The organism is Silvimonas iriomotensis (genome assembly GCF_014645535.1).
GTDB lineage: Bacteria > Pseudomonadota > Gammaproteobacteria > Burkholderiales > Chitinibacteraceae > Silvimonas > Silvimonas iriomotensis.
In genome coordinates this window covers 115344-172689 of record NZ_BMLX01000005.1, presented here as the reverse complement: position 1 = coordinate 172689, position 57346 = coordinate 115344, and the positions used below count along the sequence as shown (strand labels likewise).

The following is a 57346-nucleotide window of genomic DNA, read 5'->3' as shown; positions in this document are numbered from 1 at the left end:
CACCTGTGTGCTATATGGCGGAAGCGTAAAGGGAAACAACGCCGCCCACATCCTGGCAGTCGATGGGGTGGACGGTGTTCTGGTCGGGGGTGCGGCGCTTTCGGCGACCGAATTTTTGCGGATTTGCCGCGCTGCACATTAATGCGAACGTAATCTTTGAGCAGGGTCAAGACCCCTGTCGCAGATTGCAAAAATACCACTTCGGCGCTATGATTCGCGCCGCGTTGATGAGAAAAGATGGAACTTCTTAAAAGCCTCGTTTTGATTGTGAATGTGTTGTCCGCACTGGCGACAATCGTTCTCGTTCTGATGCAGCACGGCAAGGGCGCCGACATGGGCGCAGCCTTTGGCAGTGGTTCCGCCGGTAGCCTGTTTGGTTCGTCCGGCTCGGCCAACTTCCTGAGCCGCAGCACTGCGGTGTGCGCAACTGTCTTTTTCGCAAGCTGTCTTGGTCTTGTTTTGCTGACTACCCCGAGCCGTTCTTCGGATCTGGGCGTGATGAGCGATGTCAAGGCCGCTGCTTCGGCGCCTGCGGCTGCGGCTTCCACGCCCGCCCAGAGCAAGATTCCTGAGTAAGCACTGCCCGGTGATTGTTCAGGTGTGGTTGAAGGCCGACATGGTGGAATTGGTAGACACGCTATCTTGAGGGGGTAGTGGCTGCGGCCGTGAGAGTTCGAGTCTCTCTGTCGGCACCATAGATTCGGAAAAACGCCGGGGCAGCAATCCCGGCGTTTTCCATAAAGAAAATCAGTGCTTGTTTGCGTTGATCAAGTAAAAGGACTTGTTGCAGGAACGAATAAGTCCGCATGCAGTATCAGTAGAATAATAGTCGCAACCGGTTCTTTTCCTTATTTGCCCTTTGTAATTGATCTTGACGGGGATCGACATGCTACAGAATTACTTCCCCATATTGCTCTTCATCATCGTGGGTACCGCGATTGGTGGCGGGTTGATGGCCTTGGGTGGGGTGTTTAGCCGACTGCTTGGAACCTACAAGCCGGACCCACAAAAACTCTCTCCTTACGAATGTGGTTTTGAGGCGTTTGAAGACGCACGCATGCAGTTCGATGTGCGCTACTACCTCGTGGCCATCCTGTTCATTCTGTTCGATCTGGAAGTTGCCTTCCTCGTTCCCTGGGCGCTCGTTCTCAAGGAAATTGGCTCTTTCGGTTTCTTTTCCATGTTGATCTTCCTGGCCATTCTCGTTGTCGGCTTCGCCTACGAATGGATGAAGGGCGCGCTGGAGTGGGAGTAATACGATGACTGCAGCAGCATCGCAAAGTCTTGAAAAGGGTTTTGTCACAACGTCCGTTGACGCTGTGATGAATTGGGCGCGTACCGGCTCTCTGTGGCCGATGACGTTTGGTCTGGCCTGTTGTGCGGTCGAGATGATGCATGCCGGTGCGGCACGCTATGACCTCGACCGTTTCGGCATTGTGTTCCGTCCGTCTCCGCGCCAGTCCGATCTGATGATTGTTGCCGGCACGCTGTGCAACAAGATGGCACCGGCCTTGCGCAAGGTGTACGACCAGATGCCGGAACCGCGCTGGGTGCTCTCCATGGGCTCCTGTGCCAATGGTGGTGGCTACTACCACTATTCCTATTCGGTGGTGCGCGGTTGTGACCGCATCGTCCCGGTTGATATCTATGTCCCGGGTTGCCCGCCGACGGCCGAAGCGCTGGTCTATGGTCTGATCCAGATGCAGAACAAGATCAAGCGTACCAACACCATTGCCCGGGCTCGCCAGCTCGAGCAGGTGAACGGTTGAGGTGAGTCGTGGCAAAAACACTGAATCAACTGATTGATGACATCAAGCGCGTACTGGGTGACGAGCGCATTGGCAAGCTCACCCTGGCGCTCGATGAAGTTACCCTGGAAGTGCCGGCGGCCAAGCTGATTGAAGCGGCAACCTTGCTGCGTGATCACGCCGACCTGCGCTTTGAAGCCTGTGTGGACGTGGCTGGTGTGGATTACAGCGCCTACGGCGATGGCCAGTGGTCCGGCCTGCGTTTCGCCTCTGTAGCGCACCTGTTGTCCTACACCCACAACACCCGTCTGCGTCTGCGCACTTTCTGTGCCGATGATGATTTCCCGGTGATTGATTCGCTGATCGACATCTGGCCGGCCGTGAACTGGTTCGAGCGTGAGTCGTTCGACCTGTACGGCATCATCTATCAAGGCCACCCGGATCTGCGCCGTATCCTGACTGACTATGGTTTTGTCGGCCACCCGTTCCGCAAGGACTTCCCGCTGTCGGGCTATGTCGAAATGCGCTACGACCCGGAACAATCCCGCGTGATCTACCAACCGGTCACCATCGAACCGCGCGAAACCGTACCGCGCATCATTCGCGAGGAGAACTACGGTGGCGTCTGAAATCCGTAATTACACCCTGAACTTCGGTCCGCAACACCCGGCCGCGCACGGCGTGCTGCGTCTGGTGCTGGAGCTGGACGGTGAAGTGGTTGAGCGTGCTGACCCGCACATCGGCCTGCTGCACCGCGGTACCGAAAAGCTGGCTGAATACAAGACTTTCCTGCAAGCGCTGCCGTATATGGACCGTCTCGACTATGTGTCGATGATGTCCAACGAGCACGCCTACTGCATGGCAATCGAACGCCTGCTGGGTCTGGAAGTGCCGCTGCGTGCGCAGTACATCCGCGTGATGTTCGATGAAATCACCCGGATTCTGAATCACCTGATGTGGATCGGCGCGCACGGTCTGGACTGCGGCGCGATGACCATCTTCCTGTACGCCTTCCGCGAACGCGAAGACCTGATGGATTGCTACGAGGCCGTCTCTGGCGCCCGTATGCACGCCGCTTACTACCGTCCGGGCGGCGTTTACCGCGATCTGCCTGAAGAGATGCCGAAGTACCAGGCCTCCAAGGTGCGTAACGCTGCCGCCATCAAGCGCCTGAACGAAAACCGCGAAGGCTCGATGCTCGATTTCATCGAAGACTTCACCAACCGTTTCCCGACCTATGTCGACGAATACGAAACCCTGCTGACCGATAACCGTATCTGGAAGCAGCGTACCGTCGGGATCGGTGTGGTTTCGCCGGAACGCGCCATGGCGCTGGGTCTGACGGGCGCCATGCTGCGTGGTTCGGGTATCGAGTGGGATCTGCGCAAGAAGCAGCCCTACGAAGTCTACGACAAGCTCGATTTTGATATTCCGGTCGGCAAGAACGGTGACTGTTATGACCGTTATCTGGTGCGTGTTGAAGAAATGCGCCAGTCCAACCGCATCATCAAGCAATGTATTGCCTGGCTGCGCGCCAATCAGGGCCCGGTCATTACCGACAACTTCAAGGTGGCGCCGCCGTCCCGTGTTGGCATGAAGAGCAACATGGAAGAGCTGATCCACCACTTCAAGCTGTTTACTGAAGGCATGCACGTGCCGGCCGGCGAAGCCTATGCCGCCGTGGAACACCCGAAGGGCGAGTTTGGTATCTACATGGTTTCGGATGGCGCCAACAAGCCGTACCGCATGAAGATCCGTGCGCCGGGTTACGTGCATTTGTCCGCGCTCGACGAAATGTCGCGCGGTCACATGCTCTCTGACGTCGTGGCCATTATCGGCACGCAAGATATCGTATTTGGTGAGGTGGATCGCTGATGTTGTCCCCGGAATCCCTCGCGCAGATCGACCGTGAACTGACCAAGTATCCGGCCGACAGAAAGCGTTCGGCGCTCATGTCCGCGCTGCGTATCGCCCAGATTGAAAAGGGCTGGTTGTCCAACGAGACCATTGAATTCATTGCGCATTACCTGGAGCAACCTCCGGTCGCTGCGTATGAAATGGCCACGTTCTACAACATGTTCCAGCTCAAGCCGATCGGCAAGCACAAGATCACTGTGTGTACCAATCTGCCCTGTGCTTTGTCGGGTGGTGCCGACGCTGGCAAATACCTGCAACAAAAACTGGGTATTGGTTACGGCGAAACCACTGCGGACGGCAAGTTCACGCTGATGGAAGGGGAGTGCATGGGTGCCTGCGGTTACGCCCCGGTGCTGCTCCACAACAACCACAGCATGTGCAAGCACATGACGCCTGAAGCAATCGACAAGAAACTGGCGGAGCTCGAATAAATGGCAACTTTCGTCAAAGGCGTCGTGTTTGAGGACGTCGATTTCGAGAATCCTGATAGCTGGCGTCTCGAAGAATACGTAAAGCGTGGTGGTTACGCCGCGCTGCAAAAGATCGTCAATGAAAAGATGACGCAAGATGCCGTCATCGCGGAAATGAAGACCTCGGCCCTGCGTGGCCGCGGCGGTGCGGGTTTCCCGACCGGCCTGAAGTGGTCTTTCATGCCGCGCAGCTTCCCGGGTCAAAAGTACCTGGTCTGCAATACCGACGAAGGCGAACCGGGTACATTCAAGGACCTGGACATCATCATGTACAACCCGCACGCGCTGATCGAAGGCATGATCATCGGCGGGTTCACCATGGGCGCCACCGTCGGTTACAACTACATCCACGGTGAGGTGTTCGAAGCCTACCTGCGCTTTGAAGAAGCGCTGGAAGAAGCCCGCAAGGCCGGCTTTCTGGGCAACAACATCCTGGGTGGCGGTTTCGACTTTGAACTGCACGCACACCACGGCTACGGCGCCTACATCTGTGGCGAAGAAACCGCGTTGCTCGAATCGCTGGAAGGCAAGAAAGGCCAGCCGCGCTTCAAGCCGCCGTTCCCGGCCAGCTTTGGTCTGTATGGCAAGCCGACCACCATCAACAATACCGAGACCTACGCCTCGGTGCCGTACATTGTCCGCAACGGCGGCCAGAAGTTCCTGGAACTGGGCAAGCCCAACAATGGCGGTACCAAGCTGTTCTCCATTTCCGGTCACGTGAACCGTCCTGGCAACTACGAAGTACCGCTGGGCATGCCGTTCTCTGAACTGCTGGAACTGGCTGGCGGCATGCGTAACGGCAAGAAGCTCAAGGCGGTGATCCCGGGTGGTTCGTCCGCACCGGTACTGCCGGCAGAGATCATGATGAACACGACCATGGATTTCGATGCGATCTCCAAGGCCGGTTCCATGCTCGGCTCCGGCGCGGTGATCGTCATGGACGAAGACACCTGCATGGTCAAGGCGCTGGAGCGTCTGTCGTATTTCTACTTTGAAGAGTCGTGCGGTCAATGTACGCCGTGCCGTGAAGGCACTGGCTGGCTGTACCGCGTGATTCACCGCATCGAACACGGCCAGGGCCGTCCGGAAGATCTGGACCTCTTGCTGGACGTGGGTGGCAACATCGCCGGCCGTACGATTTGTGCGCTGGGCGACGCCGCCGTGATGCCGGTGCAGGGCATGCTCAAGCATTTCCGCAGCGAGTTCGAATATCACATTGAGAACAAGCGCTGTATTGCTCCGGGTTACTGATCTGACCGATCAAACCTTGCCTTGCTGAAGACTATTTGAGAATAAACTGGATCGCTCGATATGCTGGAAGTTGAAATCGACGGTAACAAACTGACGGTTCCCGGTGGCAGCACCGTGATGGACGCGGCCAATTCGGTCGGCGTTTACATCCCGCACTTCTGCTACCACAAGAAGCTGTCTATTGCGGCCAACTGCCGGATGTGCCTTGTTCAGGTTGAGAAAGCGCCCAAGCCGCTGCCCGCCTGTGCAACGCCCGTCACTGACGGCATGAAGGTGTGGACGCACTCTGACTCCGCCGTGAAGGCGCAGAAGGGCGTCATGGAATTCCTGCTGATCAACCACCCGCTTGATTGCCCGATTTGCGATCAGGGCGGTGAATGTCAGCTGCAGGATCTGGCTGTGGGTTATGGCCAGTCCGGTTCCCGCTATGAAGAAGAAAAGCGCTCGGTCACCAACAAGAACCTGGGTCCGCTGATCTCTACCGACATGACCCGCTGCATTCACTGCAGCCGTTGTGTGCGTTTCACCGAAGAAATCGCCGGCTTCCAGGAACTGGGCATGCCGGGCCGTGGTGAACACACCGAGGTCATGACCTTCATCGGCAAGACCGTCAATTCCGAAATCTCCGGCAACGTGATCGATCTGTGCCCGGTAGGCGCGCTGACCTCCAAGCCGTTCCGCTTCTCTGCCCGGACGTGGGAACTCTCGCGTCGCAAGTCGGTAGGTGCGCACGACGGACTGGGTTCCAACCTGATCGTTCAGGTCAAGGATCACAAGGTCAAACGTGTTCTGCCGCTGGAAAACGAAGGCATCAACGAATGCTGGCTGTCTGACCGCGACCGCTTCTCTTACGAAGCGCTGGGCAGCAACGAACGCCTGCAAAAGCCGCTGATCAAGCAAGGCGGCGCCTGGCAAGAAGTAGACTGGACCGTGGCGCTGGAATACGTGGCCAACGGCCTGAAGTCCGTGATCGAAGAGCACGGCACGGATAGCGTGGCCGCACTGGCTTCGCCGTCTGCCACGCTGGAAGAAATGTTCCTCTTGAAGAAGCTGGCTGGCGCGCTGGGTGTGAAGAACACCGCGGCCAACCTGCGTCAGCAAGATGCCGCATTTGCCACCGCCGGTGTGCAATGGCTGGGTCAAAGCATTGTTGAACTGGCTGACAACGACGCCATCCTGGTGGTCGGTTCCACGCTGCGCAAAGAACAACCGCTGCTGGCACAACGTCTGCGCCAGTCCGTGAAGCACGGCATGAAGTTGTCGCTGGTCAACCCGCACAACGACGAGATGCTGACCCACCTGCACGGTGTCGTGGTGACTCGCCCGGACCAACTGGTCGAAGGCGCGCTGGAAGTGCTGGTGTCGGTTGCCGAGCAGAAGGGTGTTGCCGTACCGGCCCATATCGACGCTGCTGGCGTTACTGTCTCCGAACAAGCCAGACTGATCGCAACCACGCTCGTGGCCAGCGAGAAAGTCGGTGTATTGCTGGGTAGCCTGGGTAGCGAAGGCGCCCGCGCTGCTGAACTGCATACGGTTGTTGCGGCGATCGCTGAACTGGCCGGTGGCAAGCTGGGTATCCTGAACAGCGGCGCCAACAGCGTCGGCGCTCAGCTGATCGGCTTTAACACCATGGCAGACGCATTTGCCCAACCGAAGAAAGCCTATGTGGTGCTGGGCGCGGAAGTCGACTTCGACACCGCCAGCGCACCGAAGGCCGTGGCTGCTGTCGAGCAAGCCGAGATGGTGGTTGTGCTCTCGCCGTTCCAGTCCTGCGCTTACGACTACGCCGACGTGATCCTGCCGGTGTCGCCGTTCTCCGAGACTTCCGGTACCTTCATCAACCTGGAAAGCCGCCCGCAAAGCTTCAACGGCGTGGTGCGTCCGCTGGGCGAAACCCGTCCGGCATGGAAGGTGTTCCGCGTGCTGGGTAACCTCTTGGGCCTGCAAGGCTTCGAGTTTGCCTCGTCTGAAGAAGTGCGTGACGAAGCGCTCTCCGCCGGTATCGAAGGCAAGCTGAACAACGCGCCGGCCAAGGCCGTGAACGTGAAGGCTGTTGCAGCATCCGGCCTGACCCGTCTGGCTGAAGTGCCGCTGTACCAGATTGATGCACTGACCCGTCGTGCCCCGAGCCTGCAAGCCACGGTAGATGCACACGCTGCGGCAACGCTGCGCGCCAACGCGGCCACCATTGCCCAGCTGGGTCTGGTTGCTGGCGAGAAGGCCAGGGTAGTGCAGGGCGGTGAAGCTGAACTGCTGGTCGCTCAGGACGATGCGCTGCTGAACGATGTGGTGCGCATTGCCACGGCACACCCGCTGACCCGTCATCTTGATGCTGCAGCTGCGCTGCAAGTCGTCAAAGCATAAGGGCGATAACAATAATGGAACTGTTAACACATCTCTTGACGTGGCTGCTTTCTCCCTTTGCGTCGGTGATTGGTCCTGAGGGGATTTACGATATTGCTTTCGTCGTCTGGACCCTGCTCAAGATCGTGGCCATTGCTGTGCCGCTGATCCTGAGCGTGGCCTACATGACCTACGCCGAACGTAAAGTGATCGGCTACATGCAGATCCGCGTGGGCCCGAACCGCGTGGGTCCGCTGGGTCTGCTGCAGCCGTTTGCCGACGTGCTCAAGCTGTTGCTCAAGGAAATCATTGCCCCGTCCGCAGCCAGCAAGGGCCTGTTTTTTGTGGCCCCGATTCTGGTGCTGATGCCGGCGCTGGCCGCCTGGGCCGTGATCCCGTTCTTCCCGGGTCTGGTGCTGGCTGACGTGAACATTGGTCTGCTGTACGTCATGGCGATCACCTCGCTGGGCGTGTACGGCGTGATCATTGCCGGCTGGGCGTCCAACTCCAAGTATGCGTTCCTGGGCGCCATGCGTGCCGCGGCGCAGATGGTGTCTTACGAACTGGCCATGGGCTTTGCGCTGATCGGCGTGATGATGGTGTCCGGTAGCCTGAACGTAACCGACATCGTGAACCAGCAAGGTCATGGCGTTGCCGGTGGTTCCATCCTGTCGTGGAACTGGTTACCGCTGCTGCCGCTGTTCGTCATCTACTTCATCTCGGGTCTGGCTGAAACCAACCGTGCCCCGTTTGACGTGACCGAAGGCGAATCGGAAATCGTGGCTGGCCACATGATCGAATACTCGGGCATGAGCTTCGCGCTGTTCTTCCTCGCCGAATACATGAACATGATTCTGATCTCGGCCATGGCCACAGTCATGTTCCTGGGTGGCTGGCTGTCGCCGTTCCCGTCCAGCGTGCCGTTCCTGGGCGCCCCTAGCTTCATCTGGTGGTTCCTCAAGTGCGCGCTGATGCTGTTCTTCTTCCTGTGGGCCCGGGCAACCTTCCCGCGCTATCGCTATGACCAGTTGATGCGTCTGGGCTGGAAAGTGTTCATCCCGGTTACGCTGGTGTGGATTGTGGTTGTCGGCGCGTGGATGCAAACACCGCTGTCGCTGTGGAAGTAAGGCGAGGATACAGACATGGATAGAATTTCCAATTTTTTCAAGACCTTCCTGCTTGTTGAGCTGGTCAAGGGTCTGATGCTCACCGGGCGTTATTTCTTCCAGCGCAAGATCACGGTGCAGTTTCCGGAAGAAAAGACCCCGATCAGCCCGCGTTTCCGTGGCCTGCATGCCCAGCGTCGCTACGCCAACGGCGAAGAGCGCTGCATTGCCTGCAAACTGTGTGAAGCAGTCTGCCCGGCCATGGCGATCACCATCGAGTCTGACCAGCGTGATGACGGCACTCGCCGTACCACCCGTTATGACATCGATCTGACCAAGTGCATCTTCTGCGGTTTCTGCGAAGAAGCCTGTCCGGTGGACGCCATTGTGGAAACCCACATTCTGGAATACCACGGCGAAAAACGTGGCGATCTGTATTACACCAAGCCGATGCTGCTGGCGGTGGGCGACAAGTACGAAGCCCAGATCGCGGCCAACAAGGCGGCCGACGCCCGTTACCGCTAAGCGACAAGGGATAAAACAACGTCATGACTTCTGTCGTTATTTTCTACATCTTCTCGGCCGTCCTGCTGCTTGCCAGTCTGGCAACCATCACGGCCAAGAACCCGGTACACGCTGCGCTGTACCTCATGCTCTCGTTCTTTAGCGGCGCCATGCTGTGGATGCTGATGAAGGCTGAGTTCCTTGCCGTGTCGCTGGTGCTGGTTTATGTCGGTGCCGTCATGGTGCTGTTCCTCTTTGTGGTGATGATGCTGGACATCAACTTTGAGGAACTGCGCAAGGGCTTCTGGAAACACGTGCCGCTGGCCGTTGTCGTGGCCGTGATCATGGTTGCTGAAATGATCCTGGTGCTGACCCACAAGGCTGCTGATCTGCCGGGCGCACACATGCCGGAACCGGCTGCGGGTTATAACAACGCCCGCGTGCTGGGTAACCTGATTTACACCCAGTACTTCCTGCCGTTCCAGCTGGCTGCTGCATTGCTGCTGGTGGGTATGATCACCGCCATCGCCCTGACCCTGCGCAAGCGCAAGAACACCAAGTACCAGAATCCGGCTCAGCAGATTGCGGTCAAGCGTGATGATCGTGTGCGCATCGTCAAGATGAATGCCGAAGCGCGTCCGACAGCGGGTGAGCCTGCTGCTGACGAACAACAACCGAACGCTTGATGGAGAGCGCAACGTGCTGACTCTGACTCATTACCTTGTGCTCTCGGCGATCCTGTTTGCGGTCTCCGTGTTCGGTATCTTCGTGAACCGCAAGAACCTGATCGTGCTCCTGATGGCCATCGAACTGATGCTGCTGGCAGTGAACATGAACTTCGTGGCGTTCTCCCAGTTCCTGGGCGACGCTTCTGGTCAGGTTTTCGTGTTCTTCATTCTCACGGTGGCGGCTGCTGAATCGGCAATCGGCCTCGCGATTCTGGTCGTGCTGTTCCGTAATCTGCGCTCGATCAATGTTGAAGACCTTGGCAGCCTGAAGGGCTAACGAACAAGCGAACCCGGATTTCAAACAATGGATATCAAAACAATTTACCTGCTGATTCCGCTGGCGCCGCTGTTCGGTGCTCTGGTGGCAGGCCTGTTTGGCTGGGCGATCAGCCGCAAGGTGGCGCATACCGTCACCATCGCGGGTGTAGCCGTGGCGTTTGCGCTCTCTGCCTGGACGCTCAATAACCTCATCAACGGTGGCGAAAGCTTCAATGGCACCGTGTACACCTGGATGACCATCAACGGGGTCGACTTCAACGTCGGCTTCCTGGTGGACAAACTCACCGCCATGATGATGTGCGTGGTGACCTTCGTGTCGCTGATGGTGCACATCTACACCATCGGCTACATGGAAGAAGATCCGGGCTACAACCGCTTCTTCAGCTATATCTCGCTGTTTACCTTCTCGATGCTGATGCTCGTCATGAGCAACAACTTCGTACAGCTGTTCTTCGGCTGGGAAGCAGTGGGTCTGGTGTCGTACCTGCTGATCGGCTTCTGGTTCAAGCGTCCGACCGCGATTTTCGCCAACCTCAAGGCGTTCCTGGTCAACCGCGTGGGTGACTTCGGTTTCCTGCTGGGTATCGGTCTGGTGCTGTTCCACTTCGGCTCGCTCGATTACGCCGCCGTGTTTGCCAAGGCCCCGTCGCTGCAAAATGAAACCGTCAGCATCATCTCTGGCCACACCTGGTCGCTGATGACGCTCACCTGCATCTTGCTGTTCATCGGTGCCATGGGTAAGTCGGCCCAGTTCCCGCTGCACGTATGGCTGCCGGACTCGATGGAAGGCCCGACCCCGATTTCCGCGCTGATCCACGCTGCAACGATGGTGACCGCCGGTATCTTCATGGTCAGCCGTATGTCCCCGCTGTTTGAACTGTCGGATACCGCGCTGAACTTCGTGATGGTGATCGGTGCGATTACCGCGCTGTTCATGGGTTTCCTCGGCATCATCCAGAACGACATCAAGCGCGTGGTCGCGTACTCCACGCTGTCGCAGCTGGGTTACATGACGGTGGCGCTGGGTGCTTCGGCTTACTCCGTCGCGCTGTTCCACCTGATGACCCACGCGTTCTTCAAGGCCTTGCTGTTCCTTGGCGCCGGTTCCGTGATCATGGGCATGCACCACGATCAGGACATCCGCAACATGGGTGGCCTGCGCAAATACATGCCGATCACCTGGATCACCTCGCTGATTGGTTCGCTGGCCCTGATCGGTACACCGTTCTTCGCCGGTTTCTACTCCAAAGATTCGATCATTGATGCCGTGAAGGCCTCCCATCTGCCGGGCGCTGGGTTTGCCTACTTTGCAGTGGTGGCTGGTGTGTTCGTGACTGCGTTCTACTCCTTCCGCATGTACTTCCTTGTCTTCCACGGCAAGGAACGCTGGATGCAGAAGGGCCACGGCCACGATCATCACGATGACCATGACGACCACGGTGAACACCACGGTTTGGGCCCGAACGACAAGCCGCACGAGTCCCCGTGGGTGGTGACCCTGCCGCTGATCCTGCTGGCGATTCCGTCGGTGATCATTGGTGCCATCGCCATCGAGCCGATGCTGTTTGGTGACTTCTTCAAGGGCGTGCTGTTCGTGAACACCGAAGCGCACCCGGCCATGGAAGAACTGACGCACGAATTCCACGGCTGGGTTGATATGGCGGTGCATGCCTTCACAGGTCTGCCGGTCTATCTGGCGATCGCCGGTGTGGTGCTGTCCTATGTGTTCTACATGGTCAAGCCGGAACTGCCCGCAGCTTGCGAGAAGTTCTTCAACTCGATCGGCATCAACAAGCTGCTCGAAAACAAGTACTACATGGATTTCTTGTTCATCAACGTCTTTGCCGCTGCTGGCCGTGCCATTGGTACGGTGCTGTGGAAGGTGGGTGACGCGCTCTTGATCGATGGCCTCGTGGTCAACGGTCTGGCGAAGATCACCGGCTGGTTTGCGTTCCTGGTTCGTCGGGTCCAGACCGGTTACATCTACCACTATGCGTTTGCCATGATTATTGGCGCACTGGTGTTGATCACGGTCTGGCTGGCAGTGCCTCTGGCGGCGCTGGCTCACTGATCTGGTTGATATACGAGTAGTTCAGAGTAATTAAAACAAGCAGGTAGACTATGACGGGTAATCTTCTGAGCCTCACGATCTGGCTGCCGATTCTGGCAGGCGTGGTGGTGCTGGCAACCGGGGGCGATGACAAGGCACCAGCTGCGCGCTGGCTGGCCCTGATCGGCGCGCTGCTGGGGTTTGCGGTTTCGATTCCGCTTTACACCGGTTTCGACACGCTGAACGGCGGTATGCAGTTCACCGAGTTCAAACCCTGGATTGCAACGTTCAACATCAACTATGCGCTGGGCGTCGATGGCCTCTCCGTATGGTTCGTGATCCTGAACTCCTTCACCACCCTGATGGTGGTGCTGGCAGGCTGGCAGGTCATTGAAAAGCGCGTCGCGCAGTACATGGCGTCGTTCCTGATCATGTCCGGTCTGATCAACGGCGCATTTGCAGCACAAGATGCGATCCTGTTCTACGTGTTCTTCGAAGCCATGCTGATCCCGATGTACCTGATCATCGGTATCTGGGGTGGTCCGAACCGCGTTTATGCATCGATCAAGTTCTTCCTGTACACGCTGCTGGGCTCGCTGCTGACGCTGATCGCCTTCATCTACCTGTACGGTCAAACCAACGGTTCGTTCGCGATTGCTGACTTCGCCCGCGTGCCGCTGACCATGACTGCGCAAGGCCTGTTGCTGATCGCATTCTTCTTCGCTTTTGCGGTGAAGGTGCCGATGTGGCCGGTTCACACCTGGTTGCCTGACGCCCACGTTGAAGCGCCGACAGGGGGTTCCATGGTGCTGGCCGCCATTACCCTGAAGCTGGGTGCGTACGGTTTCCTGCGGTTTGCCCTGCCGATCGCCCCGGATGCCTGCCGTGAATACGCCTGGGTGTTCGTGCTGTTCTCGCTGATCGCGGTGGTGTACATCGGTATGGTCGCCCTGGTGCAGACCGACATGAAAAAGCTGGTGGCGTATTCGTCCATCTCGCACATGGGTTTTGTGACCCTGGGCTTCTTCATGTTTGCCGGCGGTACACAACTGAACCAGTTTGCTGTTGAAGGCGCCATCGTGCAGATGATCTCGCACGGTTTCGTCTCTGCCGCCATGTTCTTCTGTATTGGTGTCATGTACGACCGCGTACACAGCCGCAAGATTGCGGACTACGGCGGTGTCGTGAACAAGATGCCGATCTTTGCCGCATTCATGATGCTGTTTGCCATGGCCAACTCTGGTCTGCCGGCAACCTCCGGCTTCGTGGGTGAGTTCTTTGTGGTGCTGGGTGCCATCCAGGTTAACTTCTGGTTTGCCTTCTTCGCCGCCACCACACTGGTCTTTGGCGCTGCCTATACCCTGTGGATGTACAAGCGCGTGATTTTTGGCGAGGTCGCCAATCACCATGTGGCTGAACTCAAGGACGTAAACAAGCGCGAATTGCTGGTGCTGGTGATCCTGGCCATTACCGTGCTCGGCATGGGCCTGTATCCCAAGATGTTTACCGACTTGATGCACGTGTCGGTCAATGACCTGATCTGGCATGTTTCGCAGCCCAAACTGGCTGTACCCCAGCTGCCCCAATAAGCAGCCACATTAATGGCACTGACGAATTTAAAAGGGTTTAGAGCATGACCTGGACCAGTCTTAACGCATGGGCTGCCGCACCGGAGATTTTTCTCCTGGTGGCTGTGTCAGTCATTTTGCTGATCGATCTTTTTGTTACCGACGCCAAGCGTCACATCACCTATCTGCTGACACTGGTGTCGCTGGCCATTACAGCCTGTCTGACCGTCAACGGTCTGGCTCAACCGGTGCAGCTGGCATTTAGCGGCATGTTCGTGGCCGATCCGATTGCCGGCGTCGCCAAGCTGGGTATGGTGCTGGGTGTTGCCCTCGTCCTGATCTACGGCCGCACCTACGCCGAAGCTCGCGGCATCTACAAGGGTGAGCTGTTCAGCCTGACGCTGTTTGCGCTGCTGGGCATGATGGTGATGAGCTCTGCGCTCAACTTCGTCACGCTGTATGTCGGTCTGGAACTCTTGTCGCTGTCGCTGTATGCACTGGTTGCCCTGCGTCGTGACAACGTGCACGCCACCGAAGCCGCCATGAAGTACTTCATTCTGGGCGCGCTGGCCTCCGGCATGCTGCTGTACGGTATGTCCATGGTTTACGGTGCCACGCACAGCCTGGATATCCTGACCATCGCCCAGCGTGTCATGAATGGCGAAGTGAACCATCTGCTGATCGTGTTCGGTATCGTGTTCATCGTGGTGGGTATCGGCTTCAAGCTGGGTGCCGTACCGTTCCACATGTGGGTACCTGACGTTTACGAAGGTTCGCCGACGCTGATCGCCCAACTGATCGGTTCGGCCCCGAAGATCGCTGCGTTTGCCTTCGTGATCCGTATCCTGGCCCAGGGTCTGGAAGCCTACGTGCAAGACTGGCGTGGCATGCTGGTGGTAATGGCGATCCTGTCGCTGGCCATCGGTAACCTGACCGCCATTGCGCAGACCAACATCAAGCGTATGTTTGCGTACTCCACCATCTCGCACATGGGTTTCCTGTTGCTGGGTGTCCTTGTGGGTACACCGGTGGGTTATGCCGCTGCATTCTTCTATGCCGTGACCTACATGCTGACTACCGCTGCCGGCTTCGGTGTGGTGATGCTGCTGTCGCGTGAAGGCTTTGAGGCTGACCGCATTGACGACTTCAAGGGTCTGAACCAGCGCAGCCCGTGGTTTGCCGCCATGATGCTGCTGGTCATGTTCTCCATGGCAGGTATCCCGGTGTTCGTCGGCTTCTTTGCCAAGCTGGCCGTGCTGGAAGCTGTGGTGAATCTGGGTCTGACCTGGCTGGCGATCTACAGCGTGTTGATGTCGGTGATCGGCGCCTTCTACTACCTGCGCGTGGTCAAGGTCATGTACTTTGACGAAGCCGAAGACAAAAGCCCGATCGTGGCCGGTCTGGACAGCCGTGTCGTGCTGTCCGTCAACTGCCTGTTGCTGCTGGTGATTGGTCTGATGCCGGATCGTCTGCTGTACGTGATCTCTGCTGCAGTGGCGCACTCGCTGCTGCCGGCATAAGGTCAAGATGCTGGAGATCATCCTGCTCTGCGGATTGGCGGCTCTGGCCGCCAATTTGCCATTTCTGAGTGACCGCGTCGGCTTTGTATTGCCACCGGATGTGCTCAAGATGAACTTTGGCTGGCGTCTGCTGGAACTCGTGTTGCTGTATCTGGCCGTGGGCGTGGTGGCTCGGGTGCTGGAAGCGCGGGTCTCAACCGTCCAGCCCCAGCACTGGTGGTTTTACGTGGCCACCGCCGCGTTGTTCATCGTGATGGCCTGGCCTGGTTTTGTCTGGCGTTACTTCTGGCGCAAACCCGGCCTGTAAAACAAAAAGCCCCGCTCTGTGGGGCTTTTTGTTTTGGGTTGCGGCAGGCGAGGGCGGTAAAAGGCCAGGTTGTCCGGTTTTTTTCGAAAAGGGGCTTGCGTGCAAAAGAAGTTGCCGCTATTATTGCCCTCCTTCGACAGGCACGTAGCTCAGCTGGTTAGAGCACCACCTTGACATGGTGGGGGTCGTTGGTTCGAGTCCAATCGTGCCTACCAACGAATTCAGTAAAGGAAATCAAAGCCATGTTCCGAACTACCACGACTACCGGTAAATAAACGCGGTAGCCGTGCTATGGCTTTGGTTTTATAAAAAAGTGCGGCGCTGCCCGCACTTTTTTTTTGCCGCTCGCACAGCGGTTCCTCCGGTGGAACAACCTCTACTCCCCGGATTGACTGAAACACACGAATTCAAGGCGACAAGATCATGATCTCGATTACGCTTCCCGATGGTTCCAAACGACAATTCGACGCCCCGGTTTCCGTAGCAGGGGTTGCCGGCAGCATTGGTGCCGGTCTGGCCCGTGCCGCACTGGCTGGCAAGGTAGACGGCAAGCTGGTCGATACCAGCTTTGTGATCGATCATGACGTGAACCTCGCCATCGTGACCGACAAGGACGCAGACGGCCTTGAGGTCATTCGCCACTCCACGGCCCACTTGCTGGCTTATGCCGTCAAGACCTTGTTCCCGGAAGCGCAAGTCACCATCGGCCCGGTGATTGAAGACGGTTTCTACTACGACTTCAGCTATTCCCGCCCATTTACCCCGGAAGATCTGGCCGCCATCGAAAAGAAGATGGCTGAACTGGCCAAGCAGGACATTCCGGTCGAGCGCTACGAGTTGTCGCGTGACGACGCCGTCGCCTATTTCAACGGCATCGGTGAAAAGTACAAAGCCGAGATCATCCAGTCGATCCCGTCCAATGAGGCCCTTAGCCTGTACCGCGAGGGCGACTTCACGGACCTGTGCCGCGGCCCGCACGTACCGTCCACCGGCAAGCTGAAAGTGTTCAAGCTGATGAAGGTGGCCGGCGCCTACTGGCGTGGCGACTCGAAGAACGAGATGCTGACCCGCGTCTACGGCACCGCCTGGGCGAAGAAAGAAGATCTGGAAGCCTACCTGCATCGCCTGGAAGAGGCTGAAAAGCGCGACCACCGCAAGATCGGCAAGGCGCTGGACCTCTTTCACATGCAGGAAGAAGCGCCGGGTATGGTGTTCTGGCACCCGAAAGGCTGGCAGCTGTGGCAGTCGGTCGAGCAATACATGCGTCGCCGCCTGATCAAGGCCGGTTACCAGGAAGTGCGCACACCGCAAGTCATGGACCGCGTATTGTGGGAGCGCTCGGGTCACTGGGAAAACTACCAGGAAAACATGTTCATCACCGAATCGGAAAAGCGTACCTACGCCGTCAAGCCGATGAACTGCCCGGGTCACGTCCAGATTTTCAACAGCGATCTGCGTTCTTACCGCGATCTGCCGCTGCGTCTGGCCGAGTTCGGCGCCTGTCACCGTAACGAGCCGTCCGGTTCGCTGCACGGTCTGATGCGCGTACGCGGCTTTACGCAAGACGATGCGCATATCTTCTGTACTGAAGGCCAGTACATTGAAGAAGCCAAGTCCTTCCACGCACTGGCCATGAGCGTGTACGAAGACATGGGCTTTAACGATGTTTCTATCAAGCTGGCCCTGCGCCCGGAAAAGCGCGCGGGCAGTGAAGAAGGCTGGGACAAGGCAGAACAAGGCATGCGCGAAGCCCTGCGTGCCTGCGGCGTGGAATGGGAAGAGCTGCCGGGAGAAGGCGCGTTCTACGGCCCGAAGATCGAATACCACATCAAGGATGCCATTGGCCGTTCCTGGCAGTGCGGTACGCTGCAGCTGGACTTTGTCTTGCCAGAGCGCCTTGGTCCGGAATACGTGGCTGAAGATAACAGCCGCCAGAAGCCGATCATGTTGCACCGTGCCATCGTCGGTTCGATGGAGCGTTTCCTCGGTATCCTGATCGAAAACTTTGCCGGTTCCTTCCCGTTGTGGCTGGCACCGACGCAATTAGTAGTCATGAATATCTCGGAACATCAAGCCAATTACGCCGCAGAAGTCACCCAGAAGCTCACTCAAGCGGGTCTGCGTGTACAGGCGGACTTGAGAAACGAGAAAATAACCTATAAAATTCGCGAACATAGCTTGCAACGCTTGCCGTATCAACTGATTGTTGGCGACAAGGAAAAAGAGGCAGGCTTGGTGGCCGTGCGTAGTCGCAGTGGTGAAGACCTCGGACAAATGACGGTTGAAGCGCTGGTGGAGCGCCTCAAGACCGAACTCTTGTAAGAGGCAACACCCAGGACCGTTCGCACGGTTTTGTTTTTGGATGATTTGGAGAATCAAGATAGCTGCTCAAGACAAGGAGCCGCGGATCAACGGCGAGATTACCGCGCGCGAAGTGCGTTTGCAGGATGCCCAAGGTGAACAACTGGGTGTGATCAGTTTGTACGACGCTTTGGCCAAGGCCGAAGAAGCAGAACTGGACCTGGTTGAAATTGCGCCCAATGCGACGCCGCCGGTGTGCCGCATCATGGACTACGGCAAGTACAAGTACGAGAAGTCCAAGAAAGATCACGCGGCCAAACTCAAGCAGAAGCAGATCCAGGTCAAGGAAATCAAGCTCCGTCCCGGTACTGACGAAAACGACTACCAGGTGAAGCTCAAGAGCCTGGTGCGTTTCCTGAATGACGGCGACAAAGCCAAGATTACGCTGCGTTTCCGTGGCCGTGAAATGGCTCACCAGGAAATCGGTATGGCGCAACTCAAGCGCCTTGAAACCGATCTGGTCGAACTGGCGGTGGTGGAACAGTTCCCCCGCCTGGAAGGCCGGCAGATGGTGATGATGCTGGCGCCCAAGAAGAAGTAATTCTTCACGGTCGCTGCAAAAGATTTAAAGCGGGGGTGCGGTTGCCTCCGCTGATGTTTCAGGTGGTGGTTCGCCACGGTCTGGAACAAGCAGCCGCAATAAAAGCGTGGTGGCGGGCTCAAAGTCCCTTGTTATGAGGGCGCCTTCTGCCGGATCTAAACATACTTGGAGAGCATACAAATGCCCAAGATGAAAACCAAAAGCGGCGCTGCCAAGCGCCTGAAAGTCCTTGGTGGCGGTGGCGTGAAGCGCTCTAAAGCGTTCAAGCGTCACATCCTGACCAAGAAAACCACCAAGAACAAGCGTCAACTGCGCGGCACCTGCATGGTCGATTCGACCAACATGGGTCACGTACGTGCGATGTTGCCCTACGCGTAACTAAAGGAGAAGAACCATGCCTCGCGTTAAACGTGGTGTAACCGCCCGTGCTCGTCACAAGAAAATCCTGAATCTGGCGAAGGGCTATCGCGGCCGTCGCAAGAACGTATACCGCATTGCCAAGCAAGCGGTAATGAAGGCTGGCCAATACGCCTACCGTGACCGCCGTCAGAAGAAGCGTCAGTTCCGTCAACTGTGGATCGCGCGTATCAACGCTGCATCCCGTGAACTGGGTCTGGCTTACAGCAAGTTCATGAACGGTCTGAAGAAGGCCGGCATTGAGGTGGACCGCAAGGTCCTGGCCGATCTGGCCGTGTTCGACAAGCCGGCTTTTGCCAAGTTTGTTGAAACCGCCAAGGCTAGCCTCGCTGCCTGATTGAATGAGTGCGCTGTTGCCACGGCAGCGGCGCCTCATCGCAGTTAGCAAGATCAGGGAGGCTTCCCGGCCTCCCTTTTTTATTGGTTTACGGGTCTTGAGCAATCAGGACACGACCGAAGAATTGTTGAATTCCAGGCAGGAGCGCGCGATTACGCGCGACATTCGATATGGACGTACAAGCCCTTCTTGCGCAAGGCCTCGCCGAACTGAATGCGACCAGTGAAGCCGCCGCACTGGAAAACGTAAAAGCCAAGTATGTTGGCAAAGAAGGCGCGATCACCGCGCTGCTCAAGCAACTGGCCACGCTGTCGCCTGAAGAGAAAAAGACCTTCGGCGCCACGGTCAATCAGGCCCGCCAGGCGTTTGAAGCCACACTGAATTCCCGTCGTGAAGCGCTTGCCCAGGAAAAACTGGCTCGCCAGCTGGCTGCTGAAGCGCTCGACATCACCTTGCCCGGCCGCGCTCATGGCCAGGGCGGCCTGCACCCGGTTACCCTCGTTCAGCACCGCATTGAAGCGTTGTTTGCGTCCCTGGGCTTTACCGTGGCGGATGGCCCGGAAATCGAAAACGATTTCCACAACTTCGAAGCACTGAATATCCCCAAGGATCACCCGGCCCGCGCCATGCAGGACACCTTCTACGTGGAAGGTTCGACCGCTGCCGAGCCCTTGGTCCTGCGCACGCACACCTCGCCCATCCAGGTGCGTTACATGCTCGACAACAAGCCGCCGATCAAGATCGTCGCGCCGGGTCGCGTGTATCGTGTGGATTCGGACGCGACGCACTCGCCCATGTTCCATCAGATGGAAGGCCTGTGGGTGGAAGAGGGCGTGTCGTTTGCCGATCTGAAAGCCGTCATTACCGACTGGCTGCGCAATTTCTTTGAACGTGACGACCTGCAAGTGCGGTTCCGTCCGTCGTTCTTCCCGTTTACCGAACCGTCGGCAGAAGTCGATGTGCTGGGCGAACGTGGCTGGCTGGAAATCGGTGGTTGCGGCATGGTTCACCCGAACGTGCTGCGCAATGTGGGTATCGACCCGGAAACCTACACCGGTTTCGCCTTCGGTTTTGGCCTTGATCGCTTTGCCATGCTCTATTACGGCGTGAACGATCTGCGGCTTTTCTTCGAGAACGATCTCGCTTTCCTGCAGCAATTCAAATAAGTCAGGGCGAATACCATGAAATTCTCTGAACAGTGGTTGCGTAGCTGGGTCAACCCCAAGCTCGAATCCGACGCGCTGGCGCATCTGTTGACGATGGCCGGGCTGGAAGTAGAAGAAGCTGATCCGGCAGCGCCGGCCTTCACGCAAGTGATCGTGGCCGAGGTGCTGAGCGTCACCAAACATGAAAACGCCGACCGCCTGAACGTGTGTTCGGTCAACGTAGGCGAAGCCGCCCCGATCCAGATCGTGTGCGGCGCGCCCAACGTGGCGCCGGGCGTGCGGGTGCCGTGTGCACGCGTGGGTGCCGTTCTGCCGGGCGATTTCAAGATCAAGCAAGCCAAGGTTCGTGGCGTTGAGTCCAACGGTATGTTGTGCTCTGCCAAAGAACTGGGCATCAGCGAAGAATCCGACGGTCTGTTGCTGCTGCCGGCAGATGCACCGGTGGGGACGTCGATCCGTGACTATCTGAACCTGGACGACACGCTGCTGACGCTCAAGCTCACCCCGAACCGTGCGGATTGCTTGTCGATCCGCGGTATCGCGCGTGAAGTGGCCGCGTTGACTGGTGCTGTGCAAACCCCGGTCGCAATCGACCCGGTTGCGCCGACCATCGATGACACCCTCAGCATCAAGCTGGAGGCGGGCAGCGCGTGTTCGCGTTATGCCGGCCGTATCGTGCGTGGCATCAACCGCCAGGCCGCCACGCCGGGCTGGATGAAGCAGCGCCTGGAGCGCTCTGGCATCCGCAGCATTTCTGCCGTGGTCGACATCACCAACTACGTGATGCTTGAGCAAGGCCAGCCCATGCATGCGTTTGATGCCAATAAGCTGCAAGGCGGCATCCTGGTGCGTTTTGCCCAGGAAGGCGAAAAGCTCACGCTGTTGAACGGCAAAGAACTCGACCTGACGACCGACATGCTGGTGATCACCGATGGCGTGCGCCCGGTGGCCCTGGCCGGCATCATGGGCGGTGCCAATTCCGAAATCGACGATGATTCGGCCGATATCTTCCTGGAATCCGCCTTCTTTGCCCCGGCCGATATCGCCGGCAAAGCGCGTCGTCTGGGTTTCTCGTCTGATGCCAGCCATCGTTTCGAGCGCGGCGTGGACTTCGGCCACGCCCGTGAAGCGCTGGAACGCGCTACGCGTCTGCTGGTGGAGATCTGCGGCGGCCAGGTTGGCCCGATCGTCGAAACCACCACCACGCTGCCGGCGCGCAAGCCGGTCACCCTGCGCGTGTCGCGCGTGGCTCGAGTACTGGGTCTGGCCTTGCCGGGCGCAGACGTGCTCTCGCTGCTGCAACGCCTGGGTCTGGCTGCTGAACTCAACGGCGATGTCATTACCGTGACGCCGCCGAGCTTCCGTTTCGATATCGAAATCGAAGAAGACCTGATCGAAGAAGTAGCCCGTGTTTACGGCTACGACAACATTCCGGTCGCCCCGGCTGGCAGCCGCATTGCCATGCTGCCGCAACCGGGCAATGCCCGTGACAAGTTTGCGCTCAAGCGCATTCTGGTGGCCGCCGGCTACCAGGAAGCCATCACTTACGCTTTCGTGGAAGAAAAGTGGGAGCGTGAACTGGCCGGCAACAATGCCGCCGTCAAACTGATCAACCCGATTGCCAGCCAGATGAGCGTAATGCGTTCGTCCTTGCTCGGCGGTCTCATCAGCGCTTTGCAATACAATCTGAACCGCAAGGCAGAACGCGTGCGCCTGTTTGAACTGGGCCGCGTCTTCCATGGCGTGTCTGATCGCGTGCAGCCGGAAAAGGTAGCCGGTCTGGCCTGGGGTCTGCGTGATCCGGAACAATGGGCAACGACCAAGGCCGCCGTCGATTTCTTTGATATCAAGGCCGATGTTGAAGCCCTGATCGCCCCGCGCGTGGCCGAGTTCCGCCGCGCCAGCCACAGCGCCCTGCATCCGGGCCGTTCTGCCGATATCGTCGTTGACGGCATCGTGGTCGGCTGGGTGGGCGAACTGCATCCGCAGTGGGTTCAGGCCTATGACCTGGTCCAGGCACCGGTCGTGTTCGAGCTGGATGTTGCGCCGTTGCTGGCAGTCACTCCGGTGCGTGCCAAAGCCGTCACCCGCCAGCAAGCGGTCCGTCGTGACCTTGCCCTGGTTGTGGATGAGTCGCAGTCACTTGCAAGCCTGCAGTCGGCTTTTGCAAGCGCGGCGCAACCCTTGGTAACGGGCATCGAACTCTTTGATATCTACCGTGGCAAGGGTGTCCCGGAAGGGAAAAAGAGCCTTGCATTCAAAGTGTTGTTGCAAGATACTCAGAAGACTCTGACCGACGAGGAAGTCGAAGGTGCTGTGGCCGCGTTGATCGCCGCCGCGCATTCTTGTGGTGCGACATTGCGCGCGTAACCCGTTTCTTTTTTTGATGTGCACGCCCTGTGCCGACTCACATAAGTTTTTGAGATAACAACAATGACGCTTACCAAAGCAGACCTCGCCGATTTGCTGTTTGACAAGGTTGGCCTGAACAAACGCGAAGCCAAAGATATGGTCGAGGCGTTTTTCGAAGAAATCCGCGCCTCTCTTGAGGAAGGCGACGTCGTCAAACTTTCCGGTTTTGGTAACTTCCAGCTCCGTGACAAGCCGCAACGTCCGGGCCGCAACCCCAAGACCGGCGAAGAGATTCCTATCTCTGCCCGTCGTGTTGTGACCTTTCATGCCAGCCAGAAACTGAAGGGACTTGTTGAACTGCATTATGCAAAGCAACAGCAACGTCATTCCAACCAGTGAACTGCCCTCCATCCCGGCCAAGCGCTACTTCACCATCGGTGAGGTCAGCGACTTGTGCGGTGTCAAACCGCATGTCCTGCGCTACTGGGAACAGGAATTCACCCAACTCAAGCCGGTAAAGCGGCGCGGTAACCGTCGTTACTATCAGCACCATGAAGTGCTGCTGGTGCGTCGCATCCGTTCCTTGCTTTACGAACAAGGCTTCACCATCAGCGGCGCGCGCAACCAGCTTGCACACGCCGGTGAAGAGGCCGCCAACCCCGCTACCTCCATCCGTGAGGAGTTGCAGGCTTTGCTGGACTGGCTGAACGAGCCCGTCGGCGCCGCGAATAACGGCCAACTGCAAAACTGAGCAAAAGGGGTAGGCAGAGCACCAAGGTGCGGCTATAATCGCCCTTCCTCGGAATGTAGCGCAGCCTGGTAGCGCACTTGCATGGGGTGCAAGGGGTCGCGAGTTCGAATCCCGCCATTCCGACCAATAAAAACAAGGGCTTGTAGACTTCGGTTTACAGGCCCTTGTTGCATTTCTAGCCTACAACACCCATTCGGGTACACTTTCGGGTACACCTTTGCATTGCATCGGCTGTATTGTCTGTAACGGCGCGCCAATTTTGCGCACCGATTTGCGGTAGATTTGTCCCCGCAATCCCACGCAAAACCGGGCCAATTTAGCGCTTACTTTGTCACTGCTATGCCACGAAAGGAACCTCTGACAGATTCACTGTTACGTGGTCAAAATGCTTCCATTTAAGAAACCCCTGAATACTCAAGGCTGTCCGTTTTTGGTCTGGACCTGGCCCCACTGTCACTGACGTGATTGGCAAGGGTGCGACGTTGCCGTATACCAATAGATCTGGCAGAGCCAGGTATGGAACCAAGGTATTTCCTTTAACACGGTATCCGGTTATCGCGTTTGGATTTGAGGGCTGTACGATCATGCGCACCTCATCTTCGTCACGAAACCCACCGTGCTTGATACGTGGAAGTGCCAGTGAAACAAAGTCTCTTGCGATAGGCAGATCCCCTGACTCCACCGAACCACCCAAATGAATCACGGCCTCACGGAGTCTGCTTACCAACATGCGCACAAGTTCCTCAATCTTTGTCCCCAATGCACCTTCATCTGCATAAATGACTTCTTGCAGCCAAGCTGCGCCACCGCCTGCGGCATATGGAAAACCCGCGTTTGAAGCGAGTAGATCCCCATCAAATGTGATGCTGATGCCTTGCCCAGTGCAATAACCTCTCCAGTGGGTAAGACTGTCTGGATTTTTCGCAAAGCAAGCGACGTAGGTAGTAGGTAGACCACCATCTCTGGCCTGGGCAATCGCATTCTGAAGGCAATTTACGAGGGGGGCGTCCTCGCTTGTCCAGGTTAAACGATCATATGCTTCACCAAGTATGTCGATTCCGTGTACCAGTTCCTTCGTGTCGTTCAAATAGGCGGTGTTTGACGCCCAAATTTTGTTGTTGGAGATAATTCCGTTAAAACCATGCAGGTCTGTGTAATGTGTAATTGGTCGTATCATGAATGGGGGCCGCCGACTAAAAGTGCAGCCTAGCTGATCTGTACAAATATCGCATTATTGCTTGAGAAAGCAGGCCCAGACCGGTTCTGACTGTATGACGACGACTTCAGGAACGTCGATCTTTTTCAAAAGCCGCCGTCAACTATTGGCAATCAGAACAACCCACCGCTGGGCTGCCAGTTGCAGATCACCAGCTCACGACTGGTCTGTGGCGCACCGTAGGTGTTGCTGGTGCTGTATTTGATATCCAGCCCTTCCATCCAGAAGCCATCAAAGACACCCTGGATATCAGGGTGGTCGTTGATACTTAGCATCACCTGGCCCTTGCAGGAGCGGATTCCCTTGTCAGGCGTGCAAAAAACCAACCACACTAAATACAAGATAAGGGGGTTTTGCGCGCAAACCGGATTTTAGAAATTTCAGAAAATACAGTGTATGTTGGCTGAGCATGCAGGCGGAATGCGGCTCCCAGAGCACTTAAAACCCCGTTTCGCGTCAAGGACTTCAAATTCAGAAGTCTCGAAAACATGCATAGATGTCAGGAATACTGACGTTTTTGGAGTTGTTTTGGGGTACTTTAAGCTTTCCAATTGTTCACCTTCCACTCCTGGTGAAACGGTTGATTCGGCACATCTGGCCATGAATAAGCAGGCCCAGAATTATTTTATGTCCAGATCGGCATGACAGCTTATCTTCGACAAATTGCCCGATCGTCATTGCGCTTTGCGGATTGATGGCGTCAGCCGATTTGCCGGCGCCGCGCTGATCCCACTCGACGACGATGAAGTCTTCTTCCAGTTGCCGGTTAAACCCGACCGTTGCCATTTCAGCCTGGCCTGGCCCGCCGTGCAGCTTGAGCAAGACAGGATTGCTGGCGTTTTTACCCCGGATCAGTATCCATTGCTTCACCCCGCCCAGTTGCACGCTTTCCAGGCTGGCAATGCTGCCTGGCACCACGCTGCCTTGTGCGTCCGTGATCGGCCGCGTGGTGGTGGAGGTACAGGCACTCAGACCGGCGAGGAGCGCCAGTAACAGCAGCGTTGTTCTCATGGCACGTCAGCATCCCTGTGGGTGATCGCCAGGCATGGGCGATTTTGTGTTCAGGTATAGATCATGCAGATGAACAAACGGTTGTGGTCGCGCCGGGGTGGGGTCGGTTTCTGACTTGCGCGCAAAAAAAAGCCGGATCAGGCACAAGACCGATCCGGCTTTGTTCTGCGGCAGGGCCCACAAGGCGAGGGCTTAGCCCTTCACATCCAGCAGTTCGACATCGAACAGCAAGGTGGCATTGGGCGGGATGACATTGCCAGCGCCGGCGCTGCCATATGCGGAAGCGGCCGGGCAGACCAGGTGGGCTTTGCCGCCAACCTTCATTTTGGGGATGGCTTGCTGCCAGCAGGGGATGACTTGCCCCAGCGCAAACGTCAGCGGTTTGTTGCGCGTGTACGAGCTATCAAAGACCGCGCCGGTGCTTTGCAAGGTGCCTTTGTAGTGCACGGTGACGGTGGAGTTGGCGGTAGGCTGGGCGCCCTTGCCGACGACCGTGTGGGTAATGGTGGCGCCGCTGGGCAGCTTTTCGGTGGCGGCGGCAGGCTTGTCGGCGGCGTGGGCGGCGGCCAGTGTCAGTGCCATGGTCAGGCCGGACAGGGTGCGGCGGGCAAAAGCGGAAGTCATGGAAGGCTCTTTGAGGGGTGAAGGCGCCATGATATCGCTGGCCGGGCCGACGCTCTATGGTCATCTGGCCTGCGTGGCGGGGCGGTGTGACATAGCGTGCTGTTTCAGGACCGCCTGATACTGTGTTGGCGCACGTGGCAGGGTCACGTCGGGTTTGCCAAATCCTGCACAGACGGCAGGTCTTTCTGGTGATATGGCAAAACGGGGCAAATAATTACATAGCCGATATGCCGGCAACATTTCACTGAATATTCAATAGGTTGTTTGCTAAATTTGGTGTCCAGAAAGCGTCATTTTTCACCCAGGACACAGGTCAAACACCCACCGCAGAACATCTACGTCTTGCCCGATCACCGCAGCCCGCACTGTTTTTTGCCGGAATGCGTGATCAATGTCTGCTCGCCGCCTTGCTGCTGCACCTGTTTGACTTTGTTCAACAAGACAAAGGAGCAGACACGTGCACGGACCTCACCCCACCGGCTCACAACGCCATCTTTGCCATCCGGCAGGAGGCGCCCAATGAAGCGCGACAACCTGCAGGATCTGAACAAAGCCAGCTGGTATCAACTCGATACCGAACAGACACTCAATGCTCTGGATAGCCGTGCTGATGGCCTGAGCAGCGCCACCGCGCAGCAACGCCATACCCGGTATGGCCCCAACAGCCTGCCTGAAAAACCACCCGTGCCGGCCTGGCGCCGGTTTATTGCCCATTTCAACGACGTGCTGATCTACATCTTGCTGGCCGCCGCCATGCTGACCGGCGTGATGGGCCACTGGATCGATACCATCGTCATTTTGTGCGTGGCGGTGATCAACGCACTGATCGGGTTTATCCAGGAAAACGCGGCCGAGAAATCGCTCAAGGGCATCCGCAACATGCTCTCCAGCAATGCGGCGGTGGTGCGGGATGGCATCGCGCAGCAGATTGATGCCGCTCTACTGGTGCCGGGCGATATCGTGACGCTGAAGCCGGGGGATCGTATCCCGGCCGATGTGCGCCTGCTGGAAGTGCATGGTTTGCAGGTGGAAGAGGCCATTCTCACCGGCGAATCAACGGTGGTGTCCAAACAGACCCATGCGCTGGCCGACAACGCGCAACTGGGCGACCGGATCAATCTGGCGTTCTCCGGCACGACGGTCAGCGCCGGCACGGCCAGGGGCGTAGTGGTCGAGATCGGCGCGCAGACTGAACTGGGCCAGATCAACGGCATGCTGGCCGCCGTGAAGCCGATCAAAACGCCGTTGCTGCAGCAGATCGACAAACTGGGCCACGGTATTTTCTGGGCCATTTTGTGTGCCATGGCCGTGCTGTTCGTCTACAGCATGGTGTTCCATTCGGTGCCGCTGACTGAACTGTTGCTGGCGCTGATCAGCCTTGCGGTCGCCTCGGTGCCGGAAGGCCTGCCGGCGGTGATCTCTTTGATGTTGTCGCTGGGTGTGCAGGCCATGGCCCGTAAACGCGCCATCATCCGCAGCCTGCCGACGGCTGAAACGCTGGGCGCGATGACGGTGATCTGTTCGGACAAGACCGGCACGCTGACCATGAACGAGATGACGGTGAAAGAAGTGGTGCTGGCTGACCAGCAATACAAAATCACCGGGCAGAGCTACAACCCGCAAGGTGAAGTGCGTCATCGCGCCACCGACACCGTCCCGACCATGCAGGCTGATCCGGTTCTGGCGCGGTTCATTGCCGCCGTGCATCTGTGCAACGACAGCAGCCTGCGGCAGGACGAACACGGTCACTGGCAAGTGGTCGGGGCGCCCACCGCCGGGGCCTTGCAGGTGCTGGCGGCCAAGTCGGGCTTTGTCTACGACGACGCCGTCTTGCTGGACAAGATCCCGTTCGACTCTGCCTGGAAATATCAGGCCACGCTGCACAAGGTGAATGGCCAACGGCAGATTCTGGTGACCGGTGCGCCCGATATCTTGCTGGCCATGGCGGCCTCTGAAACCACGGCGGATGGTCAGCGCGATGTGCGCCACGCCTGGTGGGAAGAACAAATGGCCATGCTGGCGCGTCAGGGCCTGCGCATGGTGGCCGCGTGTATCAAGCCGGTGGATGCCACCACCGACAAGATTGATCACGACGATCTGAAATCCGGCCTGCAATGGCTGGGCGTCGCCGCCATGATGGACCCGCCGCGTCCGGAAGCCATTACCGCGATTGCCACCTGCCGCTCGGCCGGGATCGAGGTCAAGATGATCACGGGCGACCATCCGGAAACCGCCATGGCCATTGCCCGGATGCTGGGCATGAACCGGACCGACAACGTGATCACCGGGGCCGCGCTGGAAAACATGTCGGAAGAAGAACTGAGCACCGCCAGTGGCGAGTACGACGTGTTTGCCCGCACCAGCCCCGCGCACAAGCTGCGTCTGGTAAAAGCGCTGCAAGCGCAAGGGCATGTGGTGGGGATGACGGGCGACGGGGTGAACGATGCCCCGGCGCTCAAGCAGGCCAATGTCGGCATTGCCATGGGCATCAAGGGCACCGAGGTGACCAAGGAAGCCGCAGACATGGTGCTGGCTGATGACAACTTCTCCACCATTGCCGCTGCGGTCACCGAAGGGCGCCGGCTGTACGACAACCTGAAGAAGACCATCCTGTTTGTGCTGCCCACCAACCTGGCGCAGGGCCTGATCATTGTGGTGGCCTTGCTGGCCGGCGCGACCATTCCGCTCACGCCGTTGCAGATTTTGTGGATGAACATGGCCACTTCGACCACGCTGGCCTTTGGCCTGGCGTTTGAGCCAGCCGAAGCCGGCCTGATGCAGCGGCCACCGCGCAAGACCGGTGCCAATATCCTGGATATGCACGGCCTGTGGCGGATTGGCATGGTCGGTGCCTTGATCGCGGGTGGCGCGTACTGGCTGGAAGCCACGCTGATTGCGCAAGGGCTGGATGAAGCCTTCATCCGCACCGCCGTGCTGCAACTCCTGGTAACCCTGCAATGGGTGTACATGTTCAACTGCCGTGAGCAGACCGGCTTCTCGCTGAATCTGCGCATGTTCCAGAACTCCGCGCTCTGGATCACCACCGGCATTCTGGCAGCGCTGCAGTACGCCATCATTTACTCACCCACCATGAACCGCATTTTTGGTACGGCACCGCTGCCGGCCTCGTACTGGCTCATGTCGCTGGGCATTGGCGGCATCATCTTTGGCTTGATCGAAGCAGAAAAATGGCTGTTTGCCCGCCGTAGTGCGGTCAGATAAAACAGCCGCTGGTAGTCAGCACTGACAAGGCGCGGGAGACCGCGCCTTTTTTTATGGGTAATGCACGTAAGCGGGATCAAATTGGCGCCAGCCCATTTGCAAAAATGGCTGTTCATGCCGGGTGCGCCGGGGCAATCATCCTGGGCTGATTCTGCTTTGGTGTTGCCGTAACGGTTTGATGGATGCGGCCTGTTTTTTTTCAGCAAAGCGCGGGTCTGGATGTCGATGCACCAGGCTTGTAACTATTCAACAAATTCGCCTTTCAATTTAGGTTTCGCCCTAAAAACTTTTTATAAGCGGTTCCCTAGAATCGGTGTCAGTGAAAGAGCGTTATTTGATAGCGCATTCTGATTAACCGGTGGACCTCTTCATTTTGTTGGCGCCACCTGAGCAAGGACATCTGCAAAATGATTACTGTCATCGTGGCTGACGACCATCCTGTCGTGCGCGCCGGCATTGTGGGGGAAATCCAGAAAGACGCGGAACTGCAACTTCTGGGCGAGGCGGCCAGTTCTACCGAGCTGTTTCCCATGCTTGAAAAACACCAGTGCAACGTGATCGTCACCGACTACGCCATGCCAGGCGGCAAATTCGGCGACGGGCTGCCCATGCTGCAAATGCTGCAGCGGCGCTACCCGCAAGTCCAGCTGGTGGTCATGACCATGCTGGATAATCCGGCGCTGATCCATACCATCCAGAAAGCCGGCATTCGTGCGGTGATCAACAAGGCGGACCGGCTGGCGCACGTCAACCCGGCCATTCACGCCGTTCACCGCAACGGCAGTTATATTCCGGCCTCGGTCAAGGCGCTGCTGGCCACCATGGGTTCCACCACGCGTGAACACTTGTTATCCAAGCGGGAAACCGAGGTACTGCGCATGTGCGCAACCGGTCTGCCGGTGGTGGAAATCGCCCGTATCTGTAACCGTAGCTCCAAGACCATCAGCACCCAGAAAGTCGTCGCCATGCGCAAGCTGGGGCTGGTGTCTGATTACGATCTTTATCAATACGCGGTGAGTACCGGCCTGATCAGCCCGGCTAACTGATACAGCGGGTGGATTCGTAAAAACAAAGGGCCCCGAAAGGCCCTTTGTTTTTTGAACGCGGCTCGCCAGGTTACGCGGTGGACTTCACCGCAGAAAACTCCCCGATCACCCGCACAACCTGTTTGGAACTCTCGCTGATCCGGGTAATGGCATCGCCCGCCTGGCGCGCCAGGTTTACCCCGTCGTTGGCCTGAGTGACGCAAATGCCCATGCTTTCAATGGCCGAACGGGTGCCTTCCTGGATTTTGCCGGTCATGCCGGCGATTTCGGTCGTGGAGACCCCGGTGCGCTCGGCCAGTTTGCGGACTTCATCGGCCACCACGGCAAAGCCGCGGCCTTGTTCACCAGCCCGCGCGGCTTCGATGGCGGCATTGAGTGCCAGCAGATTGGTCTGATCCGCAATCTCTTTGATCGTGCTGACAATGCTGCCAATCTGGGATGATTTGGCGCCCAGATCCTCAATCATTTTCGAAGCCGACTGCACGGTATTGGCGATCTCGTGCATTTCCTGCGCGGCGCGGTGGATAACCTGTTTGCCCTGTTCAGACACCACGTCGGTTTCTTCGCTGATCGTATAAGCGTGGCGGGCGTTTTGCGCATCGGCTTCTTGCTGCAGCATGCGCAGGGTAATGTCGTTGGCAAACTTGATGACTTTGTAGGGCTGGTTGTCGCTATTGAAGATGGGGTTGTAAGTGGCCTCCATCCACAGCGGTGCGCCATTGCGGGCCACACGCTTGAATTGCCCCGACATGAACTGGCCACGATTAAGCGCACGCCAGAATTCAGCGTATTCCTGGCTATTACGATAATCGGGCTCGCAAAACATGCGGTGATGCTGGCCCTTGATTTCATCCAGCCGATAACCGGTGGCCTGGAGGAAGTTCTGGTTGGCGGTAATGATGGTGCCATCCAGATTGAATTCGATGATCGCCATGGAGCGATCAATGGCTTCCAGCATATTGTGCTGCGCCAGGCTGTCTTCGACCTGGCGGGTGATGTCATGCGCAAACTTGATGACTTTGACAACGCGGCGCTGTTCATCAAACACCGGGTTGTAGGTGGCCTCCAGCCACAGGCGCTGGCCGTTTTTGCCAATGCGCTTGTAATTGCCGCCAAAATATTCGCCCTGTGCCAGCCGCCGCCAGAAATCGGCGTACTCGGGCGAGGCGGCAAACTGGCTGTCGCACAGCAAACGGTGGTGTTTGCCGACCAGCTCATCCCGCCGGTAGCCGGTGGTTTTGCTGAAGTTTTCATTGGCATCAAGAATAGTGCCGTCCGGCGCGAATTCAATCAGCGCGGTAGAGCGGTTGAGCGCGCTCAACAAGGCGTCTTGTTCTTTCAGTTGCTGTGCTTGCTGCCTGACTTTCTGTTTCAACGATGCGTTGAACATTTTTGCGCTTCCCCTGCATTTTTGGTTTTCTGGTTTGCACAGTGAAAGGCTGCGGTTTGATGCAGCCTGCAAGATACGGCCTTTGCTGTTTGCAGCGCGTGCCTATGCCGCCACGATGTAAAAGAGGGGCAATAGAAAATACTAGGATGATCTTTTTGAATAAGGCAACTTCAGCAAAGTCTGATATACAAAAGTGTATGTTTTTTGATGAGCGGCGCAAATTTGAAAACCAGCGGCGGATTTTTACTGGTTTGCCGTTTGTAACGACTTTGTTTCAGGCATATGTCCGTTTAATTGAAATAAGCGATAAAACCACCTGCCGCCTGGACGGAATTTCCGGCTATTTGCAAATGAACTGAAATAATGACCGCAAAATCGGCGTCATGGTTTTATGCCCAATTACTGCAATCAGGTGAATTGCTGATCATAAAAAACGGACTCAGTACATGCATCGGGATGAATAGAAAATAAAAAATAAAAAGCCGCGTTGAATGCGGCTTTTTCTGGTAAGTGCCATGGCTTAATTGCGCACACCCAGGCGATAGGTAGTGACTTGCCGATAGATTTTACCGGGCCGCAATATCACCAGCTCCGCATCTTCAGAATTGATCTGATTGGGAAAGCGCTGCGCCTCAAGGCACAGGCCATCACGTGCTTGCCAGGCGCGGCGGCCTTTCATGCCATCCAGAAAGTTGCCGGTGTACAACTGCAGACCGCGTTCGGTGGTAGAGGTCACCATTTCACGCCCGCTGCCCGGGTCATACAAGGTGGCGACATCCCGCAACACACCCGGCTCGCCGTTCAAGACATAACAATGATCAAAGCCGCTGGCCACGGTCAGTTGCTCATCAGGCCAGTCAAGGCGGGTGCCGACCGGTGCTGCGGTACGAAAATCAAATGGCGAGCCCGCAACCGGCACGGTGGCGACGGGGATGGATTCGTCATCAATGGCCAGATACTGATCGGCGTTGATCGACAGCAAGTGGTCGCGCACGTCGGACTCGCCACCGGACAGGTTGAAATACGCGTGGCTGGTCAGATTCAGCGGGGTAGGGGCGTCGGTGGCGGCGGCGTAGGCAATGGTCAGCGTGCCGGTGTCGTCCAGCCGGTAATCGACTTCGACCCGCAAATTGCCAGGGAACCCGCCCGCACCATCCGGCGAGATCAAAGACAGGCGCAAGGAGTCCAGCGAGACATGCGCTTGCCAGCGCTGGTTATGAAACCCGGCAAAGCCACCATGCAGATGGTTGGCGCCTTCATTGGCATCCGGGCTGAATTCCTGGCCGTCGATATTGAAACGAGCGCCCTTGATACGGTTGGCCCAGCGGCCGGCCACGCTACCAAAAAAGCCGCTGCCGTCCAGGTAACCGGCGGCGTCGCCGTAGCCCAGCAAGACATCAGCCATGCGGCCCGCCCGGTCGGGTGCGTACCAGGACACCAGCGACGCACCGACATCAGTCACCACCACGCGCATATCGTGGGAATTGCGCAGCGTAAACAAGCTGGCGCCGTTATCCCAGGGGGTGGTCTGGATAGGCAAAATGGACATTCAATCTCCGCGGATAAAGCGTAAAGCGCTGTTTTTGTTTTTGTTGATGGCCAGACACGTGCCGGCCCTGATTCTGTGTGCGTTGTTACAGCGTGACCACCGGCGGCACGCCGCGGGCATCTTTGCTGCGATCGTAGAATTCGCGCGGGGTGCAACCGAGTTCGCGTTTGAACACGGCATGCAGATACTGCAACGAGGTAAAGCCACAGCGGATGGCGATTTCGCTGGTAGAGAGTTCGCCCTGCAGCAGCATTTCGCGCGCTTTTTCCAGTTTGAACAGCAGAATTTCCTGGTGCACCGTGTAGCCCAGTTCCCGCCGGAAATAGCTTTCCAGCGATGAGCGCGAGACGCCGACGTAATCGGCCACCTGTTCGGTCTTGATGCCCTGGCAGGCGTACTGGCGGATGTAATGCCGCGCCCGCATCACATACGGGCTGGAGAGCGGCTGGTACTGGCTGGAGGCCAGCACGTTGATACCCACCGGCGGCACCAGAATGCGGGTGTTGCCAAGGCGCGCACCGTTCAGCATCTGGTGCAGCATGTGGGCGGCGGTGCGGCCCATTTCCTCGCACCCTTGCGCCACGGAACTGAGCGGAATGCGGTTCAGATTGCGGGTCAGCGGATCATTGTCGATGCCGATGATGGCCACTTCTTCGGGCACCGCAATCCCGGCGGTCAGGCAGGCTTGCAGCAAATGGCGGGCGCGGGCATCGGTCACGGCGATGATCCCGACCGGCTTGGGCAGGGCGTTGAGCCAGCTCATCAGGCGCTCGCTGGCGCCGTTCCAGCCATCGGGCGAGGTGGCCAGGCCGCGGTTGATGGGGGCATCTGCGCCGGCCAGTTTGATAAACGCCTTCTCACGCTCCTGCGCCCAGCGGTTTACCGGGGACTCCGGCAGGCTGTACATGGCAAAGCGTTCCAGACCCACATCAATCAGATGATCGTGCGCCAGGCGTACCAGCTTGAAATTGTCGGTGGCCACGTAGGGCACGCCGCTCGGGTAGTCGGCTTCATCCTGATAGGAACTGCCCACAGCCACCACCGGCAGCGGGCTGCGGCTCAGCGTCTCGGCCACGGCGGGGTCGTCAAAGTCGGCAATGATGCCGTCGCCTTGCCAGTGCTCGATACCGGAGAGCCGGCAGCGGAAGTCTTCTTCCAGAAACAGATCCCAGGCCACGCGGGTAGAGCGCAGGTATTCGCCAATGCCGGTAATTACTTCGCGGTCATAAATCTTGTTGGCATTGAACAGAAGCGCAATGCGGTGCGGCGCCTTGCCGCTGCGATCTGCCTGACTGGGGTGGTTCATGCTGTGTCCTTGAGTGGCTGCGCCAATGTGGTGCAAACAACGGCCCGGAAACGGTTTCAAAGTATGAGATGGATTGTAATTTGCGCCGCTTCAGGGCGCATCCCCTTGCCAAAAAATGGCAATGTCGCTGGCCGATTTCGTAATTGTGGCATGACGACTACAAGTCCTAGCATTTGCCTCGTTCATCGTCAGATCACCTGGAGTTACGCATATGGCTGAAGTCTTTGCCAACGTCGGCAAGGTCCGTTTTGAAGGTCCGCAATCCGACAACCTGTTTGCTTTCCGGCACTACAACCCGGATGAAGTCGTGCTGGGCAAAACCATGGCCGAGCACTTGCGTCTGGCCGTGTGCTACTGGCACACCTTCTGCTGGCCGGGCTCCGACGTCTTCGGCCCGGGCGTGTTCGAGCGCCCATGGTTCCGCAGCGGCGATGCCATTTCCGTGGCCAAGGGCAAGGCGGACGCCGCATTCGAGTTTTTCTCCAAGCTCTCTGTCCCGTTCTATACCTTCCACGATTGCGACGTTGTCTCTGAAGGCAACTCCATTCACGAGTACGTGGAAAACTTCAAGCAGATGGTCGATTACCTGGAGCAAAAGCAAGCCGAAACCGGCCTGAAGCTGCTGTGGGGTACCGCCAACGTGTTCAGCAACCCGCGCTATGCCGCCGGTGCTGCCACCAACCCGAACCCGGAAGTCTTTGCCTACGCGGCCACGCAAGTGTTCAACGCCATGGGCGCGACACACCGTCTGGGCGGCGCCAACTATGTGCTGTGGGGCGGTCGCGAAGGTTACGAAACGCTCCTGAACACTGACCTGAAGCGTGAACGCGCCCAACTGGGCCGCTTCATGCAGATGGTGGTGGAGCACAAGCACAAGCTGGGCTTCAAGGGCACCATCCTGATCGAACCCAAGCCGCAAGAGCCGACCAAGCACCAGTACGACTACGACAGCGCTACGGTGTATGGCTTCCTCAAGGACTTCGGTCTGGAAAAGGAAATCAAGGTCAATATCGAAGCCAACCATGCCACCCTGGCCGGTCACTCGTTCCAGCATGAAATTGCCACGGCGGTCTCGCTGGGCATCATGGGTTCGATCGATGCCAACCGCGGTGATCCGCAAAACGGCTGGGATACCGACCAGTTCCCCAACAGCGTGGAAGAAATGACGCTGGCCATGTACGAGATCCTGAAGGGCGGCGGTTTCACCAATGGCGGCTTTAACTTTGATGCCAAGGTGCGTCGTCAAAGCTCTGATCTGGAAGACCTGTTCATCGGCCATATCGGCGCCATGGATGTGCTGGCGCTGGCGCTCAAGCGTGCCGCGAAGATGATCGAGAAAGACACCCTGGCTGAACTGAAAGACCAGCGTTACGCCGGCTGGAATGGCGACTTTGGCCAGCAAGTGCTGGCCGGCCAGCAATCGCTGGAAGACGTGGCCAAGTGGGCGTTGTCGCACAACATCTCGCCTAAACACGTGAGCGGGCGCCAGGAGCATCTGGAAAACATCGTCAACCGTTACATCTACGGCTGATTTGAGCAGCTGCGCAGGCCAGGTCACGCAACAGTGGCTTTGGCCGGCGCACACCGCCACATCTGTTATGCATGCCGCGCCTGACCCCATGCTCGCGGGGCGTGCAGATCGGGCCGATGACGGCCTTCCTCGCTTGCTGTTTGCCGCTGTGGGCAACTACGGCGCTGGCAGCATTGGCGCTGCGGAACATTCCGCGGCGCCTTTCTTTTGTCTGGCGATTTTGTGTTTGATTTCAAACGGGATTTTCTGCTGAAAAAACGTCATCGGCTTCGGCAGATTTTGTAATTGTCCGAAACCGACTACAAGCAGAACCTGTGTCCACCTGATTGTCATGAATGAATTGCACCGGTCTGGTGCAGGAGTCACGATGTTTATTGGTATTGATCTGGGCACTTCCAGCCTGAAAGCCATTGTGCTGGACCGCGCCGGCACCGTCAGAGCCAGCGCCAGCGCGCCGCTCACGGTATCGCGCCCGCAACCCTTGTGGTCTGAACAAAGCCCGGCCGACTGGTGGGCCGCATGCGAAACAGCCATTCCCGCCGTGCTGGCGCTGGCCGCCAAAGAAGGCATTGTTGCCAGCGATATTGAAGCCATTGGCCTGACTGGCCAGATGCATGGCGCCACACTACTTGATGCCGCAGGCCAGGTGTTGCGCCCGGCCATGCTGTGGAACGACGGCCGCGCGTTTGCCCAGTGCGCTGCGCTGGAAAAGCGCGTGCCGCAATCGCGCCAGATTACCGGCAATTTGATGATGCCCGGCTTTACCGCGCCCAAATTGCTGTGGGTGGCAGAACACGAACCCGACGTTTTCAAGCAGGTCGCCACCGTCTTGCTGCCCAAGGATTACCTGCGCTATTGCCTGAGCGGCAATTTTGCGACCGACCTGTCTGATGCCGCCGGCACGCTGTGGCTGGATGTCGGCAAGCGCGACTGGAGCGATGAGATTCTGGCTGCCACCGGTCTCACCCGCGCGCACATGCCGCAATTGTTTGAAGGCAACCAGATTACCGGTCAGCTCAAGCCGGAACTGGCCGCGCGCTGGGGTCTGCGCAGTGTGCCGGTGGTGGCCGGTGCCAGCGACAACGCAGCCGGCGCCATTGGCGCGGGCATCGTCGCCCCGGGCCAGGCCATGCTCTCGCTGGGCACATCCGGCGTTTACTTTGCGGCGTCGGACGGTTTTCGCGCCAACCCGCAGCGCGCCGTGCACAGCTTTTGCCACGCACTGCCAGGCACCTGGCATTTGATGTCGGTGATGCTCTCTGCCGCGTCCTGCCTTGATTTCACCGCGCAACTCACCGGTTACGCCGACGTGCCGGCCATGCTGCAAGCCGCTGAAGGGCGTGGCCTGGATGCGCGCACGCCGCTGTTCTTGCCGTACCTGACGGGGGAGCGCACGCCGCATAACAATCCGGCCGCGCAAGGCGCTTTCTTTGGCCTGACCGCCGCCACCACGCCCGCCGACATGGCCAATGCCACGCTCGAAGGCGTTGCTTTTGGTCTGGCCGATGGTGTCGATGCGCTGGAAGCCACCGGCGTGGTGCCGGAAGAAGTCACCGTGATCGGCGGCGGCTCGCGCAGCGGCTATTGGGTGCAGATGCTGGCCGACGTGCTGGGCCGCGAGCTGGTGTGCCGCGAAGGCGGCGAAGTCGGCCCGGCGCTGGGTGCGGCGCGGCTGGCGCATCTGGCGATCGACCCCGCTGCCGATATCGCACAAGTTTGCCCGGTACCACCGGTAACGGGCCGCTTTACCCCCGATGCAAAACGCACGACGTGGCTGTCGCCGCGCCGCGCCCGCTTTGCCACGTTGTATCGGGCTGTGGAACCGCTGTTCTGAGCCGGCTGCGCTGTTGTAGCAGGCCAGATGGCAGGAGGAAGTACCAAGGCAATACGGTGTTTGCAACTGCAACGCCGCCCCAGTAAACGTTTTGCCCACAACTAAATGAACTGAGGAGTCACCATGAAAGCCAGATTGATTACGACCCTGCTCGCCAGCACACTGACCTCGGTGATGCTGTTTGCCGCCCCGGCCGCACACGCCAGCAAGGACAAGCCTGTTATCGGTTTCTCTATTGATGATCTGCGCGTGGAACGCTGGGCGCGCGATCGTGATTTCTTTGTTGCCGCAGCTGAAAAGCAAGGTGCCAAGGTGTTTGTGCAATCGGCCGATGCCAGCGAGCAACGCCAGATTTCGCAAATCGAAAACCTGATCTCGCGCGGTGTGGACGCCATCGTGATCGTGCCGTTCAACGGCAAGGTACTGACCAACACGATCGCTGAAGCCAAGAAAGCCGGTATCAAGGTGGTGGCGTATGACCGTCTGATCAACGATGCCGACATCGACGCCTACATCACCTTCGACAACACCAAAGTGGGTGAAATGCAGGCTGAAGGCGTGCTCAAGTTCAAGAACAAGGGCAACTTCTACCTCCTGGGCGGCGCCCCGACCGACAACAACGCCCGCATGCTGCGTGACGGTCAGATGAAGGTACTCAAGCCGTACATCGACAAGGGCGACATCAAGATTGTCGGCCAGCAATGGGTCGATGAATGGAGCCCGCAAAAGGCCCTGAACATTGTTGAAGACGCACTGACCGCCAACCAGAACAAGATTGACGCGATTGTGGCCTCCAACGATGGCACTGCCGGTGGCGCTATCCAGGCCCTGGCCGCACAAAAGCTGGCTGGCAAGGTACCGGTATCCGGTCAGGATGCTGACCTGGCTGCTGTGAAGCGCGTGATTGGTGGTACTCAGGCCATGACCGTCTACAAGCCGCTCAAGCTGATCGCCACCGAAGCTGCGCAACTGACGATCAACCTGGTGCAGGACAAGCCGGTGAAGTTTGATACCCAGCTGGATAACGGCAAGAAGAAGGTCAACACCATCTTGCTCAAGCCGACCATGCTGACCAAAGACAACGCTGCTGACATCCTGGTGAAGGACGGGTTCTACACTCAAGCTCAACTGGCCGCCCAATAATCAGCGGGCCGGCAAGGCCCGTTGGCCGGGTGATGTCCGCGTGCCGTACAACGTGTACCGTCTGCGCGGACATACCTTGCCACTGGGCCCTTGCCCACGCGCTGACCGCCACCTGGCCGGCCATGAAACGACCAGGGGGCGGGCGGTGGAATGCCAGGGCAAACCAGAAAGCGCCAGCTTTCCCGGTTTGCCCTGCTTGTTGAACTGGTTTGAGTCATCGGGAAACTGGTATGTCTGAATACCTGCTGGAAATGCGCAATATCCGCAAATCCTTCGCTGGCGTGAAAGCGCTGGACGGCATTGATTTGCGGGTGCGGGCCGGCGAATGTGTGGGCCTGTGCGGCGAGAACGGCGCCGGCAAATCCACGCTGATGAAAGTGCTCTCTGCCGTTTATCCGCACGGCACATGGGAGGGCGAAATCCTCTGGCAAGGCCAGCCGCTGGCCGCGCACACCATTCGTGAAACCGAAGAAGCCGGCATTGTCATCATCCACCAGGAACTGATGCTGGTGCCGGAACTGTCGGTCACCGAGAACATTTTCCTGGGCAATGAGATCACCCTGCCGGGCGGGCGTCTGAACTACGCCGCCATGCACCAGCGCGCCCAGGCGCTGATGAAAGAACTGGAAATGCCCGATGTGAACGTGGCCTTGCCGGTATCGGTCTACGGCGGCGGGCAGCAGCAACTGGTGGAGATCGCCAAGGCGCTCAACAAGCAAGCAAAGCTGCTGATCCTGGATGAGCCTTCGTCCTCGCTCACCACGGCAGAAATCCGCGTGCTGCTGAACATCATCAAGGGTCTGAAAGCGCGCGGTGTGGCGTGTGTTTATATCTCGCACAAGCTCGATGAAGTGGCGGAAATCTGCGACACCATCAGCGTGATCCGTGACGGCACACACATCGGCACGCAGCCGATGAGCACCATGTCGGTGGACCGGATTATCTCGATGATGGTCGGCCGCGACATTGCCAACCTCTACCCGCGTGAACCGCACGAGATCGGCGAGGTGGTGCTGGAAGCCAGCAACATCACCTGCTACGACGTCAGCAACCCGCAGCGGCGCAAGGTCAAGAATGTCTCGTTCAGCCTGCGCAAAGGTGAAATCCTGGGGATCGCCGGCCTTGTCGGCGCCGGCCGTACCGAACTCGTGAGCGCGCTGTTTGGCGCGTGGCGCGGCAAGTCTGAAGGCACGGTCAGCATCAATGGCAAGGTGGTGGATGTCTCCACCCCGGAAAAAGCCATCCGCCATGGCATCTGCATGGTGCCGGAAGACCGCAAGCATCACGGCATCGTGCCGGAGTTCGGCGTGGGCTGGAATATCTCGCTGCCGGTGCTGGGCCAGTACACGCATCTGGGCCGCATTGATAAAAGCGCCGAGCTGAAAACCGTCATGCACGAGATCGGCCGGTTGCGCATCAAGACCGCCAGCCCGCATCTGCAGATCACCGGTTTGTCTGGTGGTAACCAGCAAAAAGTGGTGCTGGCCAAAATGCTGCAGCCCAAGCCCGACATCCTGATTCTGGATGAACCCACCCGCGGCGTGGATGTGGGCGCCAAGTATGAAATCTACAAACTGATGTTTGATCTGGCACGCCAGGGCATCAGCATCATCATGGTTTCTAGCGAACTGGCCGAAGTGCTGGGCGTGAGCGACCGGGTGCTGGTCATGGGCGAGGGCGAATTGCGTGGCGAGTTCAGCAATGAAGGCCTGACGCAAGAGCAGGTGCTGGCCGCCGCACTCAAACCCATTGATGCAGTGATCCCTGAAGCCGCGTGATGAACAGCGCCCGCCCATGGGCGGGTGACAAGACACAGAAAGACGAGGAGTTCGCAATGATCAAGTCCGGCGCCGTTGCCGCAACCACCAGCCTGCCGGGTCAGGACCAACCCGCGCGTGGCTTTCCTGGCGTCAAGCAGTTGTTCAGCCAGAACAAGATTCTGGCTTTGCTGATCGCCATTGCACTGATCTGGGCGTTTTTTGCCTGGAAAACCGAAGGCGGCTATCTGACGCCGCGCAATATCTCTAACCTGCTGCGGCAGATGTCGATCACCGGCATGCTGGCCAGCGCCATGGTGTTCGTCATCATCTCGGGCGAGATCGACCTCTCCGTCGGCTCTTTGCTGGGCTTGCTGGGTGGTGTAGCCGCAGTGCTGGATGTGCATTACCACATGCCGCTGGCCGGCAATCTGGCCATCGTGTGCGGTCTGGGCTTGCTGGTGGGCTTGTTCAATGGCTACTGGGCTGCCTATCTGCGCGTACCGTCGTTCATTGTCGGTCTGGCGGGCATGCTGGCGTTCCGCGGCGTGCTGCTGGGCGTGACGGGCGGCTCGACCATTGCGCCGGTATCCGAACAACTGGTTTACCTTGGCCAGGGTTATCTGCCCACTTTGTGGGGTGACCTGATGGGCGTGGTCATCTTTGTCATTGCCGGTGTCGTCACCTGGCGCAGCCGCATGAACAACGTGCGTTACGGCCTGCCGGTAGCGCCGCTGTGGCGTGATGTCTCACGCGTGGTGGTGGCTGGCCTGGTGATCCTGGGTTTTGTGCGCGTGCTCAATGCCTACGATGGCATTCCCATCCCCGTGCTGCTGCTGATGGTGCTGCTGGCGCTGTTCACCTACATGGCCACGCAGACCGTGTTTGGCCGCCGCATCTACGCCGTGGGCAGCAATATGGAAGCCACACGTTTGTCTGGCGTGAATGTGCGCGGCGTGAAGCTGGCCATTTTTGCGCTGATGGGTTTGATGTGTGCGTTTGCCGGCGTGGTGAATACGGCGCGTCTGGCCGCCGGCTCGCCATCGGCCGGGTCGATGGGTGAGCTGGACGCTATCGCCGCGTGTTTCATTGGCGGGACCTCCATGCGCGGTGGCGTGGGCACGGTGCACGGCGCGCTGATTGGTGCGCTGGTCATGGCCAGCCTGGATAACGGCATGTCGATGCTGGACGTGGACTCGTTCTGGCAGATGATCGTCAAGGGCACCATCTTGCTGCTGGCGGTGTGGATCGACGTCGTATCGCGCGGTAGCAGCCGCTGAACCGGCAGATATGTAGATTCATCAAAAGGCCGGCGCGTTTGCGCCGGCTTTTTGTTTGCTGCGGCCAGCACTACCTGACCCGGCTTCAAGCCACTTTGGCTGGCCGGGCCACGGCGGCCGCCAGCGTTACCGCCAGATGCCCCGTGCGCTCCATATGCAGCACGCCGCCCAGCGAGTGGGCCAGTGCCTGGATCAATGCCAGCGTGACAGCGATATCGCCACCGGTATGCGTGGTCAGCCCCGCCTTGGCGGTGATGGTGATGCGCGCAGTGGTCTGCGGTTGTGGCTGGCTGACAATGGTCAGGTGCGCCGGATGTGCGGCCACCTGGGCCAGTTTGTCCAGCAACTGCCCCAGACGCGTGCCATCCATCCAGATTTCATCCACCACCACGCGCCGCAGATCAAAAGTAGAGGCCCACGGCGCGGCGCGGTAGGCTTTTTGCCAGTGATGCACCACGCCATGCAAGGACACCACCTGATCGGGCAGGGGCACTGGCGTACTGGTGCCCAGCCGGATCAGCTCAGAGAGTTCAAGAATCGTCCGGTAGAGCCGTGAACTGGCTTCGACCAGATTGACCACGCGGGTCTGCCCGCTGACCACGGTATCGGCCGTGGTGTTCTTGAAGGTGGTGTAACTATCGGCCGGCGACTGCGCCTGGGTACTGCCAGCGGGGCCGGTCAGGCGGGGTACGCCATGGGCGCGGTCGGTAAAGTCGATCAGCCCGCCAATGGCGCCCTGGATTTCCCCGGACGCGTTGCGCACGGGGTTGCACCAGACATGCAGCGAGCGCAACGAACCATTGAGGTGGACATGGGTGTCGACCGCGGTGGTACGGCCGGTTTGCATTTGCATCTGGTAATGCGCACTGACATGCGCCTGCAGGGCGGGATCAAACCAGGTGGCTTCATCGGCGGCGTAATCCGGATCGGCCAGCGCGGCGGCGTAAAGCTCCATGAAGCGCGGGTTGCACAAGGCCAGACGACCTTCCCGGTCACGCAGGAACATGGCATTGGGCGAGGATTCGATCATGGCCCGCAGCAGATGCAGGTTCTCCATGCTGCTGACATTGCTGTTGTCGCAGCGCAGGCTGCTGCCCAGATCCAGCCCGTGCGCTTGCGTCAGGTCGATCAGGCCGGCCAGGGTTTCCAGGCCGAACTTCTCCAGCAAGCGATGTTTGCACTGGTTCACATTCTGCCGGTCTGTCGCCAGTTGTTCGCTGATCTCGACACTGGAGTAACCCGCCGCCAGCATCTGCATGATTGCGATATCCAGCCCGGATAGACTGTCCAGCCGTGCTGCGCTGTCGGCCACCTTGACGGCGGGCGCTTCCGGAAACGCGCGCCGGCCTTGCAGCACGGTCCGCACCCCCAGCCGCAAGGCGCGGGCCCCGGCAAATTTGCTGACATAACCGCTGGCACCGGCCTGGGCACAACGCAGGGCAAAATGGCGGGCAGGTTGCGTGGTGTACATCAGAATGCGGGCAGAAGCGCACAAGGCGCAAATGCAGCGCAGACCATCCACGCCGCCCAGCGCAGGGAGCGTCAACTCGATGATGACAAGATCGGGCCGCTCTTTGCTGACCTGATCAAACAAGGTACGCGCGTCGCTGGCTTGCGCCACGATATGGTGGCCTTCCAGGCTCACCATCTGGACAAGCGCCTGGCGAAATTGCGGCGAAGCATCGGCAATCAGAATGCGGCCCAAAGCGGGACTCCGTAAGGCACAAATTTGGTTTGATTTGTAACTGTAGAGTCAAGTTAGCCCGCAGCAATGCAGCATTTCAAGGCCGTTTGCCGGAATACCCGCGCTGACCGGGGTGGTCAGGATAAGTGGGCGACAAATGGTAGTCTGACAGCGGCATATCGACATTCTTAAGGCCGTGTCAGCGACTGAAACTAGATCGGTATCTCTGGCGTGTCTGCATCCGGCCAGCGCTTGAAGCTGGCAGAGACGGTGAAATCGGCATGACTGGCAGAGTCAAACAAGCCTTCACGCTTGAACTGCATATTGTGGACCGCGACGATCACATGGCCGTTCAGCAAATCGCTGAGCGCGTTGGCGATGGCGTTTTCCACTTCGGTCACCGAGACGGTTTTCAAGGACGGGTTCATGCACGGCCCCTCTGCAAAATATTCCGGCAACATCCAGCCTGTGCCTGTCAGCGCCTTCTCACAGCCGGGGCGTGGCTGATAAGCGCGTAGGCGCATGCCGTACTGCAAGGCGCTGCCGATACAAGGTAAACCTGCGCTTGATGACAACTGTTCCTATGCTGAATGCACATATCAATGGCATAGCCAGGGCGGAAAGAGCGTGCGCGTATCCAGATCAGGTTGTTTGCGGCAGGTTTGCCAGGGTGTCCTGGCCTTGATGATTGCGCCGTGTGCCAGCGCATTTGACTGGAATGCCATGCACGATCCTGAAGATGGCGCGTTCGATATGAGCGACTATCTGTTGAACCAGAAGGGCTTCTTGCCGGTGCCGGCGGTGATTACCGAACCGGCCATTGGCTACGGTGGCGGGATGGCGCTGCTGTTCTTTGACAAATCCATGGCAGAGGCCAGTGAAGAGGCCAGAAAAACCGGTAGCATGGCGCCGCCCAATATCACCGGTGTCGGGGCATTCGGGACTGAAAACGGCACCTGGGGCGCCGGGCTGTTTCACTTTCACAGTTGGGATGGCGACCGCATCCGCTATCTGGGCGCGCTGGCCAAGGTGGATGTCAAAACCGACTACTTTGGCGCGCTGGATTTTGCCCGTTCCTACAAACTGGATGGCGATTTTCTGGTGCAACAGGTGCTGTTCAAGGTCCTGGACAGCCACTGGTTTATCGGCCCGCGTTATACCTATCTGAAAGCCAATACCCAGTTTACCGGCCAGATCGCCACCGAACTGGGCGGCTTTGAAAAAGACGTCACCATCAGCAAATTGGGCGCGGTGGTGGATTACGACTCGCGCGACAATATTTTCTGGCCCAGCAGCGGTACTTACTCTGAAATTGAAGCCCAGTACGCCCGCGATGCGTGGGGCAGCTCGCAGGATTTTGATACCTACGACGCCCGCGTCTACAAGTGGATTCCGTTTGGCAATACCTGGGTGCTGGGTCTGCGCGGCCAGGCCCAGGCCACCAGCGGCGATGTCCCGTTTTACGCGCAGCCTTTCATTGATTTGCGCGGCGTGCAAAAGGGCCGCTATCAGGACAAAAACACCGCAGTGGTCGAGACCGAGCTGCGCTGGAATGTGACCGAACGCTGGGCCGCGCTGGGTTTTGTCGGGGCCGGCCGCGCCTGGGGGAAATGGCATACGTGGGATGACGCAGAAAGCCCGGTCTCAGGCGGCGTCGGGTTCCGTTACCTGATCGCACGCAAGCTGGGGCTGGGTGTGGGGATTGACGTGGCCCACAGCAAGGATCAGAACGCCTGGTATATCCAGGTGGGGAGCGCATGGCGCTAGAACGGGTTTGGGGAGCAGAGCGGTGGCGTGCTGGCCAGGTGGATGGGCAATCCAGCGCCCCGGCACATCACGCCGCGTCGCTATGACATAATCTGTCCTGCGGCACCGCAACAACCAGAATACCCGCGTGCCGTTCCCGTGCCACTTCCCGACGAGTCATCATGTCCACGCAACCGCTGTTCCCTCGTACTTTCTCCGCCTTCCTGTTTGATATGGATGGCACCATCCTCAGTTCGATCGCCGCCGCAGAAAAAGTCTGGGGTGACTGGGCGCGCGAGCACGGGCTGGATGTCGCTACCTTCCTGCCGACCATCCATGGTGTCCGGGCGATCGAGACCATCAGAAAACAGCAACTGCCCGGCATTGATGAAGAAGCCGAGGCCGCGAAGATCCTGCAGGGCGAGATCGATTACCTGGAAGGCATCGAGCCGATTGCCGGTGTGGCGAAGTTTCTGGCATCGCTGCCCAAAGACCGCTGGGCCGTGGTGACCTCGGCCACGCGTGAACTGGCAGAAAAACGGATCGCCGCTGCCGGTTTGCCCATGCCGCCGCTGATGGTGTGCGGTGAAGACGTAAGCCACGGCAAGCCGGCGCCGGATTGCTTTGAACTGGGCGCGCGCAAGCTGGGCGTGAACCCGGCGCATTGCGTGGTGTTTGAAGATGCGCCGGCGGGGATTGCCGGCGCTGAAGCCGCAGGGGCGACGGTGGTGGTGATCACCGCCACCCACAGCCACCCCATGGACACCGCCCACACCCGCGTGCCGGGCTATGAAGCCTTGAGCGTGGCAGTGAATACCGATGGCAGCCTGAGCCTGATGACGCAAGACTGACCGCCGGCCAGCCGGGGCGGGTGTTTACAGCCCCGGCGTGAGGATGTGGATGGACGCGCCTTCGACCAGGTCTTTGGTCGCTTCACGGTGCGTCAGCATATGCGGCGCGGTCATATGCGCCTCCAGATGCGCAATGGTTTCCCATTGTTCCAGCATGAACACGGTGTCGGGCGAGGTCGTCTGGAAGGCGGCCTGCGTCACGGCATCGACCATGGGCGCGTAGGCGCCGCAGCCTTCTTCCTGCAGCACCGCAGGGATGATCTTCGCAAACGCCTCCAGCAGTTTCTCGCGCTGGCCCGGGCGGGCCTTGATGATGGCAACAACAGTCAGCATGGGTTTCTCCACAAACAAGGATCAGGCGCGACTGGCCGGGGCAAACAAAGTGGCCAGATGCGCGTAATAACGGTCGATATCCGCCGCAACGGCGGGCGCCTTGATCACATCATTGCAGATAAACGTGGGCAAGGGTGACATGCCCAGGAACTGGTTGGCCTTGTGGAACGGCAGATAAACGCCATCCACGCCCACGCCTTCAAAGAACTGTGCCGGATCGGTAAACGCCTCCATCGGCGCGTTCCAGGTCAGCGACAACATGTACTGCTTGCCCTGAATCAGCCCGCCGGAACCGTATTTCAGGCTGGCATCGCTGCGGCTGCGGCCATCGCTGGCGTACAGGCGGCCGTGGCCAGCGGTGAACACTTCGTCCATGTACTTTTTCAGCGTCCACGGTGCGCCCATCCACCAGCCGGGCATCTGGTAGATCACCACATCGGCGCGCAGGAATTTTTCGATTTCGGCTTCAACGTCATACCCGCCATCAACGAAGGTGGTCTCGACTTCAAACTGGAAGTCTTTCAGGGTTTTCTCGGCAAATGCGGCCAGGGTGCGATTGAGTTCGCCGGCGGAATGGCCAAACTGTTTACCGCCGTTGATGATCAGAAAACGGGTCATGATGTGCCTGTCTGTGTTGGTTTTGATTCAAGGCCGCCAGACTAACCGTCACGCGCGGGCAGAAAAACCGTGTGGCTGGAAAGAAACTGTTGACCGGCAGTCAAGGAAAAACCGTGCTTGAATGACAAAACAGCCAATAACCCTTCCGGAAAAACGCCATGACGCTCCGTCCGATCTTGTTCTGTGCCGCCGCAATCGCCTTGTTATTCAGTCACCTGGCGCTGGCTGCCAAACCGTCTTTCAATTGCGCCCGTGTTTCGACCACCGTGGAAAAAGCCATTTGCGGCAGTGATGATCTGGCCGCGCTGGATAAAGAAACCAGCCGGCTGTACAAACTGGCCGGTACCGATAAAAGCGCCAGCCAGACCGCGCGCAAACAACTCAAGCAGGTACAGCGCGGCTGGATCAAGGGGCGCAATGATTGCTGGAAGGCCGATGATCTGGACGCCTGCGTCACCGCCAGCTATGTCACCCGCATTTATGAACTGCGGGCCGATTTCCCGGCCACCCACCGCAATAGCGGCGCCACTACCAGCACCGGGCCATTTGCCATGCATTGCCCGGGCGTCAACGACACCATCCCGACGGCTTTTGTGCAGGTGGGGGCGGGCTATGCCTACGCCGCCTTGCCGGAGCACAAGCTGGTGCTGACGCAAGTGGTGGCGGCCTCTGGTGCGCACTATGAACTCAAGGTGGAGGACGGGCTGTTTTCGCTCTGGAACAAAGGCGCCGACGTATTGCTGCAACAACCCGGCCAGCCTGATGCCCAATGCACTATCGACACCCCGGCTTCAAGCACGTAAGGGTGCTTTGCGGGCGCAAATGCACCGGTTTGTTCCACCCGTGCATCATTGCAGGGAGAGAACGTAGCCGTGCGGCGGGGCTTGGGTTAGATTCGCGTTAACCGAAATAATGACAATGCATTGGAGGCAACGGCATGGCTTTGCCCGGTCCGCAGGCAAGAGAGGACGGCTGACTTGTTCAGATCCCGCGGGTTGTTTGCTTTTCCCTATGCGGCCCTGTTCGCCTTGCTGGCGGGGCTGTCTGTCACCGCGCTGCTGTTTCTGGCGGTCGGGCAGCTTGAATACGACCGGGTTTCGCTGGATTTCCGGCAGCAAGCCAACGAGCGCGTGTTTGCCGTGCGGGATGGGCTGGATGACATGGCGCAAGTGCTGGTCGTCATCAACCAGCTGTTTGTCACGGTAGACACTCCCGTCACGCGTGAGCAGTTCCACGTCTTTTCCAGGCCCTTGCTGGCGCGCTATCCCTATGTGCAGGCGCTCAACTTTCACCGGGTGATCCTGGATAGTGATCGGGCCGCTTATGAAGCGCAGATGCGCAAGACCTGGCCCGGTTTTACGATCACGCGACTGCAAAACGGCAAGGTCGAGCCCAGCCCGCGCCGGCCGATCTATACCGTGGTGGATTATCTGGAACCGCTGGCGGGTAACGAGGCCGCGCTGGGGCTGGATGTCACGGGCAATCTGGCCGAGCGCAGCGCGCTGGCCAACGCGCTGGCCACCGGCCGGCCGGCGTCTACCGGGCTATTGCAACTGGCGCAGGGGCGGCAAAGCGCCATGTCGCGACTGGGCTTTGTGATGCTGATGCCGGTGTATGCGCGCAATGCGCCACCCGGCTCGCCCCCCATTGGCGACACTGCCGCCGTGTTCCGCGCGGAAGGCCTCTTCAAAACCTTGCTGGACGGCGCGGGCGAGTACGATCCCAAAACGCATGTCGATCTGAGTATTTACGCGGGCAGGACGGCGGATGAGCGCAACCTGGCCTACCGCATTGGCAGCCCGCCGCCAGTGGCGCCGACGCAGGGCTGGTTGCCGGCCTGGTTATCCCCGCACAGCACCGAGGTCAGCGCCAGCACGTTTACCGTCGCCGGGCAGTCCTGGTACGTGGTGGTGTACGCGCCGATGCCGTTCTTTGTGAACCACGTTGGCTCGTTGATGACATTGCTGGGCGGCGTTTTGCTGAGCCTGCTGGCCACGGCCTGGCTGTGGCGGCAATCGATGCAGGCGGTCGAAATCCGCCGGCTGGTCGACAAGCGCACCGCTGCGCTCAAGCATGCCAACGCCGAACTGATGGCCGATATCACTGAGCGCATGCGCGTTGAGCGGCTGCTGGCAGACCGTGAACGCGAGTTCCGCGCGCTGGCCGAGAACTCGCCCGACGCGGTATGCCGCTACGGGCGGGGTGGCGAGATTCTGTATATGAACTCGCACCTGCACCAGATTCTGGGCAAGACCACGGACGATCCCAACGAGCGCATTCCGCCCGAGCGGTTTCCCGGTAATAGCCAGAAAACCTTTCTGAAGACCCTGCGCAAAGTGATCGCCATGGGCACGGACGATGAGGTGGAACTGGTGATCCAGCCGCCTTTTGAGGTGCCGCGCACGTATCACATCTTGCTGGTGGCCGAACGCGATGCCGATGGCAGCGTACGCGGCGCGCTGACCATTGGCCGCGACATTACCGAGTTCAAGCGCGTGCAGGCGCAATTGATGGCGCACGAGCAGGATTTCCGCACGCTGGCAGAGAACTCGCCCGACCTGATCGTGCGGTACGACCACGACACGCGCCGGCTTTACGCCAACCAGGCATTTGCCGATGCCACCGGCCAGTTATTGAGCGACGTTGTGAACAAGCCAGTGACCGAGGGCTCGGTGCTGCGCAATCCGGATGCCTTCAATGCCACGCTGGCCAATGTGCTGGAAACCGGGCTGGCCGATGTCATTGACGTTGAATTTGGCCAGCCGCTGAAAACCTGGCAAATGCGGCTGAACCCGGAATTCGACCCACAAGGCAATGTGGTGTCGGTGCTGGCCGTCGGGCGCGATATCACCGAGTTGCTGGCGTATCGCCAGAAAATCCACTCGCTGGCTTTCTACGATGTGCTGACCGGGCTGCCCAACCGCGCCTTGTTCAACGACCGCATCGCCCAGGCGCTGGTGACAGCGCAACGCAACAGCGACAAGGTCGGCGTGATGATGCTGGATCTGGACCGCTTCAAGACCATCAACGATACGCTGGGGCATTCGGCCGGTGATGACCTGTTGTGCGAAACCGCGCTGCGCCTGAAAAGCTGCGTGCGCGCGTCTGATACCGTGGCGCGGCTGGGGGGGGACGAGTTCATCCTGGTCTTGCCGGGCATTCGCGAAGAAACGCGCCTCAGTTCACTGGCCAGCCATATCCTGGGCCGGCTAGCCGCCCCCATGACGCTGGAAGGGCGCGAGCTGGTGGTGACCGGCAGTATCGGCATTGCGGTCTACCCGCAAGACGGCAACTTGGCGGAAACGCTGGTCAAGAATGCCGACGGCGCGCTGTATGACGCCAAAGCCAAGGGCCGCAACAACTTCCAGTTTTACTCCAGGGAAATCAGCCAGCGCGATCATGAACGGCTGGGACTGGAGACCGATCTGCGCCGCAGCATGGCCCGTGGCGAGCTGATGGTGTATTACCAGCCCAAATTTGATTTCAGCAGCGGCGAAGTGATCGGCGCCGAGGCCTTGCTGCGCTGGCATCACCCCGAGCGCGGCTGGGTGGCGCCGGACAGCTTTATCGGCATTGCCGAAGATACCGGGCTGATCATCGAGATTGGCGAATATGTGCTGCTGGATGCCTGCAAGGTGGCGGTTGAGTGGAACCGCAGCCACACGCGCGAACTGCATGTGGCGGTGAATATCTCGCCGCGCCAGGTGCAGCAAGCCGACATTGGCGCCACCGTGCGCAAGGCACTGACGGCGACCGGCTGTGCCCCGCGCTGGCTGGAACTGGAAATGACCGAAAGCCTGCTGCTGAAAGATCACGCCGCCACGCGCAGCACGCTGGAAACCATTTACGCCATGGGCGTGAACATTGCGGTGGATGACTTCGGTACGGGGTACTCCGCGCTCAGTTATCTGACGCATTTCCCCATTACCACGCTCAAGATCGACAGCTCGTTCATCAAGGACGTGATCCACAAGCCCTCCAGCGCAGTGCTGGTGCAGTCCATCATTGCCATGGCGCATGGCATGGGTATGCGGGTGGTGGCTGAAGGCGTGGAAACCGCCGAGCAGGCCGGCTGGCTGAAGGCGATCGGCTGCGATATGGGGCAGGGCTATCACTGGGGCAAGGCGGTGCCCGCTGCCGAATTCATGCTGGGCTAACCCGCTAGTTCAGGAGTGGCGATGTGGCCTGATCCAGCGTCACGCCTTCGACCTTCGCCGCGCCGGCCAGCACGCTGATGTACTGTGCCAGGGCCTTGTCCAGCGCCTGGCGTTGCAGGTCTTTGCGCACGCGCCCGGTAATGGCATCCAGCGGGATGACCTTGCCCGGCTCCCGCCGGTCAATGCGCAGGATATGAAAGCCGTAGCGGGTACGGACCAGTTGCGGCCAGATGCCGACTGATTGATCGGCAAACAGCGATTGTTCGAACTCCGGCACGGTATCGCCACGCTGCAACTGGCCCAGATTGCCGCCGGTTTCGGCAGAGGGGCAGTTGGAGTTCTCGCGGGCAGAGGCTTCAAAGTGGTCGGGATGCGCCTGCACGTAATGCAAAATGCCTTCGGCGCGGGCCAGCAGAGCCTGAACCGGCATGCCGGGCGTCATCTGCAAGAGAATATGCGACGCCCACACCAGTTCACCGGCGCTGTAACGGCTTTGGTGCGCTTCGTAGTAGCGCGCCAGTTCAGCCGCCTCTGGCACCGGCACGTGGACTTCCTGTTCCAGCAACTGTTCCAGCGCGCTGGCCAGCGCGTCGTCACTGGCGTCATCGGTCAGCAGGCCTACATCCACCGCCCGCTGGCGCAACAGTTCTTCTACCGCCGCACTGGACAGGCTGTGCAGGTCTGCCGCTTCGATACGGACATCATTGATGGTGGCAAACGGCATGAGTTAACGCTCCAGGCTGCGGCGGCGGGTGCGGACAATCTGGTACGGGCGGATCAGGTAAAACACCGAGGCAAAGCCGCTCCAGATATGAACCAGACGGGTAAACGGAAACACCAGAAAGATCGTCAGCCCCAGGAAGATATGCACCTGGTAGACCCAGGGCACGCCGATGAGTAGATCGGCATTGCCGGGGCGGAAGGTGACGATGCCTTGCACGTATTGCACCAGCACTTCAAAGCTGTAACCGGGCAACTTGTTGAGCGAGAACACCACCGTCAACAGCCCCAATGCCAGTTGCAGCCACAGGATCGCCAGCACCAGCACGTCAGACGTTCGGGTATTGGACCAGATGCGCGGCTCGGTAAAGCGCCGCCAGGCCAGCACGGTAATGCCGATCAGCGCGAACACGCCGGCAACGCCGCCAGCCACCATGGCCATCATTTCGTGCACATGCGGGCTCATCAGCGCCAGTACGATGGGTTCCGGCATCAGGAACCCGACCAGATGGCCGAAGAACACCACCAGCACGCCCAGATGGAACAGCATGGAGCCCAGCCGCAACTGGTGTTTGCGCAAGAGCTGGGACGAGTCGCTTTCCCACGTGTATTGCTCGCGGTCAAAGCGCACCAGGCTGCCCACAAAAAACATGGTCAGCGCAATGTAGGGATAAAACCCGAACAGAAACTGATGCCACCAGGGATCGGTCATGATGAGGCTCCTGATCGGCGCGCGGCCGGTTGGGACATGAACTGGATGGTCTGGGTAACTGGTTCGTTACCGCAACGGGTGTTCTGGTGGCCAAAGGCGGGTTCTTCCTGCCACTCTTTATCAATGTCTTCGAGCTCGGGCGGCGGCGCGGCGCGGGTCCAGTCCAGCCCGTCCTGCCGGCCCAGCTGCAAGATGGCCTCAAAGATGGCGGCGTAGTCACTGCCTTTGGCCAGCAGGGTTTCACCCAGCGGGCGCAACAGGTGGGCGCAGTCGGCAATCAGGGTCTGCGCAGTTTTCATGTCCACACAACTGCAGAACTCCAGCAGCGCGGGCAGGTAGTCCGGCAGTTCGCCGTCTTGCAGATACAAGCCGGCGGTTTCATAGGTTTGCAGCAGATCAACCATGGCCGAGCCGCGATCGCGTGACTCGCCGTGCAGGTGTTCAAACAAGTGCAACGACGTACGCCGGCCGCGCTCAAACAGGTTTACCCAGTTTTCTTCGGCATCCAGCAAATCGCTGGTGGCCAGCCGGGTGCACAGCGGGATCAGGCGTTCTTTCTGCGGCTGAGCCAGCAAACGGCTGCTCATCAGCACGTCGTGGATGGGCACCACCGCCGCGACCATGTCCCGGGCCGGATAACCCAGCAAGGCCGCCAGCGCGCGCAGGGGCAGGGTGTGCGGGCCGGTTTCAGTGGTCAATGGTGTTCTCCGGCGAGTTACCGGCAATGGTCTTGAGCGGGAAGACTTTCTTGGTGCCCATCTTGCCGCCAAACAAACTGGTTTCTGTCGTGCCATCAGAACAACCATTGCCAAACGAGAACCCGCAGTCGCCGCGCATCTGGTAGGCGTTTTCTGCGTATTCGCGATGCGTGCTGGGGATGACAAACCGGTCTTCGTAATTGGCAATGGCCAGATAACGGTGCATGTCCTCCACCTGGTTGAGGCTCATGTTGACCTGATCCAGCAACGGCAGGTCATCCGTGCCTTCCAGCTGGCGCTGGCGGAAGAACGCGCGCATGGCCAGCATGCGTTCCAGTGCCGACACCACGGGCGCCTCAGCGCCAGCGGTGAGCAGGTTGGCCAGATAACGCACCGGAATGCGCAGGCTGTTTACATCCGGAATATGCCCGTTCACGCCCACTTCGCCGGCATTGGCGCGGGCCTGGATGGGCGAGAGCGGCGGCACGTACCAGACCATGGGCAAGGTGCGGTATTCCGGGTGCAGCGGGAAGGCGATTTTCCATTCCACCGCCATCTTGTACACGGGCGAGTGCTGCGCGGCGTCCAGCCAGTTTTCCGGCACACCGTCCTTGCGCGCCTGTTCCCGCACTGCCTCGGAGTGCGGGTCGAGGAAAATCCCCAGTTGTTCCTCGTACAAGGACTGCGGGTTTTCGGCGCTGGCGGCTTCTTCAATACGGTCTGCGTCATACAGCAACACACCCAGATAGCGGATGCGGCCCACACAGGTTTCTGAACACACGGTGGGCTGGCCGGCCTCGATCCGCGGATAGCAGAAGATGCATTTCTCGGCCTTGCCGGAAGACCAGTTGTAATAGATCTTCTTGTACGGGCAGCCGGACACGCACATGCGCCAGCCACGGCATTTGTCCTGATCGATCAGCACAATGCCGTCTTCTTCGCGCTTGTAGATGGAACCGGACGGACAGGACGCCACGCACGCCGGGTTCAGGCAGTGCTCGCACAGGCGCGGCAGGTACATCATGAAGGTGTTTTCAAACTCGCCGTAGATCTCTTTTTGCACGGACTCAAAGTTGTAGTCCTGGCTGCGTTTGGCAAACTCGCCGCCCAGGATTTCCTCCCAGTTCGGGCCCCATTCGATCTTTTCCATGCGCTTGCCGGTCAGGATGGAAATCGGCCGCGCCACCGGCTGGGTTTTCATCTCTGGCGCGGTTTGCAGGTATTCGTAATCGAACGTGAACGGCTCGTAGTAGTCGTCGATCTCTGGCAGGTTGGGGTTGCCAAACAGATTGAGCAGAATCTGCAGCCGGCTGCCTTGCTTGAGCTTGAGTTTGCCGTTGTCCTTGCGCGTCCAGCCGCCGTTCCAGTGTTCCTGGTTTTCCCAGTCTTTGGGGTAACCGACACCGGGCTTGGTCTCGACATTGTTGAACCAGGCGTATTCCACGCCCAGCCGGCTGGTCCACACGTTTTTACAGGTGACCGAACAGGTATGGCAGCCGATGCATTTGTCCAGGTTCAACACCATGGCGATTTGGGCGCGGACTTTCATTTTCGTGTGTTCTCCGTAGCGCTTGAGTGCGGCGCTGGTTGCACTGGTGCTGGCCTTTGCAATGCGCGCTGCAGGGGGGATCTCGGCGTGATAGCGATAATCCACCGTTGCAATGCGTTGTTAGCGCCTTGCGGCGCGGTGTTTTGATACCGGCGGTGGCCGGAGCACGTTACTTTCTTTTGCTTCGCCAAAAGAAAGTAACCAAAGAAAAGGCGACCCCTGCGACTGCGCTCGCTGCGCGAGTTCCCTGCGCTTCTCGCAAGCCGCGGCTGGCTCCAGGGAACTCGGGCTAAAGCCCTCAAACACCCTTGCGCCGAAACCCCGCGCCTTGCTGCGATGCTCGGCGCTGTCAAAGGGGCCCGACGTCAAAAGCAGCCCCAACTGCAACAGCAACAGCAACAGCAACAGCAACAGCAACCCCGAAAATCAACTGCAACCGCGATCCCGAAAAGCAAAGGCGAAGGCGATATCTACTGCGCCTGCATGCCACCGCCTCGTCATTCCTGCGCAGGCAGGAATCCAGCGGCGATATCAGGCTTGGTAAAGGCACCTCAAAACACCCCCAATCCCACAAACCACGATTCGCAAGATTGACCGGTTCACCCCTTCACTTCGTCATTCCCGACCTTGGCGGGGGGATCCAGCAAAGCCGTCAAAGGCACCACCCAGACCCGTCTTACGTCGCCTTGTCCGGATCAAGCCCTTTCACGTGGTCTTCATCGGCATCGGCCCAGTTCACGCGGTTCATTTTGCGCACGATCACGAATTCGTCGCGGTTGGAGCCGACGGTGCCGTAGTAGTTAAAGCCGTAAGACAACTGTGCATAGCCGCCAATCATGTGCGTGGGTTTGAGCACGGCGCGGGTGACGGAGTTATGAATGCCGCCGCGGTGTCTGGTGACTTCAGACACCGGCACGTTCACGATCTTTTCCTGGGCGTGGTACATCATGCACATGCCTTCTTTCACCCGCTGGCTGACCACGGCGCGGGCGGCGATGGCGCCGTTGACGTTGAAGAGTTCGATCCAGTCGTTGTCTTCAATGCCCACCTTTTTTGCATCCACTTCAGACAGCCACACAATCGGCCCGCCGCGGCTGAGCGTGAGCATGATCAGGTTGTCGGTGTAGGTGGAGTGGATGCCCCATTTCTGGTGCGGCGTGATGAAGTTGAGGGTGATCTCCGGAAAACCATTGGCGTGCTTGCCCTTGAGCGGGGCGACGGTGCGGGTGTCGATCGGCGGGCGATAGCTCACAAGGCCTTCGCCAAAGTCGATCATCCAGCGGTGGTCCTGGTAAAACTGCTGCCGGCCCGACAACGTGCGCCAGGGGATCAGCTCATGCACGTTGGTGTAACCGGCGGTGTAGCTCACATGTTCACTCTCGATACCGGACCAGGTGGGCGAACTGATGATCTTGCGCGGTTGCGCCTGGATATCCCGATAGCGGATTTTCTCGTCTTCGCGCACGTCGGCCAGGTGGCTGTGCTGGCGGCCGGTGAATTTCTCCAGCGCTTGCCAGGCTTTTACTGCCACTTCGCCATTGGTTTCCGGCGCCAGTTGCATGATGGTCTCGGCGGCATCAATGTCGGTTTCGATGCGCGGCAAGCCCTTGCTGATGCCTTCTTCGGTGACGATCCGGTTCAGCTTGCCCAGGC

53 protein-coding genes and 3 tRNA genes (2 of these 56 only partly in view) are annotated in these 57346 nt (G+C 58.8%); 40 read left to right on the top strand and 16 right to left on the bottom strand.

The window, feature by feature from the left end; all coding sequences use genetic code 11:
* The 28 genes from tpiA to IEX57_RS16545 all read left to right on the top strand — a co-directional run.
* On the top strand, positions 1-142 hold the 3' portion of the coding sequence (gene tpiA / locus IEX57_RS16680; RefSeq protein WP_188705624.1) for a triose-phosphate isomerase. 569 nt of this gene lie to the left of the window's left edge; 142 of the gene's 711 nt are visible here — the last part of the coding sequence; its start codon lies off the left edge, out of view; it ends in the stop codon at positions 140-142.
* 95 nt (positions 143-237) lie between these two features.
* Positions 238-576, top strand: coding sequence for a preprotein translocase subunit SecG (secG, locus tag IEX57_RS16675; protein ID WP_188705622.1), 339 nt, complete (start codon positions 238-240; stop codon positions 574-576).
* A 34-nt stretch (positions 577-610) separates the two neighbouring features.
* Positions 611-695: transfer RNA gene (locus IEX57_RS16670), tRNA-Leu, on the top strand.
* Between the two features lie 191 nt (positions 696-886).
* Positions 887-1255 (top strand): NADH-quinone oxidoreductase subunit A, encoded by a 369-nt coding sequence (locus IEX57_RS16665; RefSeq protein WP_184102313.1) that lies wholly within the window; start codon positions 887-889, stop codon positions 1253-1255.
* Positions 1256-1259: 4 nt separating this feature from the next.
* Positions 1260-1769, top strand: a complete 510-nt coding sequence (locus IEX57_RS16660; protein ID WP_184102312.1) for a NuoB/complex I 20 kDa subunit family protein — start codon at positions 1260-1262, stop codon at positions 1767-1769.
* A gap of 8 nt (positions 1770-1777) precedes the next feature.
* Positions 1778-2377, top strand: coding sequence for an NADH-quinone oxidoreductase subunit C (locus IEX57_RS16655; protein ID WP_188705620.1), 600 nt, complete (start codon positions 1778-1780; stop codon positions 2375-2377).
* Positions 2367-3623 (top strand): NADH-quinone oxidoreductase subunit D, encoded by a 1257-nt coding sequence (locus IEX57_RS16650; protein ID WP_188705619.1) that lies wholly within the window; start codon positions 2367-2369, stop codon positions 3621-3623. Before IEX57_RS16655 ends, IEX57_RS16650 begins: the two co-directional genes overlap by 11 nt.
* Positions 3623-4096: an NADH-quinone oxidoreductase subunit NuoE gene (gene nuoE / locus IEX57_RS16645; protein WP_188705617.1), complete on the top strand. Its 474-nt coding sequence runs from the start codon at positions 3623-3625 to the stop codon at positions 4094-4096. The genes IEX57_RS16650 and nuoE overlap by 1 nt, the downstream gene beginning before the upstream one ends.
* Positions 4097-5386, top strand: a complete 1290-nt coding sequence (gene nuoF, locus IEX57_RS16640) for an NADH-quinone oxidoreductase subunit NuoF (RefSeq protein WP_188705614.1) — start codon at positions 4097-4099, stop codon at positions 5384-5386.
* Between the two features lie 60 nt (positions 5387-5446).
* Entirely contained in the window at positions 5447-7750 is a 2304-nt protein-coding gene (gene nuoG, locus IEX57_RS16635; RefSeq protein ID WP_188705612.1) for an NADH-quinone oxidoreductase subunit NuoG, read from the top strand.
* Positions 7751-7764: 14 nt separating this feature from the next.
* Positions 7765-8856 (top strand): NADH-quinone oxidoreductase subunit NuoH, encoded by a 1092-nt coding sequence (nuoH, locus tag IEX57_RS16630; protein WP_188705611.1) that lies wholly within the window; start codon positions 7765-7767, stop codon positions 8854-8856.
* Positions 8857-8880: 24 nt separating this feature from the next.
* A complete protein-coding gene (gene nuoI, locus IEX57_RS16625; protein ID WP_229709082.1) occupies positions 8881-9360 on the top strand; it encodes an NADH-quinone oxidoreductase subunit NuoI in 480 nt (159 codons plus the stop codon).
* A gap of 23 nt (positions 9361-9383) precedes the next feature.
* Positions 9384-10025, top strand: a complete 642-nt coding sequence (locus IEX57_RS16620; RefSeq protein WP_188705607.1) for an NADH-quinone oxidoreductase subunit J — start codon at positions 9384-9386, stop codon at positions 10023-10025.
* A 13-nt stretch (positions 10026-10038) separates the two neighbouring features.
* Complete coding sequence (nuoK, locus tag IEX57_RS16615) at positions 10039-10344, top strand: NADH-quinone oxidoreductase subunit NuoK (protein ID WP_229678771.1); 306 nt, start codon at positions 10039-10041, stop codon at positions 10342-10344.
* 27 nt (positions 10345-10371) lie between these two features.
* On the top strand, positions 10372-12417 hold the full coding sequence (nuoL, locus tag IEX57_RS16610) for an NADH-quinone oxidoreductase subunit L (protein ID WP_188705603.1): 2046 nt from the start codon (positions 10372-10374) through the stop codon (positions 12415-12417).
* A 50-nt stretch (positions 12418-12467) separates the two neighbouring features.
* A complete protein-coding gene (locus tag IEX57_RS16605) occupies positions 12468-13985 on the top strand; it encodes an NADH-quinone oxidoreductase subunit M (RefSeq protein WP_188705601.1) in 1518 nt (505 codons plus the stop codon).
* 44 nt (positions 13986-14029) lie between these two features.
* Positions 14030-15484 (top strand): NADH-quinone oxidoreductase subunit NuoN, encoded by a 1455-nt coding sequence (gene nuoN / locus IEX57_RS16600; protein ID WP_188705599.1) that lies wholly within the window; start codon positions 14030-14032, stop codon positions 15482-15484.
* A gap of 7 nt (positions 15485-15491) precedes the next feature.
* The gene (locus IEX57_RS16595) at positions 15492-15791 is read left to right on the top strand and encodes a DUF2818 family protein (RefSeq protein WP_188705597.1); all 300 of its coding nucleotides are present in this window, start codon (positions 15492-15494) and stop codon (positions 15789-15791) included.
* A gap of 138 nt (positions 15792-15929) precedes the next feature.
* A tRNA-Val gene (locus IEX57_RS16590) sits at positions 15930-16006 on the top strand.
* Positions 16007-16214: 208 nt separating this feature from the next.
* Complete coding sequence (thrS, locus tag IEX57_RS16585) at positions 16215-18113, top strand: threonine--tRNA ligase (protein ID WP_188705595.1); 1899 nt, start codon at positions 16215-16217, stop codon at positions 18111-18113.
* A gap of 40 nt (positions 18114-18153) precedes the next feature.
* The gene (infC, locus tag IEX57_RS16580) at positions 18154-18693 is read left to right on the top strand and encodes a translation initiation factor IF-3 (RefSeq protein WP_188705593.1); all 540 of its coding nucleotides are present in this window, start codon (positions 18154-18156) and stop codon (positions 18691-18693) included.
* A gap of 180 nt (positions 18694-18873) precedes the next feature.
* Positions 18874-19071, top strand: coding sequence for a 50S ribosomal protein L35 (gene rpmI, locus IEX57_RS16575; protein ID WP_184102296.1), 198 nt, complete (start codon positions 18874-18876; stop codon positions 19069-19071).
* A gap of 16 nt (positions 19072-19087) precedes the next feature.
* Positions 19088-19447, top strand: a complete 360-nt coding sequence (rplT, locus tag IEX57_RS16570) for a 50S ribosomal protein L20 (protein ID WP_184102295.1) — start codon at positions 19088-19090, stop codon at positions 19445-19447.
* A 170-nt stretch (positions 19448-19617) separates the two neighbouring features.
* Positions 19618-20613, top strand: coding sequence for a phenylalanine--tRNA ligase subunit alpha (gene pheS, locus IEX57_RS16565; protein ID WP_188705591.1), 996 nt, complete (start codon positions 19618-19620; stop codon positions 20611-20613).
* Between the two features lie 15 nt (positions 20614-20628).
* The gene (gene pheT, locus IEX57_RS16560; RefSeq protein ID WP_188705588.1) at positions 20629-22983 is read left to right on the top strand and encodes a phenylalanine--tRNA ligase subunit beta; all 2355 of its coding nucleotides are present in this window, start codon (positions 20629-20631) and stop codon (positions 22981-22983) included.
* A gap of 63 nt (positions 22984-23046) precedes the next feature.
* Complete coding sequence (locus IEX57_RS16555) at positions 23047-23364, top strand: integration host factor subunit alpha (protein ID WP_188690065.1); 318 nt, start codon at positions 23047-23049, stop codon at positions 23362-23364.
* Positions 23330-23716, top strand: coding sequence for a MerR family transcriptional regulator (locus IEX57_RS16550; RefSeq protein ID WP_188705586.1), 387 nt, complete (start codon positions 23330-23332; stop codon positions 23714-23716). Before IEX57_RS16555 ends, IEX57_RS16550 begins: the two co-directional genes overlap by 35 nt.
* A 49-nt stretch (positions 23717-23765) precedes the next feature.
* Positions 23766-23842 (top strand) — tRNA-Pro (locus IEX57_RS16545).
* A gap of 211 nt (positions 23843-24053) precedes the next feature.
* Here the strand turns inward: IEX57_RS16545 and IEX57_RS16540 are convergent.
* The 4 genes from IEX57_RS16540 to IEX57_RS16525 all read right to left on the bottom strand — a co-directional run bounded on the left by IEX57_RS16540 (position 24054) and on the right by IEX57_RS16525 (position 26567).
* Complete coding sequence (locus IEX57_RS16540; protein WP_188705585.1) at positions 24054-24893, bottom strand: DUF2971 domain-containing protein; 840 nt, start codon at positions 24891-24893, stop codon at positions 24054-24056.
* Positions 24894-25045: 152 nt separating this feature from the next.
* A complete protein-coding gene (locus tag IEX57_RS16535; RefSeq protein WP_229709071.1) occupies positions 25046-25207 on the bottom strand; it encodes a hypothetical protein in 162 nt (53 codons plus the stop codon).
* Positions 25208-25487: 280 nt separating this feature from the next.
* Positions 25488-25943, bottom strand: a complete 456-nt coding sequence (locus tag IEX57_RS16530; protein WP_188705580.1) for an alpha/beta fold hydrolase — start codon at positions 25941-25943, stop codon at positions 25488-25490.
* A gap of 192 nt (positions 25944-26135) precedes the next feature.
* Positions 26136-26567, bottom strand: a complete 432-nt coding sequence (locus IEX57_RS16525; protein WP_188705578.1) for an FKBP-type peptidyl-prolyl cis-trans isomerase — start codon at positions 26565-26567, stop codon at positions 26136-26138.
* A gap of 519 nt (positions 26568-27086) precedes the next feature.
* On the opposite strand from IEX57_RS16525, the gene IEX57_RS16520 reads away from it, so the two are divergent.
* Positions 27087-29789 (top strand): cation-transporting P-type ATPase, encoded by a 2703-nt coding sequence (locus IEX57_RS16520; protein ID WP_188705576.1) that lies wholly within the window; start codon positions 27087-27089, stop codon positions 29787-29789.
* Between the two features lie 407 nt (positions 29790-30196).
* Positions 30197-30835, top strand: a complete 639-nt coding sequence (locus tag IEX57_RS16515; protein WP_188705574.1) for a response regulator — start codon at positions 30197-30199, stop codon at positions 30833-30835.
* Between the two features lie 70 nt (positions 30836-30905).
* Here the strand turns inward: IEX57_RS16515 and IEX57_RS21320 are convergent, their stop codons facing one another.
* Positions 30906-32225: a methyl-accepting chemotaxis protein gene (locus IEX57_RS21320; protein ID WP_188705572.1), complete on the bottom strand. Its 1320-nt coding sequence runs from the start codon at positions 32223-32225 to the stop codon at positions 30906-30908.
* A gap of 155 nt (positions 32226-32380) precedes the next feature.
* Between IEX57_RS21320 and IEX57_RS16505 the strand changes: the two genes are divergently transcribed.
* On the top strand, positions 32381-32584 hold the full coding sequence (locus IEX57_RS16505) for a hypothetical protein (RefSeq protein WP_188705570.1): 204 nt from the start codon (positions 32381-32383) through the stop codon (positions 32582-32584).
* Positions 32585-32745: 161 nt separating this feature from the next.
* Here the strand turns inward: IEX57_RS16505 and IEX57_RS16500 are convergent, their stop codons facing one another.
* The gene (locus IEX57_RS16500; RefSeq protein ID WP_188705568.1) at positions 32746-33774 is read right to left on the bottom strand and encodes an aldose epimerase family protein; all 1029 of its coding nucleotides are present in this window, start codon (positions 33772-33774) and stop codon (positions 32746-32748) included.
* An 85-nt stretch (positions 33775-33859) separates the two neighbouring features.
* Positions 33860-35080, bottom strand: a complete 1221-nt coding sequence (locus IEX57_RS16495) for a XylR family transcriptional regulator (RefSeq protein WP_188705566.1) — start codon at positions 35078-35080, stop codon at positions 33860-33862.
* Between the two features lie 211 nt (positions 35081-35291).
* Here IEX57_RS16495 and xylA point away from each other — a divergent pair, with 211 nt between their 5' ends.
* The 5 genes from xylA (at position 35292) to IEX57_RS16470 (ending at position 42625) form a co-directional block, all read left to right on the top strand.
* Positions 35292-36611: a xylose isomerase gene (xylA, locus tag IEX57_RS16490; protein WP_188705565.1), complete on the top strand. Its 1320-nt coding sequence runs from the start codon at positions 35292-35294 to the stop codon at positions 36609-36611.
* 367 nt (positions 36612-36978) lie between these two features.
* The gene (gene xylB, locus IEX57_RS16485; protein WP_188705563.1) at positions 36979-38445 is read left to right on the top strand and encodes a xylulokinase; all 1467 of its coding nucleotides are present in this window, start codon (positions 36979-36981) and stop codon (positions 38443-38445) included.
* Between the two features lie 123 nt (positions 38446-38568).
* Positions 38569-39588 carry a D-xylose ABC transporter substrate-binding protein gene (xylF, locus tag IEX57_RS16480; RefSeq protein ID WP_188689949.1) on the top strand — a complete coding sequence of 340 codons (1020 nt, stop codon included), beginning with the start codon at positions 38569-38571 and terminating at the stop codon, positions 39586-39588.
* A gap of 230 nt (positions 39589-39818) precedes the next feature.
* Positions 39819-41366, top strand: coding sequence for a D-xylose ABC transporter ATP-binding protein (gene xylG / locus IEX57_RS16475; RefSeq protein WP_188705561.1), 1548 nt, complete (start codon positions 39819-39821; stop codon positions 41364-41366).
* 56 nt (positions 41367-41422) lie between these two features.
* On the top strand, positions 41423-42625 hold the full coding sequence (locus tag IEX57_RS16470; protein WP_188705559.1) for a sugar ABC transporter permease: 1203 nt from the start codon (positions 41423-41425) through the stop codon (positions 42623-42625).
* An 85-nt stretch (positions 42626-42710) separates the two neighbouring features.
* Here the strand turns inward: IEX57_RS16470 and IEX57_RS16465 are convergent, their stop codons facing one another.
* Both IEX57_RS16465 and IEX57_RS16460 read right to left on the bottom strand, forming a co-directional pair.
* Positions 42711-44330 carry a response regulator gene (locus tag IEX57_RS16465; RefSeq protein WP_188705558.1) on the bottom strand — a complete coding sequence of 540 codons (1620 nt, stop codon included), beginning with the start codon at positions 44328-44330 and terminating at the stop codon, positions 42711-42713.
* Between the two features lie 191 nt (positions 44331-44521).
* On the bottom strand, positions 44522-44737 hold the full coding sequence (locus IEX57_RS16460) for a hypothetical protein (protein WP_188705556.1): 216 nt from the start codon (positions 44735-44737) through the stop codon (positions 44522-44524).
* Positions 44738-45032: 295 nt separating this feature from the next.
* Between IEX57_RS16460 and IEX57_RS16455 the strand changes: the two genes are divergently transcribed.
* Together IEX57_RS16455 and IEX57_RS16450 are read left to right on the top strand one after the other, a co-directional pair.
* On the top strand, positions 45033-46076 hold the full coding sequence (locus IEX57_RS16455; protein WP_229709070.1) for a BamA/TamA family outer membrane protein: 1044 nt from the start codon (positions 45033-45035) through the stop codon (positions 46074-46076).
* A gap of 161 nt (positions 46077-46237) precedes the next feature.
* The gene (locus tag IEX57_RS16450) at positions 46238-46906 is read left to right on the top strand and encodes an HAD-IA family hydrolase (RefSeq protein ID WP_188705553.1); all 669 of its coding nucleotides are present in this window, start codon (positions 46238-46240) and stop codon (positions 46904-46906) included.
* Between the two features lie 24 nt (positions 46907-46930).
* Here the strand turns inward: IEX57_RS16450 and IEX57_RS16445 are convergent, their stop codons facing one another.
* Both IEX57_RS16445 and IEX57_RS16440 read right to left on the bottom strand, forming a co-directional pair.
* On the bottom strand, positions 46931-47239 hold the full coding sequence (locus IEX57_RS16445; RefSeq protein ID WP_188705550.1) for a putative quinol monooxygenase: 309 nt from the start codon (positions 47237-47239) through the stop codon (positions 46931-46933).
* 21 nt (positions 47240-47260) lie between these two features.
* Positions 47261-47857, bottom strand: coding sequence for an NAD(P)H-dependent oxidoreductase (locus tag IEX57_RS16440; protein ID WP_188705549.1), 597 nt, complete (start codon positions 47855-47857; stop codon positions 47261-47263).
* 158 nt (positions 47858-48015) lie between these two features.
* On the opposite strand from IEX57_RS16440, the gene IEX57_RS16435 reads away from it, so the two are divergent.
* On the top strand, positions 48016-48660 hold the full coding sequence (locus tag IEX57_RS16435; protein ID WP_188705547.1) for an MliC family protein: 645 nt from the start codon (positions 48016-48018) through the stop codon (positions 48658-48660).
* Between the two features lie 174 nt (positions 48661-48834).
* Positions 48835-52014 carry a bifunctional diguanylate cyclase/phosphodiesterase gene (locus tag IEX57_RS16430; RefSeq protein WP_188705545.1) on the top strand — a complete coding sequence of 1060 codons (3180 nt, stop codon included), beginning with the start codon at positions 48835-48837 and terminating at the stop codon, positions 52012-52014.
* Positions 52015-52018: 4 nt separating this feature from the next.
* Here the strand turns inward: IEX57_RS16430 and IEX57_RS16425 are convergent, their stop codons facing one another.
* The 5 genes from IEX57_RS16425 to IEX57_RS16405 all read right to left on the bottom strand — a co-directional run.
* A complete protein-coding gene (locus IEX57_RS16425; RefSeq protein WP_188705544.1) occupies positions 52019-52738 on the bottom strand; it encodes a peptidylprolyl isomerase in 720 nt (239 codons plus the stop codon).
* A 3-nt stretch (positions 52739-52741) separates the two neighbouring features.
* A complete protein-coding gene (gene narI / locus IEX57_RS16420; protein ID WP_188705542.1) occupies positions 52742-53446 on the bottom strand; it encodes a respiratory nitrate reductase subunit gamma in 705 nt (234 codons plus the stop codon).
* Positions 53443-54144, bottom strand: a complete 702-nt coding sequence (gene narJ / locus IEX57_RS16415) for a nitrate reductase molybdenum cofactor assembly chaperone (RefSeq protein ID WP_188705541.1) — start codon at positions 54142-54144, stop codon at positions 53443-53445. The genes narI and narJ overlap by 4 nt, the downstream gene beginning before the upstream one ends.
* On the bottom strand, positions 54134-55693 hold the full coding sequence (gene narH, locus IEX57_RS16410; RefSeq protein ID WP_188705539.1) for a nitrate reductase subunit beta: 1560 nt from the start codon (positions 55691-55693) through the stop codon (positions 54134-54136). The genes narJ and narH overlap by 11 nt, the downstream gene beginning before the upstream one ends.
* A gap of 676 nt (positions 55694-56369) precedes the next feature.
* A protein-coding gene (locus IEX57_RS16405) for a nitrate reductase subunit alpha (RefSeq protein WP_188705536.1) crosses the window boundary here: on the bottom strand, positions 56370-57346 show its 3' end. The gene runs 2776 nt beyond the window's last position; only the last 977 of its 3753 coding nucleotides appear in the window; its start codon lies off the right edge, out of view — the gene reads right to left on this strand; its stop codon occupies positions 56370-56372.

Bases quoted from the DNA above. Each gene is read 5' to 3' on its own strand.
- secG (WP_188705622.1), top strand. From the start codon at position 238: ATGGAACTTCTTAAAAGCCTCGTTTTGATTGTGAATGTGTTGTCCGCA.
- IEX57_RS16665 (WP_184102313.1), top strand. From the start codon at position 887: ATGCTACAGAATTACTTCCCCATATTGCTCTTCATCATCGTGGGTACC.
- IEX57_RS16660 (WP_184102312.1), top strand. From the start codon at position 1,260: ATGACTGCAGCAGCATCGCAAAGTCTTGAAAAGGGTTTTGTCACAACG.
- nuoE (WP_188705617.1), top strand. From the start codon at position 3,623: ATGTTGTCCCCGGAATCCCTCGCGCAGATCGACCGTGAACTGACCAAG.
- nuoF (WP_188705614.1), top strand. From the start codon at position 4,097: ATGGCAACTTTCGTCAAAGGCGTCGTGTTTGAGGACGTCGATTTCGAG.
- nuoG (WP_188705612.1), top strand. From the start codon at position 5,447: ATGCTGGAAGTTGAAATCGACGGTAACAAACTGACGGTTCCCGGTGGC.
- nuoH (WP_188705611.1), top strand. From the start codon at position 7,765: ATGGAACTGTTAACACATCTCTTGACGTGGCTGCTTTCTCCCTTTGCG.
- IEX57_RS16620 (WP_188705607.1), top strand. From the start codon at position 9,384: ATGACTTCTGTCGTTATTTTCTACATCTTCTCGGCCGTCCTGCTGCTT.
- nuoL (WP_188705603.1), top strand. From the start codon at position 10,372: ATGGATATCAAAACAATTTACCTGCTGATTCCGCTGGCGCCGCTGTTC.
- IEX57_RS16605 (WP_188705601.1), top strand. From the start codon at position 12,468: ATGACGGGTAATCTTCTGAGCCTCACGATCTGGCTGCCGATTCTGGCA.
- nuoN (WP_188705599.1), top strand. From the start codon at position 14,030: ATGACCTGGACCAGTCTTAACGCATGGGCTGCCGCACCGGAGATTTTT.
- IEX57_RS16595 (WP_188705597.1), top strand. From the start codon at position 15,492: ATGCTGGAGATCATCCTGCTCTGCGGATTGGCGGCTCTGGCCGCCAAT.
- thrS (WP_188705595.1), top strand. From the start codon at position 16,215: ATGATCTCGATTACGCTTCCCGATGGTTCCAAACGACAATTCGACGCC.
- infC (WP_188705593.1), top strand. From the start codon at position 18,154: ATGATTTGGAGAATCAAGATAGCTGCTCAAGACAAGGAGCCGCGGATC.
- rpmI (WP_184102296.1), top strand. From the start codon at position 18,874: ATGCCCAAGATGAAAACCAAAAGCGGCGCTGCCAAGCGCCTGAAAGTC.
- rplT (WP_184102295.1), top strand. From the start codon at position 19,088: ATGCCTCGCGTTAAACGTGGTGTAACCGCCCGTGCTCGTCACAAGAAA.
- pheS (WP_188705591.1), top strand. From the start codon at position 19,618: ATGGACGTACAAGCCCTTCTTGCGCAAGGCCTCGCCGAACTGAATGCG.
- pheT (WP_188705588.1), top strand. From the start codon at position 20,629: ATGAAATTCTCTGAACAGTGGTTGCGTAGCTGGGTCAACCCCAAGCTC.
- IEX57_RS16555 (WP_188690065.1), top strand. From the start codon at position 23,047: ATGACGCTTACCAAAGCAGACCTCGCCGATTTGCTGTTTGACAAGGTT.
- IEX57_RS16550 (WP_188705586.1), top strand. From the start codon at position 23,330: ATGCAAAGCAACAGCAACGTCATTCCAACCAGTGAACTGCCCTCCATC.
- IEX57_RS16540 (WP_188705585.1), bottom strand. From the start codon at position 24,893: ATGATACGACCAATTACACATTACACAGACCTGCATGGTTTTAACGGA.
- IEX57_RS16535 (WP_229709071.1), bottom strand. From the start codon at position 25,207: ATGCTAAGTATCAACGACCACCCTGATATCCAGGGTGTCTTTGATGGC.
- IEX57_RS16530 (WP_188705580.1), bottom strand. From the start codon at position 25,943: ATGAGAACAACGCTGCTGTTACTGGCGCTCCTCGCCGGTCTGAGTGCC.
- IEX57_RS16525 (WP_188705578.1), bottom strand. From the start codon at position 26,567: ATGACTTCCGCTTTTGCCCGCCGCACCCTGTCCGGCCTGACCATGGCA.
- IEX57_RS16520 (WP_188705576.1), top strand. From the start codon at position 27,087: ATGAAGCGCGACAACCTGCAGGATCTGAACAAAGCCAGCTGGTATCAA.
- IEX57_RS16515 (WP_188705574.1), top strand. From the start codon at position 30,197: ATGATTACTGTCATCGTGGCTGACGACCATCCTGTCGTGCGCGCCGGC.
- IEX57_RS21320 (WP_188705572.1), bottom strand. From the start codon at position 32,225: ATGTTCAACGCATCGTTGAAACAGAAAGTCAGGCAGCAAGCACAGCAA.
- IEX57_RS16500 (WP_188705568.1), bottom strand. From the start codon at position 33,774: ATGTCCATTTTGCCTATCCAGACCACCCCCTGGGATAACGGCGCCAGC.
- IEX57_RS16495 (WP_188705566.1), bottom strand. From the start codon at position 35,080: ATGAACCACCCCAGTCAGGCAGATCGCAGCGGCAAGGCGCCGCACCGC.
- xylA (WP_188705565.1), top strand. From the start codon at position 35,292: ATGGCTGAAGTCTTTGCCAACGTCGGCAAGGTCCGTTTTGAAGGTCCG.
- xylB (WP_188705563.1), top strand. From the start codon at position 36,979: ATGTTTATTGGTATTGATCTGGGCACTTCCAGCCTGAAAGCCATTGTG.
- xylF (WP_188689949.1), top strand. From the start codon at position 38,569: ATGAAAGCCAGATTGATTACGACCCTGCTCGCCAGCACACTGACCTCG.
- xylG (WP_188705561.1), top strand. From the start codon at position 39,819: ATGTCTGAATACCTGCTGGAAATGCGCAATATCCGCAAATCCTTCGCT.
- IEX57_RS16470 (WP_188705559.1), top strand. From the start codon at position 41,423: ATGATCAAGTCCGGCGCCGTTGCCGCAACCACCAGCCTGCCGGGTCAG.
- IEX57_RS16460 (WP_188705556.1), bottom strand. From the start codon at position 44,737: ATGAACCCGTCCTTGAAAACCGTCTCGGTGACCGAAGTGGAAAACGCC.
- IEX57_RS16455 (WP_229709070.1), top strand. From the start codon at position 45,033: ATGCACGATCCTGAAGATGGCGCGTTCGATATGAGCGACTATCTGTTG.
- IEX57_RS16450 (WP_188705553.1), top strand. From the start codon at position 46,238: ATGTCCACGCAACCGCTGTTCCCTCGTACTTTCTCCGCCTTCCTGTTT.
- IEX57_RS16445 (WP_188705550.1), bottom strand. From the start codon at position 47,239: ATGCTGACTGTTGTTGCCATCATCAAGGCCCGCCCGGGCCAGCGCGAG.
- IEX57_RS16440 (WP_188705549.1), bottom strand. From the start codon at position 47,857: ATGACCCGTTTTCTGATCATCAACGGCGGTAAACAGTTTGGCCATTCC.
- IEX57_RS16435 (WP_188705547.1), top strand. From the start codon at position 48,016: ATGACGCTCCGTCCGATCTTGTTCTGTGCCGCCGCAATCGCCTTGTTA.
- IEX57_RS16425 (WP_188705544.1), bottom strand. From the start codon at position 52,738: ATGCCGTTTGCCACCATCAATGATGTCCGTATCGAAGCGGCAGACCTG.
- narI (WP_188705542.1), bottom strand. From the start codon at position 53,446: ATGACCGATCCCTGGTGGCATCAGTTTCTGTTCGGGTTTTATCCCTAC.
- narH (WP_188705539.1), bottom strand. From the start codon at position 55,693: ATGAAAGTCCGCGCCCAAATCGCCATGGTGTTGAACCTGGACAAATGC.